Source organism: Paenibacillus contaminans (assembly GCF_003285015.1).
Taxonomy (GTDB): Bacteria; Bacillota; Bacilli; order Paenibacillales; family NBRC-103111; genus Paenibacillus_V; species Paenibacillus_V contaminans.
The window spans coordinates 230,686-288,356 of sequence record NZ_QMFB01000010.1 but is presented as its reverse complement, the minus strand read 5'-3'; the positions used below and the strand labels follow the sequence as shown (position 1 = coordinate 288,356).

Here is a 57,671-nt window from a genome sequence, read left to right as displayed (position 1 = left end):
CTTGCGAGAACACATGGTGGCCCCGGGCGATTTTCGTCCGCGAGAACACATGCTCCTCTTTTATCTCAAACATGGAAATCCCGCTTTTATCAAGCTGAAGATCGATAACGTCCCCGATTACTTCGTGCAAAGGCAAAGAGCGCACCTGATCGTAGGTTCGTTCGGCCATCAGCTTAAGCCGCTCCCGCAGCTCCGGAATGCCCAGCTCCAAACGGTCCAAACGAATCGTCTGAATGCTGACTTGAAAATGCTTGGTCAGCTCCTCATCCGTCATGAACGGATTTTGTTCGATTATTTTGGACAGCTGCTGCTGGCGCAGCCGTTTCGGTTGGCGTTCGATGGCGCACACCGCCTTTACCAGTTGATTAGTGCCGTATATTGAGGGGAGCTTATATTACCTGGTGCTAACGAGTAGTATATAGAATTATCGTTCAAAAAGAAAGAGCTTGAAAGAAAACCGTCCTTGGCCGTCAAATCGGCTTCTTGCCGTTTTTCGCCTCGCAGACAGACAAAAAAAATAGCACCTCACCAAAGATGAAGTACTACTTTCTTCGATTATTGCTTGATAATCTCTCTTGTTTTGTAAGTTCCGCAAACTTTGCAAACGCGGTGCGCCAATTTCAGCTCTCCGCAGTTATCGCATTTTACCATGCCCGGAACTACTAATTTAAAGTGAGTACGGCGCTTATCGCGACGTGTTTTGGATGTCCTTCTTTGTGGTACTGCCATATTCCCACCTCCTTACGTTAATTCACGCTCGACTGTCTGCTTAAGATTGCATGTATGAAAGATTCCGGCTCCGTTTAGCATAGAAAGGAATACATCATCATGAAGCTTATTCTTTAAAAAAGTCGGCTAGTCCAGCCAAGCGAGGGTCGATCTTATTGTGCTTGCAGCCGCAATCCCGTTCGTTGCGGTTTACTCCGCAGTCGGGACACAGCCCTTTGCAATCTTCGCTGCACAGGGTAACCAGCGGTACCGAAACCGCCACGGTTTCTTCTACAAGCGGCTTTAAATCTACCGTATCTTCCGTAATCAGATGAACGTCTTCCTCAAGCTCTTCCGGGATACTGGTCGATTTCGCGGCGAACCATTCCTGGAAAGGCGTATCGATCCGTTCTTCAACCGGCTGCAAGCAACGCGAGCATGCGATATGCAAATCAACATGCACATTCCCGGTTACTTTAGCAAGGCCTTCCGACCATTCGGCTTGCAAATCCGCATCGGCGGGCCCGAACGAAACGATATCCTGCCGATCCTTCAGCAGTTCGGTTAAATCTACTTCACCCTTGACGGGAACGCTACCTTTCGTAGCCAGTTCTTTTATACGAAGCAGCATGAAATTCACCCCAAACAAACAAAGATAATTATAGCTATAACCGCTTCGTTTTGTCAAATAGTTTATTGCCAAATTACGGCGTGATATAGTATTAGGAACACCGCGGGCAAACGATACATGACATAGCGATTATGATGAACTTTACGTCAAGACCGGCAGCTGCGTCAATGGATTTTTTCTTTTTACAGTTTTGCCGTAGGTACGGCGTTTCATACGAACGCGCCTGAGAAGGCCGAACGGGCTATTACGATTTGGAGGATCGATACTTGAAAACTGTCGGAATTGTCGTCGAATACAATCCGCTTCATTACGGTCACGTTTACCATTATGAACAGGCAAAAAGAATAGCGGGCGCCGATGCGGCGATCGCCGTCATGAGCGGACACTTTTTGCAGCGCGGGGAGCCCGCGCTCGCGAACAAGTGGGCGCGCGCCGAAATGGCGCTTCGCATGGGAGCGGATGTCGTGCTAGAGCTGCCCGTCGCCTTCAGCTCGCAGCCGGCCGAATGGTTCGCCTACGGCGCCGTTTCGGCCTTAAACGCGACAGGCGTCGCGGATAGCCTGTGCTTCGGCAGCGAAAGCGGCGACATCCGCTTGCTGGAGCGCATAGCCGAACACTTGCACCGCGAGCCGGAAACGTTCAAGCAATTGCTGCAGCTTTATTTGAGCAAAGGCTTGAGCTACCCGGCCGCATACAGCTCGGCTGCCGATTCGTTTCTGCGCGATCATGACCGGCTTGCCGCTGAGCCGGAGGAAGGCTCCTTGCACGACTTGTTGAAGCAGCCGAACAACACGCTCGGCCTGCATTATTTGCTTGCGCTCAAGAGGCTGAACAGCCCGATCGTTCCGCTCACGGTAAGCCGGACGAAAGCCGGGTACCATCAGCAGGTGCCGACCGACGGACAAATCGCGAGCGCTACGGCCATTCGCCGCATCCTGTTCGAGGAGCGCCGGCTTGATGGGATCGCTTCATTCGTCCCCCAGGCGACGCTTGACATCATGAGGCGCGAAATGGAAGCCGGCCGGGCACCTATCGAGTGGGAACGATACGCGCAGCCGCTTATTCATTTGCTGGCCAGCCGAACCGAAGAGGAGCTTGCCCGCATCAGCGAAGTAAATGAAGGACTGGAGCATCGCCTCAAGCAATCGTTGAGGCTGCTGCCGCATGGGGCCGAACGTCCCGTAGAGGCGCTGCTTGACGCCATGAAGACCAAAAGGTATACGCGGACCAGGCTGCAAAGAACGCTGCTGCGCATCTTTCTTGGCCACGGCAAAGCCGAGCTTTCGCGCGAGAAGCTGCTCGGCGGCGTTCCCTATTTGCGCGTTCTTGGCTTTACGGCCAAGGGACGCAAGCTGCTCGCGCAAATGCGCAAAAAAGCGACGGTACCGGTCGTAGTGAAAGTAACCGGTATCCAATCGCCTTTTCTCGATCTCGATATACGCGCAACCGCCGCATATGCGCTCGGGTACGATGCGTTAGCGCCCGAAGAGCTTCACCGCGATTATTACCAGGCGCCGCTGCAAGCGGAGTAAGGCGCCCGCCTCCGAACCTTGCGGACTCTTAAGACGGCGCCGATTCCTTCACAGGGAGCTTGGCTAAGTAATCCAGCGCGTCGTCAATCGTTTCGACGGGGACGACCTTCATTTTCGAACCGATTTTTTTCGCTTGATCGGCCGCATCCGATGAGTTGGGAATAAGCGGCCCTCCGTTCGGATACTGATAATCCTTCGGCGCGAAGAAAATATCCGCTCCTGCGCGGTCCGCCGCCACGACTTTATGGCGGATTCCGCCGATGACGCCCACCTTGCCTTTTTCCGGCTCGATCGTTCCCGTCCCGGCGATTTTGTACCCCTTCGTTAAATCGTCGGCCGACAGCCGGTCCATAATTTCCAGCGAAAACATAAGTCCCGCCGACGGTCCCCCGATATCCGACGTATGAACCGTCACCTGCTTCTCGTCCTGCTCCGCCTTAATCGATCGGAGCTCCCCCGTTTCGACGCCGATTCCGACTCTTTTCTTGCCGCCGTCGTTCGATAGAACGGCCAGCGGCAGCTCGACCGGATACGTGGAGTCTCCTCTCTTGTACGTCAGTTTAACCGAGTCGCCTTCTTTGCGGGTTTGCAAATATTCGCTCATATCGGTTAATTTCTTCACCGGCTTGCCGTCAACATCCACAATCAAATCTCCGGCCGCCAGCAAACTGGCCGCAGGCATTCCCGGAATCGTCCTCATGACGGCTACCCCGTCGCTTTGGATGCGGTACGGCACTTTGGCTTTCTTATAGGCCGCTTGAATCGCGTCGCTCTGCGACGTCAGCATGACGATTTCTTGCCTTTGCGAGTAATCGTGCATCGATTCGCCCTTCTGCAAAACTTCGTTCTTCTTGCGTATTTCCATGTTCGGCCGGAACGGGGACAGCAGCATACTGATCACATTCGCTTCGTACGCACTTACCGTCGTCAGCAAAAATTGCCCCCGCTCCGGCGGATCCTCCTGCTTGACGGATACCATCGGACCGACATTCTCCGCCGATCCCGGCTGATAGACGTAATAAGGCACCGGGATCATGAACAAGGCATAAAAAACGACAATCCCGATCAAAAAAGCGACCGCGAACCGCGACACGGTGTTCGGACTGAGCCTCATCCGGCTCGCATCGCCGGACTGCCGTTCATACGGCTCCCTAATCTGATGATCGTGCTGTTTCCCCATTGGGATTTTCCCCTTCCGTGACGGCGAATGACAGGCTTGGTCTATTCGCCTGGCTCCTAGCGTAAACTTGTACCGAACGGCTCGACGACCGACCGTGTTCAGGCGTTCCCATAATAACTATATGCATAAAAGAGGTGACGGCATGTCTGCCCCCGCCATATCGTCGAACGGTCGTTTTACGACCGTCCTGCTCGGCCTGTTAGCGGCAATCATGGTCATTTTGTTTATTGTGTATCCGGATCAGGCATTTCAGTCTTCACTCCAAGGGCTGACGCTCTGGTGGACCTACGTATTTCCGGCGCTGCTGCCGTTCCTGATCGTTACCGAGCTGCTGCTCGGCCTTGGCATCATCCATGGGCTTGGAACGCTGCTCGATCCGCTTATGCGGCTTGCTTTTCGCCTCCCCGGCATCGGCGGCTGGCCGCTCGCAGCCGGCTTGTTCGCCGGTTATCCCGCCGGCGCCGACATGGCCGCAAGACTGCGGCGGGAAGGCGCCGTCAGCCGCGACGAAGCGGAGCGTCTGCTCGCGCTTACGCATCTATGCAGCCCCGTAATGATGATTACAATCATCGGGGCGGGTTTTCTGCAGCAGCCCGAAGCCGGCGTCAGGCTTGCGCTCGTGCACTATGCCGCGGCGCTGCTGGCCGGTCTCGCCGTACGCCTGCTTATGAAATCCCGCAAGCCGTCGGAAGACGCGGCAAGCTTGGGAAGCAAGCCCGTCGGCAGCGCCCGTTCGGGTGCGGGCCGGCGTGACCGCAGCCTTGCGGCACGGGCGTTCGCCGCGATGCAGGTAGCGCGCAGCAGCGACGGTCGCGCCTTCGGCAAGCTGCTCGGGGACGCCGTTTATACGGCGACGCAAACGCTCCTCATGATCGGCGGCTTCATCATGGTATTCTCCGTAATGAACCGCATGCTGACGCTGCTGCTGCCCGCTCTTGCAGCCCTGCCTGCCGCCAAGCTCCTGGTGCCCGGATTGCTGGAGCCGCATATCGGCGCATATGCCGCCAGCCAGCTGTCTTCCTCCGCCGTGTTTGCAGCCGCTTGTATCGGCGCGGCGTTGGGCTGGAGCGGGCTGTCGCTTCACGCTCAGGTAAAAAGCATGCTCGCAGGCACGGACATTCGCTATCATGTATTTTTAACGACGCGTTTCCTGCATGCCGCATTCGCATTCCTGCTGACGTACTTACTATGGACGCCGCTTGTGTGGCTAACGGCCAAAACGGCTCCCGTACTGGCCGATTTCGGCACTTCGAATAATACGGGAGACGTTTTTCCGGCCGCTGAGTCGTATATTTGGCAATCCGTCCTGCTTACCGGATTGTTATGTTTTATCCTGCTTGCGGTTATCGTATCGCTCTCCGCCGCTATCGGCTGGATTCGGCGCTTGGCCATTTTCAAATAAAACGGCTACATGCCTGTCTGCAGCTTCGTATACTTGGCGCGCATCGCCTTCTCGACGACATCGGGCACCAGATCGCTGATCGGTCCGTCAAATCTCGCGATTTGCTTGACGATGCTGGAGCTCAAATACGAATACTGCGTACTGGACATCATGAAGAACGTTTCGATGCTGTCGCTCATTTTCCGGTTTAACGCCGCCATCTGCAGTTCATATTCGAAATCGGAAACAGCCCGCAGTCCTTTGACGATGACGTGGGCTTTTTTCTTGTTCATATAATTAATAAGCAGATCGTCAAAGCTGTCCACTTCCACGTTGGGCATGTCCTTCGTCACTTCGAGCAGCAGCTCGCGCCGCTCTTCGACGCTGAACAGCGGATTTTTGCTGACGTTGTTTAGAACCGCCACAATCACTTTGTCGAACACGTTCGAGGCTCGCTGAATAATATCGAGATGCCCGTAGGTTACGGGATCGAAGCTCCCCGGACAAACAGCTATCGTATATCTGTGCGCATTGTCGTTCATTGGTTAACCAGCTCCTGTCATACTGATGTTGATTCCTCGTTATCCGTCCGCCGCTCGTATCGGTAAATCGTAATGGCGGACTCTCCGTACTCCGTCCGTTTCGTGCATACGCAATCGCCGACCCGATCCTCGTATTGATGCTCCGCATCATGCTCGACGACGATTGTCGCCAGGTCGTTCAACAGCGACAGCTCCTGCAGCGACATCATGATTTCGGACGCTGTCCGCAGCCGGTAGGGCGGATCGAGAAAGACGAGCTCGAAGCACGCTTTCCGTTTGGCCAGCGCCTTAACGGCTCTGCCTGCATCGTTGCGGTATACTTCGGCCCGCTCCGTCAGGTTCGTCCCGCGTAAATTGTCGTTGACGACTTCGATGCTCTTGCGATCCATATCGACAAAAATCGCGCGTTCCATCCCTCTGCTCAGCGCTTCGATCCCTAATCCTCCCGTGCCGGCAAAAAGATCCAATACCCAGCCGCCGCTGAAATACGGCCCGATCATGCTGAAAATCGCCTCCTTGACCTTATCGGTCGTCGGACGCGTCCCTGTGCCGGGAACCGCTTTCAGCGGCCTTCCCTTGGCTGTTCCTGATATGACTCTCACTGCTCTGCTCCACCTTTATCCAAATCGGTTGTATGCTCTATGGTAACACAATCGCAATCTTTTTCACAAAAAAAAACATTCCCGGTGTATAAATCCACCATAAACGGCAATCCTTATATTATCGGCATCGAAGGATGTCGTAGACAACCGCGGAGAAGACTTACGTTTCCCCATAAGCTCTTCGTCCGGTTTCTCCTCTCCCATGAAAGGCCCTCGTCGCGAGACGGGGGCCGATTTTTTGTTTTCCCTTGAAACATAAGGTTTTGGGATTCTTCGACAATCCGCTTCATAGGAACCTTTTTCCTCCCGTTAAAAATGCCCTTAACTCTAGGATAGGGCCCTTACCTTGATGATTTGCAAAACAACGGGCCGAAACCTATCGGCACATTGCCGGGATAGTCGCAGATATCCGCTACGAGTGAGCAATATACCTTTTAGCGAAAAAAACCAACATTAGTTACCTACATATTCCAATATAAGGTTATATAGGTTTAGACATAATATACTTTCTTTGTATGATATCGCTTGGCGGGTAAAAACATAGAAAAGGTGGTACTCTTTTATAAATATGTATCATAATGAAGTATTCGAGTACGATCCAACTACTGATACGTGGACTCCCGCCACAACCAGCCGGCGACCCAAGTAGAAAAATAACGGCCAGAGCAGAACAAATACTAGCCAAGCTCCGCGAAATGGGAATGATCACTTAATCTCCCCCCACTAACCGTAGCCAGTGGGGAGTCATTATTTTGATAAATCTTTTACGATGGACTCAAGCGTACGACTCGAAGCGATGCGCTGTTTATTGGCTGGTTAGCTCCAGGATATTGAACGATAGATGTCAAAGGAATGTCGTTCTGTGTACTCGCAGCAGGTATGAGTGAGCGGAGCGTCAAAACGTCACCCGCTTGCAATGATAATATAGCATCCCCATCTAAAGAGCCAACTTGTTGTTGCATAAAAATAGCTTCACCTGATCTGGTTGAGTCTTGAAGGACTCCGTTCACAAAAACTCCAAATGCTGCGTGCTGATGATTTGCATCTGTTGCCAAAAAAGTAACTTCCCACAGAACCGCATAATCACCTGCAACCGGTACAGCTATCGAGTTAGCTGTTACTAAAATCCCCCCGACTGCGACTGATCCAGGCTGATTAAACTGATTAAACCGAGCTATACTACCCGGTGGTGTCTTAGTTAGAGTTTGATCTGCGTTGTCAAATATAAAAGCGTATACAGGCGTGAAAGTGCCTGATGGCCCTGGTGGTCCCGGAGGACCCGGCACAACTATAATATTTCTTTTACGTTTCTTTTTTCGAGGATGACAGATAAGTATTATCTTTCTTTTACATTTCTTTTTTTTATGATCACATTTCCCCACTTTCGACACCTCCTATAGATTTATTCTATAGTATGTTGGTTGTCACGTTTAGAATGGACCAATGCTCCCTAGCAATTTCCCCACAGAGTAATGTCCATATATTTGCATAAAACCACTCATCCACAAAAGCACGTTCTTCTTGATGTTTTTCTGAAGACGATAACAGTTCAAACCCTAGACATATATAAAAGAGGCAAATGCTATCCTCCAATTACCCAGACAGTCACTTCGATATCCTAATAGTATAGGATATGCGAGGAAGGAGGTGACTCTCACATGTCTTGTCGAAAAAGAAAAAGGTCGAGTTGTGTGAAGCGCAAGAAATCGGTAAGGATCGTTTGTCAGCCTGGGCCTCCAGGACCTCCAGGAACGCCAGGAACACCAGGAACACCAGGAACTCCGGGTACTCCGGGTACTCCGGGAACGCCAGGTGCACCAGGGCCAATGCCTCCAATGCCGCCTATGGCTCCTGGTCCTCCTGGTCCTCCGGGGACGCCGGGCACACCAGGAGTATAATAAATGCTTACTCGAATTACCGTTGAAAGCGCCCACCTTCTATATACCAGAAGTGGGCGCTTTCAAGTTCAGGCATGTCCCATAAAACAAATTTGACATCGGAGTCGATTCTAGATGAAACTTTTAGTCAAAGATCCTCAAATCTCGGTTCAACGTAAATTTATATCCGGAGCGGATTGTCGGAAATTTATCGGCATGGCTCAAGGACAACTGGAACCAGCAAAAATCGTGGGAACCGATGCGGAGACGATCTCCGACTTCCGGAAATCCGAGAATGCATGGTTCGATCATCGCGCGAACGATACCGTTGGCACACTTTGTGATCGCGTCGCGGCAATCGTCGGGATGCCGATCAACCATGCAGAAAAGCTCCAAATCGTACGTTATCCGGTAGGCGGTAAATTTGACGCGCACTACGATACGTTCGACGATCATACACCGGCAAGCAAAAAAATATTGGACGAAGGCGGACAACGGCTTTACACCGCGCTGATGTATCTGAATTCCATGCGATCCGGAGGAGAAACGTTTTTTCCTGAGTTAAAAATAAATATTGCTCCTGAAGAAGGTACTCTCCTAGTGTTCGCTAATTGTAGAAAGGGTTCGATTATCCCTCATCCTCATGCCTTACACGGATCTCGTATGATAAAAAAGGGCGAGAAATGGATCATGACACTCTGGTTTCGCGATCGTCCTCAGTATACATTGCAGTAAGCATTTTCATATCCCCCACAGCATAAGCCAGTGGGGGATTCAACTCTCATAGTCTTGGGTCCATCTGACAAAAGCCCTCTGCGGAACAGCAGTAACTTAACTGCACTATTCCAACACTCACGCCTCTCCTTGTATGGCCGCCGCGCGCTATATTAACTCAACCATAAAAAAAGACCCCGATATCAGAGTCTTAGTATGTATGCATGATTTTTATTGAAGCCTAGTCATTGCCTGAAGATCGCCAATAAACAGCTGTTCTACAACATCGTCCTCGAACTTGATCGAAACGACATAATGTTCCTTAAGCGAATCGTCTTTTATATTTTCATATTCTTCAGCATTAACAAACTTCTTTTCCTTCGAATCATAGACATAGTCTACCACGATAAATTCGGGCTGTTGATTTGTGATCGCATTTTTTTCTCCGTACTGCTTCAAAACGTCCTTTTTCGTATCGCCAACTTTAATTCCGCTAGCTGCACTAAATACATTGATCGATTCATCGGAAAGCCTAATGTACGCTACTTTATCATTTCTGTAAAAAATACCGGCGCCGTTAACGTAATCAATTGTACCTACCCCGGGTTTACCTTTGCCCAAAACTTTCTCTACATCCGCTTTTGCCATGCCGTAGCACACTTTGGCTTTGGTGTCTGTTTTCGTAATGCACATGTCATCCTTAGAATCCCCATTGCCGTTACTACATCCAACAGCAGCCATCAAAAAAACAAGTATTATCATGATTCTTTTCACAAGCTTTGACCCCTTTATTTTTCCTAAAGTTTACCATATGAATGAAATAAATAATAGAATATTTTTACTTTAACCCTATCTAACCCATGTTGCCTTCCAACTAAAAAAGCCCCTCAATCAAAGGGACCTGTCGGTTTGCCATGTTACCGGCGTCTAATGGCATCCAGCATTTCTTTGTGGCGTTTGTCGGCATAATATTTGTTTACGACCAGGATCGCGTGAATGACCCCCGGTATATACGCAAGAAAGCATAAGATGATATTCAGGATCATTTGCCCGGGCTTCCCGCACGACAAAATTGCAAGCGGCGGCAATAAACAAAGCAGGTATCTCAAAGCCGTCCCTCCGTCCTATGCTAATTTACTACATAGTACCACATGATAGCGGCAAACGGTTGTATCGATGAAGAACCATCGGATTGGCCGCAGCAGGATACGACTACACATCCGCCATGGCTTCACCCTTCATGCACGCCCTCCATTTTCACCCTGATCTCCTTGATATACTCGCCCAGTCTTAACGCGATTTCCGCTTTTGCCACGTCTCTTAGCAGCGTCATCTCGCCCACATACCCCCTATAGCGGTACTCGCATCTGAGCTTATTCTCCTCATCCATATACACCTTATATTTTCGGGCGAACAAAAGCTTCTTGGCCGCAACCAGATCGGCTTGGATCGAATCGAACAAAAACTGTATGGCAGCCATGTGCAGCTGTTTAAAAGATCCCTTGCTCTGCTCGAGCTCCCGGTAGCTCTTGTCGCAAATCGTCATCATTAGCGGCAATAGGATCGTATTCTTAACCGCGTTGATCTCGTCCTCAGTCGGTAAATTAGGGCTAATTTGCGCCATATTCGCGAACTCCTTTAACGAACGTTTGTTCCTATTATGTTCAGTATATGCGAACGATATGCGAACGCGCAACTAGAAAAAAATCCCCTTTCTTCCCCGAGGTCGTCTTCATGCCGTATTTTCTCTCCTCCGACTCACCCTAACGGATTGGTTTGTAACCTGCACCTACCGGAACGATCTAAGAGATCGGCGATCATGCCGCCCCGCTCCTCTTCATAAATCGGGCAATGACCCAACACCAATAGCCCCATTACCCAATAAAATGATTTGAGTTATTCCACTTTAGAAAGGCGGGCTTACTCGTTGAGAAAAAAAACATCCTGTAAACCGAAAAAACAGCGGCATGTGCATGAATTCGAAGGCAGCACCAAGTTGGCGGAGGAAGGCGAAGACCGGCATAATCACCGATTTGCCGGTGTAACCGGGCAAGCGATTCGTGTAGGTAAAAGTCATGTCCATGAAATAGACCTTACGAACACCGATTTTCTGGATCATTTCCATAATCTCAAAAAAATAAGAACAGGTCCTGCAATTCCGGTAGGAAACGGCAAGCATGTACACTTTGTAAGCGGGCAAACCACAATAAACGACGAGCATAGACATCCGTTCAATTTTGCTACCTTAATCCAAAAGCCGCTTGTTTAGCCGGACCCCAAACAATACGGCCTCAGCATGAAATAGCCTAAAGCTATGTCCTGCTGAGGCCTTTTTTTGACAGTTTCGCAAAATGCCGCTCCGGTACGCTTAAAACGACAAAAATCTATCTGCTCTCTGCATTTCGGATGACAAAAAAGTACTTTGGACACTGCTAAACTTTTCCACCCACTCATATACTCCTAGTACAACACCTATGTCGGTGGGGCACCTAAAGAAAGGAGGCGCCTCCACCATGGATTCTTTCCAAACGATTACGGTTATGTTGGCGTTCGGGATGTTTATTCTCACGTTGCTAACTTACATCGACAAGAGAAAGTAATCCGCATCGTCTGTCGGCATTCTTCTCAGTTTGCCAATCTTCGCCCCACCGAAAAGGCCGTTGCTTCGGAGTCAGGTCTGCCCACCTGACTCTATTTTTATTGTGGCCGCTCCCGAAATATGACTCCGCCGTTCCAACGTTCTATGGAAAAAAGAGGTTGACATCATCCGCCTCATAAGCGATTGTGAAAGTATTGAACACATACCATCATACGCTCTTACACAGCAGCAGGAGGATGAACCATGAAAAAGTTTTTCGTTTTGACCGATATCGAAGGCGCCGCAGGCGTAGACAGCTTTACGCAAACGCGGCCGGACGACGGATTTCCGGAGCGGCTGGAGGAGGCCAAGAAGCTTCTGGCTAAAGAGGTCAACGCCTGCGTGGAGGGGATCCGTTCCATCTACCCGGATGCGCATATCGACGTTTGGGACGGACACGGCCCGGGCGGTTTGCATCGCGAAGACATTACCGGCGCCAACTATTTGCGCGAGGGACAACCTTACAAAAGCATCGAAGGTTACGATGCCATGCTGTTCGTCGGGCAGCACGCGATGGCCGGCACGTTTCACGCGCCGCTGAACCATACTTACTCCTCGAAATCGATCGCCTATTACAAGCTGAACGGCGTTTTTATCGGTGAATTCGGCGCGCGCGCGCTAATTGCCGGCGTACAAGGCGTGCCTACCATCTTCCTGTCGGGGGACGATAAAGCCGCGCTCGAGGCGAAAATATTCATTCCGGACATCGAGATCGCTGTCGTGAAACAAGGAAAAGGCATCGAAGCCGCCGTTCATCTGGACGGCGCCGAAGCATGTGCGCTCATTCGCGACGGAGCGGCCAAAGCCGTAAGCCGTTTATCCGAATTCGCACCGTTTACCGCGTTTCAAGCGCCTTACGAGCTCGAGATCGGCTTCCTTGACACGCAGAACCCGGACACGATCCAAGGGCCTGACACCGAGTGGATAAACGGGCAGACCGTCCGCATACGGAAGCCAAACATTTTGGACTATCCGTTTATCTGATACGTTAAGAAGAAGTCAATCGTTTCCTCGTTCTGTTACGCATTAGTTAGCGAATCTCTTTTCGGCAAACTTCAAAAAGGCCGTTTCCAGTCGCCCAACCGGAAACAGCCTTTTTTTTCCTTTTATCCTGCCAAATCATTAACGATTATACCAGTACCCCGTTACGCCTTTCTCGATACGCATGAGCGCTTCCAGGTAGTAATAGTCGCCCCAGATGACAAAATCGTCAGGCGAGCTGTTGCCGCGAACATGATACGAGCCGCGTTTGATCAGCCCTTCTGCTTCCTCTTCCCCGATCGTCGAATAATTTTGGACAAGAGATTGAAGCGAACGCTTCAGCCAGCCTTCGAAATAAGGCCTCTCCGCATCGTTGGCATCGAGATGATCGAGAAGCTCCAGCAAGCCGGCGCAAACGATCGCGGACGCCGAGCTGTCTCTGTACGTATCGGCGTCTGCAGGGACGTCGAAATCCCAATAAGCGACGTCGTCTTCAGGCAAGTTCTCGAGGAAATAACGCGCAAGCCGGCGCGACGTTTCCAGGAAAGCGGGATTTTTCGTATACTTGTACGACAGCGCGAAGCCGTAAATGCCCCATGCTTGTCCGCGCGTCCATGTAGAGCCGTTCTGATACCCCTGATGCGTAGAACCGCCGATCGGAATACCCGTATCCTGCTCGAAATAAAACGTGTGGTAGGAGGAGTCGTCTCCGCGCACAAGATAACGGCGGCTTTTCTCCGCATGTTTGACCGCCACTTCCCGGTACCGGTTTTCCCCGGTCATTTCCGAGGCCCAGTACAGAAGCGGAAGATTCATCAAGCAGTCGATGATGATACGCCCGCCCTGCTTTTCGTCGCCAAGCGGTCCCCAAGCCTGAATGAGCTGCGCCTCTTCTCTCCAGCGCCCAAGCAGCTTATCCGCCGCTTTCAGCGTAAGCTCCTTTGCCGCCTCGTCCTTTTCGATAATCCATCCCGCCTTGGCCGATAGCGAATAGAGGAACCCGATATCGTGATGCTCCAGGGCGATATTGTCGGCAAGCCGCTTACGGAAGCTTTCGATGTTGCGCTGCGCCGCTTCGCGGAACGTTTCGTCTTTGGAATATTCGTAGCAAAGCCAAAGCATGCCGGTCCAAAATCCGTCCGTCCAGTCGGTATTCGGATTCAGGTTCGTCGTATAGCCGCCGCCGTTAAGAGCGACATGCGGAAATTGTTCTCCGTACCGCTCGATATTTTTGCGCGTCTTGACGACCGCGTCCTCGATCGCTTTCTTCCACATCTCTCATTGCACTCCTTATCGTAGGCGATTTAAGCCGGCTGTATAGCTTACTTTTCGTCTTACCTTATCGAACAGCGGCCCTGTAGGCTTCCATATATTGCGCCGCTTTTTTCGCTACCAGCGAGAAATCCTTCGCTTTTACGGCCTCCGCGGTCAAGTCGGAGCCGATGCCTACCGCGACAGCGCCCGCTTTGACCCACTCGCCGAGGTTTTGCAGGGAAACGCCGCCTGTCGGCATAATATTCGCCTGCGGCAGCGGACCCTTGATCGCTTTGATCATGGCCGGCGAGAAAAGATTGCCCGGGAACAGCTTGACGATGTCGACGCCAAGCTCCAGCGCGGTTTGAATTTCTTGAATCGTCATGACGCCGGGCATTACCGGAACGCGGTAACGGTTGCACAACGCCACTGTCGCCGGGTTGAGCGACGGGCCTACGACAAACTCGGAGCCGGATAAAATCGCCGCTCTCGCCGTCTCCGGATCGAGCACCGTGCCGACGCCGATGATCGCGAACTTGTCGGGGTCTGTCGCCGTACTGGAGTAGCGGGTCGCCAGCTTCTCGATCGCTTTGAGCGCGAACGGAACCGTCATCGTCACTTCAATCGTTTTGAGTCCGCCGGCAATCGCCTGTTCGGCCATTTCCACCACTTCATCGGGCGTCTCCCCGCGCAGGACGGCTACAACGCCTTCATTTACGATTTTTTCGATCAGCTTTATTTTTTTCATATCGGAAATCAGGTCCTTTCGTTCCATCGGTCTTCGCCAACGGACGCTCTTGGCTGCCGTTTTATCGTTCCACGTGTTTCTTGTTGCCGAGTACGGCTTCAACCTGCTCCCAAGTCGGAAGCCCTTGCCAATCGCCTTCCACCTGTACGACCATGGCGCCGATCAAGCTGCCGATCCTCACGGCTTCGACATTGCTCATGCCGCGAAGAACGCCGGCCAAAAATCCGGCGCAAAACCCGTCGCCCGCCCCGACCGTGTCCACGACGCGCTCGACAGGGAAAAACGGAACGGATTCGACCGCTCCTCCGTGGGCGACAAATGTTTCCGCTTCGCCGCCTTTTACGATACATACGCAACCAAGCTTGTGAAGGTTTTCAAAAATCCGATCGGTATCATCCGTATCGTAAAGCAGCTTCAGCTCGTCGAGCCCAGGCAAGAAGTAGTCGGCCTCTTGCGCGATCGGCAGCAGCGTCTCGCGCGCTTCTTCGATCGTCCACAGCTTGAGCCGCAGATTCGGATCGAAGCATACCTTAACGCCGTTCCGCTTGGCGATTCGCACGGCTTCCAGCACCGTTTCCCGGCACGAAGCGCTGAGCGCCGTCGTAATGCCTGTCACATGCAGCATTTTGGCTCCGGCCAAATACGCCTCGTCAAGATGTGCGGGCGTCATCGTACTTGCCGCGGAAAACTTCCGGTAGTAATATACGGACGACTTCCCCGCCACCGCTTCTCTCAGCATGAGACCGGTCGGCGACCCTGATGCTCTTTTGCAGCGGCTGACATCGACGCCTTCCCCGCGCAGCCGTTTCTCGATAATATTGCCGATCGGATCGCTGCCCAGCAGGCCAAACCAGCCGACACGGTGTCCGAGCCTCGCAAGCCCGATCGCCAGATTGCTTTCCGCGCCCCCGAAAGACTGCTCCAGAAGCGGGCTGTATTCAATTCCTTTGGACCCGGCCGGAAAAAGGAGACCCATCGTTTCGCCGAAGGTAACCACTTCCGGATGGTTATGCATCTGATCCGCCATCGGGATTTCCACCTCGTTATCTTGTCATCCAGCCGCCGTCAACGCACAGAACCTCGCCGCTCATATAATCCGAAGCCTTGGACGCCAAAAATACGGCCGGTCCTTGCAAATCCTCCGGCGTTCCCCAGCGGCCTGCCGGAATACGGACCATAATTTGCGAATTGCGATCGGCATCTGCGCGCAGCGCCGCCGTATTGTCGGTCTCCATGTAGCCTGGGGCAATCGCGTTTACATTGATGCCTTTGCCCGCCCATTCGTTGGCCAACGCTTTCGTAATGCCGGCAACACCGTGCTTGGACGCGGTATAGCCGGGTACGTTGATGCCGCCCTGGAACGTTAGCATGGAGGCGATATTTATAATTTTGCCCGAACCTTGCTTCAGCATTTCCCGGCCGACGAGCTGGCAGAGAAAAAAGACGCTGTTCATGTTCAAATCGATGACGTCATGCCAATCTTGAGCCGCGTGATCGGCTGCAGGCGTACGGCGGATAATGCCCGAGTTGTTGACGAGAATGTCGATTTTGCCGAAAACGGACAGCGTTTCGCTCACGACCTTCGGAAGATTTTCTTCCTTGCTCAGGTCCGCCACGATGATATGCGCTTTGCGTCCCATCGCCGTAATTTGGTCGTAGACGGCGCGATTTTTGCCGCTGCTCGTTACAATCGCAATATCGGCTCCGGCTTTCGCCAGTCCGATCGCGATAGCCCCGCCCAAGCCTTTGGCGCCGCCCGTAACAATTGCCGTTTTCCCTTGCAGATCAAACAAATTCATAAGGGTCACTCCGTTCATTTTTCAATAGACAGCCCATAGGACCTGTATTTCTCCGCTACATCGTCGGACAAACCGCTATCCGTAATGATCGAATGCACCTCGGACAGCTCCGCGAACGTCATGAGCGCGTATTTGTCGAATTTGGTATGGTCGGCGACGCAGATCGTCTCCTTCGCGCACGCCATAAGCGCCCGCTTCTGTTCCTGCAGCTCGCTCGTATAGATGGTGAAACCGAAGTCGGAATGAATGCCGGATGTCGTCAGGAACGCTTTCTGAATATTCAGCTTGCGGATAAAACCTATCGCATCGGAGCTGATCAGCATGTTACGCTGCCGGTAGCCTCCCGGGACGACAAGATGAATCCGGTCCTTGCGGGCAAGCTCGCTTATAATGAAAAGATCGTTCGTAATGACCGTCAGCGGCGCGTTATCCAGCAGCTTGGCGATTTCCAGCGTCGTGCTTCCCACGTCCAGCGCAATGATATCGTTCGGCTCGATCAGACGCACCGCCTTGGCGGCCGCATCCGCCTTCTCCGCTAGCTGCTTAGCGTTCGGCTCATGCGAAGGGAGCAGCCCCCGGTCGGCGTCGTTCTTCAGTACGGCGCCGCCGTGGACCCTCACCAGAAGCCCTTGATGCTCAAGCTTCTCCAGGTCTTCGCGAACCGTTTTGCCGGTAACCTGCAGCAGCTCGCTTAGCTCCGAAACCTTTACTTCCCCGTTCTGAAGCAGCAAGGCCATAATGCTTTCATGGCGCTTCAAGCTTGACATGTTACCTCAGTTCCTTCATCGTTACCGGATCCATATCGGCAAACTCCTGGTTTTCTCCCGCCATGCCCCAGATGAACGTATAGTTGCTCGTACCGACTCCGCTGTGGATCGACCAGCTTGGAGAAATGATCGCTTGCTCGTTGCGTACGACAACATGACGCGTCTCCGTCGGCTCGCCCATCAGATGGAAAACGACGCCGTCTTCCGGCATATCGAAATAGAAGTATACTTCCGAACGGCGGTTATGCGTGTGGCACGGCATCGTATTCCACATGTTGCCCGGCTTCAAAAGCGTCATGCCCATCACGAGCTGGCAGCTCTTGATGCCTTGCTCATGAATATATTTGTAGATCGTTCTTTCGTTAGAATTCGTGATGCTTCCGAGATGATTCGGCTCCGCTTCGCTGATCGCCGCTTTCGCAGTCGGGTATTCCTTGTGAGCCGGAGTCGAGTTCAAATAGAAACGGGCCGGATTCGCGCTGTCTTCGCTCTTGAACAACACTTCGCGTTTACCTAAGCCGATATACAGGCAGTCCTTCGTCTCCATGACGAATTCTTCGCCGTCCACGACTACCGATCCGCGGGGACCTACGTTAATGATTCCGATCTCGCGGCGGGCCAGGAAAAATTCCGCGCCCATTTCTTTGCGGTCCGCTTCGAGGGCGATCGCTTGGGACGTCGGGATAACGCCGCCTGTAATAATTCTATCGACATGGCTGTATACGAGCTTCAGTTCACCCGGAATGAACAAGCCTTCAATCAAATATTCGTTTCTCAGTTGCTCGGTATCAAATGCCTTTGTTGCAGCAGGGTTCGTTGCGTAACGGATTTCCATCGTTTCGTACCTCCAAAAAGTTTAGTTTTAGTTCGTTAACCTAGTCACATTATAATACATGGGTTTGTTTATGTACATTACTTTCTTCTTTTTACGTTCATTTAGGTTCATTTTATTGTTCGAAAGGTTTATTTTAACGAATTTAATCATAAAGGAGGGAGACAAGGGGATTCATAAGGAAAAGGTAACGCCGTTCCAGCAGCAAAAAAAAGAACACCGCCAGGCTTTTGCCCGACGGCGTTAAGTATGGAAGCTCACCGATTCCCCTTAGATTCGGCGTTTCGGCTAAGTGAGCAAGAAATGATAGTTCGGATCGGCGTTCCCGAAATGTTATCTCCAGGTTCGACCGGTGGCGAATGCTCGTTAAAATTGCCTGCAAAACGGAAGCCTATCGCTTTCTCCAATGGAAGCTGCGGGTCAACGCGTCGTAATCAACGCGGTTCTCGTTTTGCCGTCCCACTCCACTTTCCCGCCGAACGCCTCCCCAATCCATCTGACCGGCGCCATCGTAAAGTTGTTCACCAGCTGGGCGGGCTCTTCGAGCGTCTCCGTTTTGCCGTTTTTCTTGACATCCGCCTGTCCGATCGTCAGGGAAACGGTTGTGCCGCCCTTCTTCCCGGTTGCCGTTCTTGTATCGTTGTCATAATCGACGTTTGCGCCCATTGCCTCGAAAATAGCGCGCAGCGGTGCAAGCGTGTTGCCGTTCACGATGACCGGATTCTGTTCCACGCTCAGCGGCTTGCCGTCTATGACGACGGAAACGATCGACGACAAGGCGATCGATTTGGAAGCCGCCAAATTGCCGTCCGTCCCATAGGTTCGCACTTCGAACACAGAGCCCTCGGGCACGTCGCCGGCATTCAGATCCAAATAAAACGGCGCTTTCTTTTGCGAGCCGACGACGCTGCCGTTCAGCACATATTCCACTTTCCCGATAAAGCCATCGGGTATTTTCACGAACGGCACGATACGCGTTTGCGTTCCGAAGGCGGCGCCTCCGTCCGCTTTCGTATAAACGAGCGGAGAAGCCGGCTTCGCGCCCTGCTCGATCTTGGACAAAAACCCCGGACCGGCGATAAGCGAACGGTATGCGCTAAGCATGGCATCATTATCGCTCAGCAAATAATTGTTTCGCGAGTCTTTTTCCTTCATATCTACATTAAAATACGTAATCGCTTTAAGTCTCGGATATTTGATCGGCATCACCTCGTAAAGCCTGCTGAGATTCAACAGCGCCCAATCGGTATAATCTTCGCCGTCGGCGTTCGTATAATGAGCGACTGCCGTTTCGCTGATCATGATCGGCTTGCGGTCGGCATATAACCCGTACAGCTCGTCGAGACGTTCGATCGGCGTCTGCCCGTAGGCCGGCTTCGACGGATCGCCATGCTCGTAAGGCTCGGTATATAAGCTGATGCCGACCCAATCGACATATTCGTCTCCCGGGTAATAAGCGTCCATCGAGTAGCGGGGTACGTCGCCGGGACTCCATACCATCGCTACGTTCGGCGCTTCCTCGGCCATAATATCGTGAATCAAACGGAATTTTTCGATATACGCCTGCGGATCGCCGTTCCATTTCGTCCAAGCGCCGTTCATTTCGCTGGCATAACGAAGAAAGATCGGAATACCGGACGCTTTGGCTTGTCGCGCCCACTCGCGTATGTATGGCCCGTCGACGACGGCATCAAGCCCTTCCGAAGGCTCCCAGCCGATTTGCAGGCCCGCCCCGGCTTCCTTGGCATTTTGCGCGTGGCCGCCGGGAAATTTGGTTCCCCATGGCGCGTAAGCCAAATAAATGGCGTGTTTTTTTCCGTAAAGCTGCTCCGAGCGGGTAAAATAGTTGCCCATCTTCGGATCGCGTTCGGAGTACAACCCGAGATACACGCCCGACTCCGGCTCGTATTTCGCAAGCCCTCCCTGCTTCGGCTCCGAAAGCTGCTTCGCCAGCCCGGCATTCGCCGACGAGACATAAATTTCCGTCACCGTCCGCAAGTGCTCCGCCCGCTGCAAGTCGCCCGCTCCCCAATCCTTGCCCGCCTTCAGCCAGTATTCGTTCTCGAGCTCGTAATACTTGATCGCATTCTCGTAATCCTTCGCGACTTTATCGTAATATTCGTCTATATTGCCGGCATAAACGGCGGCGTTCTCCCAATTGCCCTTATTCGCCTCGTACCGCATAAGCTCATCCCAATACGGAATGGCCCCGGCCGTGTTTCCCGCATCATCCAATGATTTCGCTTTCAAGTGCAAATCCCAATAATAATCGGCGTGAGCCTTTTGCGGCAGGACCGTTCCGGATACGAGCAGCCCCGTTATCGCTGCGATAGCGGCCGTACGCGCTCCCCAGCGGTTCAGCTTGCTCTTTCCGTCCGAACGCGGCTTCATTTTTTTCATCCGAACCTCTCCCCTTGGCGACAGTTACCTTCATATTTTTACAAAATCCGACACAATCATTATAACGGATACGGCCGAAAATCGTCAGCGTTTTTATTTGCCGCCTTTCGGTTGAAGGACTGTGCTCGCTTCTACACCCATGATGTTGTAAAATAACGATGATACAATCCAAATGACGAATCGAAGGACGGGACCAAACATATGTTTTCGGCTAAAGACTGGCAGGACTACGAATTAATCGATACGGGCGGCGGCGAGAAGCTGGAGCGCTGGGGCGGTTACACGCTGCGGCGGCCTGACCCGCAAATTATATGGCCTTTGGAGAAAGAAACCGGGCTCTGGCTGCATGCCAACGCGCATTATCACCGCAGCTCCAGCGGCGGCGGACAATGGGAATACCGCGAGAAGCTGCCGGAGCGGTGGACCGTTTCCTACGGCAATCTGAAATTTTATATTAAGCCGACCGGCTTCAAGCATACCGGGCTTTTTCCCGAGCAAGCGGTCAACTGGAGCTGGATGATCGATAAAATCAAGTCGGCGCGCCGCCCGATCAAGGTTCTCAATTTGTTTGCTTACACGGGCGGAGCAAGCGTGGCTTGCGCTTCGGCGGGAGCGGAAGTATGTCATGTCGACGCAGCCAAGGGCATGGTGCAATGGGCGAAGGAGAACTTGCAGCTTTCCGGTCTCGGCGAACGTCCGGTCCGTTTCATTACGGATGACGTCTTCAAGTTCGTGCAGCGCGAGCAGCGGCGCGGCAGCCGGTACGACGCCATCATTATGGACCCGCCGTCCTACGGCCGCGGACCTAACGGCGAAATGTGGAAGCTGGAAGAGGATTTATTCCCTTTCGTCCAAAGCTGTATGTCCATTATGTCGGACAAGCCTTTATTCATGCTGATCAATTCTTATACGACGGGCATTTCGGCTACGGTGCTGACGAATATTTTGACAATGACGCTCAAGAAGAAATACGGCGGCGCCATCACTTCGGGAGAAATCGGCTTGCCGATTACCGAATCCGGCATGCACCTGCCTTGCGGCATTCTCGGCCGTTGGGAGGAAAAACGCTAATGGCTTCGGGAGCCAAGCCCACGGTTCCGGTTTTGTACGAGGACAACCATCTGCTCGTCGTCCAAAAGCCCGTCAATATGCCGACGCAGGAGGACGAATCCAAGGATCCCGATTTGTTGAGCGTATTGAAGGCGGACATCAAACAGCGCTTCGCCAAGCCCGGCAATGTTTATCTCGGATTGGTTCATAGGCTTGACCGTCCGGTTGGAGGCGTCATGGTATTCGCCAAAACCTCGAAGGCGGCTTCCCGCTTGTCCGATATGGTCCGCACACGCGATTTCGGCAAAACGTATGTCGCCGTCGTCCGCGGAAAGCCGAAAAAACCGAACGGCAGGCTTGTTCACTATTTGCGCAAGGATGCCAGAACGAATATGGTGACCGCGGTGGCGCAAGGAAGCGCGGATGCGAAAGAAGCGATTCTCGACTATGAGGTCATCGCGAGCGGAGAAGGAATGAGCCTTGTTAAAGTAAAGCTGCAAACCGGAAGACCGCATCAAATTCGCGTCCAGTTCGCCTCAATCGGCTGCCCGCTGTATGGCGACCAGCGTTACGGCGCACATGTCAACGAACCGGGTCAGCAGATCGGCCTCTGGTCGCTCCGATTGGCGTTCGAGCACCCCACCCTTAAGGAACCGCTCGCCTTCGTCTCGACGCCGCCCCGCGAATATCCGTGGATTTTATGGGATCGTTCGGTGTTCGAAGCGATACGGGACTGACGTTTATTAGCGATCTTGCAGCTTAATGGAGCTAGCTTAACTCCGGGCTTCCGACAGCGCGAAAGTGCCGGTATGCGTCATGAACATTTCATTGATAAATAGGGGGAATGCGTTTTGTGCGGCAGATTTACGATCGTCGTCAGCTGGGATGAGCTGATGCTGAGATTTATGCTCGAACAAGCGGCTCCGCCCTTGCATCGTCCGCAATATAATGTTGCGCCCAGCCAAATGATTATGGCTATCATCCACGACGGCGCCAAAAATCGGCTCGGGGAACTGAAATGGGGACTTATTCCGAGCTGGGCGAAGGACGAGAAAATCGGCAACAAGATGCTGAACGCCAGAGCGGAAACGCTTATGGAAAAGCCGGCTTTCCGGACACCGCTCGAAAAGAAAAGATGTCTCATCCCCGCAGACGGCTTCTACGAATGGAAACGTTCCGGCACCGGCAAGCAGCCGATGCGCATCACGCTTACCTCCGGCGAACTATTTGCGATGGCAGGCTTGTACGAGACTTGGCTCGCTCCGGACGGACGAAAAATAAGCAGCTGTACCATCATTACAACTACGCCGAACAAGCTTGTCGAAGACATTCACGACAGGATGCCGGTTATTTTGCGCCCCGAGGATGAAGCCGTATGGCTCGATCGGGAGCAACGCGATCCTTCGCGGCTTCTGCCGCTGCTTCAGCCGTACCCCGCGGAGAAAATGACCGCTTACCCCGTCTCCCCGATCGTCGGGAACGTTAAGAACGACAGCCCGGCTTGTTTGGAGCCGCTGGCCGTACCGTAAATATCGGCGCAACAAAAAGGAACGCAGCTGCCTATGCCGCCCGTTCCTTTTTGTTGCGCCTCCGATCCGCCGCTACCGGAACATCCCCCACAGCTTTAGAAGGTGAAATGTATTGTTGGGATCGATTTTCTGATCGATGACGAAGGCTATAATATTCTCTTCCTGCCTAGGCGTAATATTCTCGCCGAGCACTCTGGCCGCCTGTCTAAGCAATTTGCGTATTTTCTCCCGATCCTGCAGATCCGACTTGGTCACGCCGTATAAAATATACTTGACCCGTTCCTTCGTCGCCGGATTTTTCATTTTCAGCTTGATCCGTTCGACAAGCTCCCGTTCTACGCCGTAGTTCACGTAGCTCACGCATCGACACCTCCGTTTGTACCGTATGCTCCGAAGCCGAACGCTTCGTGCGGACACAAGCCCTCTCTCAAGCATATGATAACTGCGGAGAAAATGTTCCGTTAAATCGTCGAAGCTTGTCTGAATCTGATACCGAAATGGAAAACCGCATCGACCCGTTATAGCCGCGGAGAACGCTTCATGCTAATCCAACAACTCGCCTGTCAGCACTTGCTCTCTTTGCAAGTATTGGCGCAGCGGCAAGTACTCGATGGAAGTCCAAAACTCGCTTCTTGCCACCAATTCCGCAGCATCGTCCCGCGCCAGCTCCAAGGTTTCGAAATCCGCCATCATATCGGCAACCCGGAACTCGGGTACTCCGCTTTGCTTCGTCCCGAAAAAATCGCCAGGTCCGCGCAGCTCCAAATCCCTTCGGGCGATTTCGAAGCCGTCGTTCGTCTCCACCATCGCCCGCATGCGTTCCTTCCCGACCTCCGTTTTCGGATCGGCGAGAAGCACGCAGAACGATTGATGCTCGCCCCGGCCGACACGCCCGCGGAGCTGATGAAGCTGCGACAAGCCGAACCGGTCCGCATCGTACACGACCATCAGCGTGGCATTCGGCACGTCGACGCCAACCTCGATGACTGTCGTCGAGACGAGCACCTGAAGCTCGTTCGCACCGAAAGCCGTCATGATCTCTTCCTTCTCCGCCGCAGACATTCGCCCGTGCAGAAGACCTACGCGAAGCGACGGAAAATGATGCGTCAGCTGCGCATGCACGTCGATCGCATTTTGCACATCCAGCTTCTCCGATTCCTCGATAAGCGGGCATATGACATATGCCTGACGTCCCGCTTTCGCTTCCCGGTCGATAAAGCCGAGTACGCGCTCCAGCATATCGTGCTTTACGGCGTAGGTTTTGATCGGTTTACGGCCTTTGGGCAGCTCGCGAAGCGTCGAGACGTCCATATCGCCGAAAGCGGTTATCGCAAGCGTCCTTGGGATCGGCGTCGCCGTCATCGTCAGAACGTCCGGCGTCATCCCTTTGCGCCGCAAAATGCTTCGCTGATTGACCCCGAACCGATGCTGCTCGTCGGTTACGACGAGTCCGAGCTTTCGGAAAAACACATCTTCCTGAATTAAAGCATGCGTGCCGACCAATATATCGATAAGTCCCATTTGCAGCGATGCAAGCAGCTCTCGCCGTTTGCGCTCCGTCAAGCTTCCGGTCAGCAGCCCGACCTGAATCCCGTAAGGCTCGAATAACCGCTCAAGCGAACGTTTATGCTGCTCGGCCAAAATTTCCGTCGGAACCATCAGCGCGCCTTGCGATCCCGCCTTTACGACGGCATATAGCGAAATGGCCGCAACGACCGTTTTGCCCGCTCCGACATCACCCTGCAGCAGCCTGTTCATACAGAAAGGCTTCCGCAAATCTTCCAAAATTTCGGCGACTACCTTTTTCTGCGAGTCCGTCAACTGAAAAGGCAGGGCGCGAACGAAGCCTCTTACCGCTTCCGAATCGACGGTATGCGCGATGCCGTCCGCACGGCTTTTGTTCATTGCCCGATAAGCCTGCAGCTTGATTTGAAACAGAAAAAGCTCTTCGTACACCATCCGCCGTCGCGCCTTGTTGCCCTCCGATACATCGGCAGGATTATGAATCAACGCTACGGCGCGCTTGCGAGGCATAAGATCGTATTTCGCCATCAATTCGTGCGGGAGCACCTCTTGGATCATTTCCCCGTATTGCGCAAGCGCCTGTGCGATCATTCGGCGCAAGCCGTATTGGGTAACCTCGCCCGCCACGGAGTAAATCGGCTGCAGCGTACCGACTCTGGAGTTTTCCTTGCCGACAAATTCCGAAGTGGATACGGTCATTTGCTGCCGTTTCCCTTCCCACTTGCCGGTCAGGACGATTTCAAGTCCCGGCTTTAATTGTTCTTTCATATAAGGACGGTTAAACCATACCGCAGTGATAAAAAACTTGTCCGATACGACCTTGCACGACAGCCTCGCCTTGCCGCGGCCGAACCGCTGCATGACCGGCTCGCTGTAAATCGTGCCTTGTATCGTAATTTTTTCGCCTTCCTTCGCTTCCGTCAAATCCCGCACATGGTAATCCTCATAACGGAAGGGGAAATATTCAAGCAGATCGGATGCCGATCGGATGCCCAGCGAACCCAACTCCTCGGCTTTTTGCGCTCCGATGCCGCGAACTTGGCGAACGGAGACCTCATGCAAATCGATCATATTATGCCGGAAGCATGAATACGGCTACCGTACCGGGACCGACATGCGTGCCGATCACAGGTCCGAGGGTCGTGTACGTTAACTCTTTGACGTCAAAATGTTCGCTGATTACGGAGCTGAACTGCTGGGCATTTTCCATCGAGCTGGAGTGGGCGATGATGATCCGGACCGGCTTGCCGGAGAAGCGGGAGTGCTCGTTCAGCAGCTCCACGATACGAAGCGTCGCTTTTTTATGCCCGCGCACTTTGTCGACGGACATGACCGTGCCTTCGGCATCCAGAGACAAAATAGGCTTGATATTGAGCAGCGACCCGACAAAAGCCGCGGCCCGCCCGATACGCCCGCCTTTTTGCAGGTACTCGAGGGTATCGACCAAAAAATACAGTCCGCATTGCTCGTGGATTTCCTCGATCGCTTCCAGGCATTGCTCTCTGCTCTTCCCTTGTGCGGCCGCTTTCGCCGCCGCAATTGCCATTAAACCGATCCCGTAAGAAGCAGACTTGGAATCGACGACAGTAACGTTTACCTCATCTTCGAGCATCGATTTGGCAAGTACCGCCGATTGGTATGTGCCGCTTAATACGGAAGCCAAATGAATCGATATGATTTGCGTATCCGGCTGCTCGGCAGCTATGCGTTTATACGTCTCCAAAAATTCAACCGGAGAAGGCTGGGAAGTCGTCGGCAGCACGGGAGTGCGGGTCAGCTTCTCATAAAACTGATCGGCTTCGATCGTTACGGAGTCCAGATACGTTTCCGTACCGAAATGCACTTTGAGCGGAACCATCTCGATCCCTAACGATTCGCGGATTTCACGGGGTATATCGGCTGTGCTGTCTATCACGATTCGAACATTGGCCAATGCGATCACTCCAACTTACATATTTATCTCGATCCTGCGCGACGCGTATAGCGCAGGATTATTCAACGCCGAACAAGTAGGCGTATACCGGTTGTCCGCCTGCATGGATTTCCGTTTCGGCATCCGGATAGGCGTCGGCCAAATAGGCCGTCAGCGATTCCGTATCGTCTTCGGACGCATCGGAGCCGGCGAGTATCGTAACAAGATCTCCGCCTTCCGCCAGCATGCTGTCGAGCAGCTTGCGGCAAGCGTCGACGATGTCCGGACAAGACGCGACGATTTGGCCGTCCTGTATGCCGATAAAATCGCCTTCCTTAATATCGATGCCGTCGATCGACGTATCGCGTACGGCATTCGTCACTTGCCCTGACTTTACTTGCCGGACGGCACGGTTCATCGCTTCCGCGTTACCGGCATCCGATTCGGCTCCGCTTTGGTAAGAGAGAGCAGCCGCAATGCCTTGCGGAATCGTTTTGGTCGGAATGACGATCACTTCTTTGTCTTCCACCAGCTCTACGGCCTGCTGCGCGGCAAGCACGATATTGGAATTGTTCGGAAGAACGTAAACCGTCTTCGCCTGCACGTTGCGGATTGCCGTCACGATATCCTCGGTGCTGGGATTCATCGTCTGACCGCCGGAAATGATTTGGTCGACGCCGAGACTGGACAAAATTTTGGATATTCCGTCGCCGATCGCAACCGCGACCATCCCGCTCGGCTTCGAATGCTTTACAGCGGCTGCCGGCTGCTCCTGTGCCGTATTCGAAACGCCCCACGCTTGCGCATAAGCTTCGTCGTCATGCATCACGATATGGCCGTGCTGCTCGCGCATATTCTCGATTTTGATTTTGATCAATTCACCGTATTTCATCGCATAGTTCATCACTTCGCCCGGAAACTCCGCATGGATATGCACCTTGACAAGCTCGTCGTCCGCAACGACCAGCAGCGAGTCACCGAATTTGGTCAGAGCGTCGCGGAAAGCCGTTTCTTCAAATCCCTTGCTCTTCGTCTGATCGAGCTTGACCATAAATTCGGTGCAATAGCCGAATTCGATCTCCTCCGCAGAAATATGCGATTGCGCGCTTCGTCCTGCGGGGACGTGGTTCTCTTCTCGGGCAACGGATTGGCCGGTAAATGCGTGCGCCGGTACGACGGCATCATCCGTCAAAGCGGCAAGGAACCCTTCATAGAGGAACATAAGCCCTTGTCCGCCCGCATCGACTACGCCCACTTGTTTCAAAACAGGGAGCAGCTCCGGCGTACGCGCAAGCGATTGTTTTCCCGCCGCATACGTTTCTTCCATAAGCGCCGTTACATCGGCGGCTCTGCGTGCATTCTGCATCGCATGCTTGGCCGCGTCCTTCGCCACCGTCAAAATCGTCCCCTCGACGGGTTTCACCACCGCCTTATAAGCGGTATCGACGCCCTGCTGCAAGGCGGCGGCAAATTGCTGCGCGTTAATTTCCTCGTATGACTGAACGGATTTTGCGAAACCGCGAAAAAGCTGCGACAAAATAACTCCGGAATTGCCGCGAGCCCCCATCAGCAAACCTTTGGACAGCGTCTCCGCTGCTTGTCCGATATGGTTCGTCTGTTTTTTACTCAGCTCCTCGACACCCGAAGTCATCGTTAAATTCATATTCGTGCCCGTATCCCCGTCCGGAACCGGAAATACGTTCAGGGCGTTAACATGGTTCACATGATCATGCAAATATCGTGCAGCCGTGAATACCATTCGGATAAAATCCGTGCCGGTCAAACGGCTAAAGCGCTTACCCAAATCCATTCTCCTTCCCTACTGTTGCCTATCGTTGTCTGCTTACCGGATGGATGGCTGAGCTTATCGTTTATCGAATTGCGTTTGCTATTATGCTCCTAAGCGGCAACCGCCATCGGAATATTTACGCATGGTTCGCATGTCCGTTTCAAAACTATTTCGCGACGCGGACACCCTGCACAAAAATATTGACGAAATCCACCTCGAGACCAACCACTTCATTGAGCATGTACTTGACCCTGTTCTGAACATTATGCGCAACTTCGGAAATTTTCGTACCGTAGCTGACAATAATATATAAATCGATGTGAAGCAAGTCCTGCTCCCTGCGCACTACGACGCCGCGGCTTAAATTTTCCCGGCCGAGCATCTCGGCGAAGCCGTCCTTCAGTTGGTTGCGGGAAGCCATGCCGACAAGCCCGTAGCATTCCACGGCGGCCGAACCGGCAAGCGTAGACATGATCTGGTCGGATACGTGGATCGACCCGAGTTCGTTTTTAACTTGTATTGGCATTATGCTCATACCCTCCGTCACGCAAGCTTATATTCGTTATCAATTGTACAATTCATGCTTTTCTTGTCATGTTCTCCCCGAATTTGTCACTTGACTTGCGGGATTACCTTTCATTGTACTATAAAGTTTGTCAAAAACCTAGACGGACGCCGGAAAAATTCAACTGCTTCATTGACTTGCCTCTTTTTACTATGCTATTATATTGAAGTATGTTTAACGACTGCTTATGGCATTAAGCTCCGAACGCTTACAGAGGAGGTGTAATTCATGTCTCGCAAATGCTTCATTACAGGGAAGTCCCCTAAACAAGGTAACAACGTTTCCCACGCGAACAATAAAAGCAAGCGCACATGGGGTGTCAACGTGCAAAAAGTACGGATTCTCGTTGACGGCAAACCAAAGCGCGTTTATGTGAGCACCCGCGCATTGAAATCCGGCAAGGTTACACGCGTGTAATCATAATCGGAAAGCCAAAGAAGCACCTGACCGCCAGGTGCTTTTTTTGTTTGTCGTTATTTCTAATCCCTTGCTTCATTATTTCGAGGCAGGACGGCATGGGAAATTGGCGGATACGCCATTAGCTGCCGCCGCCCGAATATGCGCAGAACCGTTCGATCGCATGAGGGAACCGCCCGCTTCAGCCGCGGGAACGGTTTGATTATGAATCCTATCGCCGAATGAAAGCCGACGTAAGCGGCACAAGAGCGGCATCGCTCGAACCTGGCGTCTTTCGTGCTGTTAATCCGATTAAGTACGTGATGCCGCCCAACCTCTTAGTTTTTGCTGAACGTATTCAAGATCGCTTTAACGAATCCACCCAAAAATTTCGGCAGCTTCACCGTATAAAATTTCATAAGTACCCCTCCCGAGAGTTTGCGTTACTGTCAGTATATTCTCCGTTCACCGGAAAAGTGCCTACCGTTTTGGAACAATATTCCCTAAAGAGTGACCTTAACACTTTCAGAATCGTTCAAGGATAAGCGCTCATGACCCTTCGGGTCACAGGTTATGATGAAAACTCCGCGCACAATCGCGCATTTTCGCAAAACGGCGGCTCTGTCTTTTCCGAAGGAAGCGCGGTTACCGGATATCTTTGGATAATCGGCGGCGATACGCTTCTCGATGATACAAGGATAAACGCCTACGCCGTCTTTTAAGAGGAGGCGCGTTTACCGGGAAATCGAACAATCAGCAGAGATATACTTTCTAAGATTTCAAAAAAGGCTACAAAAGCTCGCGCTCTTGTAACCTATAGTATGTTTGCGTTTTTTTATTTATGCGATTCGACTTGGATTTTCTGTATCCGATCGTTTTACTTCTTATCGATGCCTTCCAAATATACCGGATTGATCGGCCAGTCGTAAGCATAAGCAAGCATGACATAGATGGCCGGCATGATAAGCGCGAAAACGACAACCGATGCAACGAAGCCGATTCTCGCTCCGATCGAAGAAAACATGCGGAAAAATTTGATGCCGGCCACAATCGCTCCCAGCGAGAACGCGTACCGGAAAACGCCCTCCACCAAGATGAAGGCGGACATCAATGCGCCGCACAGCAAGCTAAAAGTCATAAAAATAAGTACATTCCGTAATCCCGCCACAGTGTATCCCCCTATTAGGCATGACCGCGAATCAGGCGGATCGCTTCCGCCCGGTCCGCCTTGGCAAAGACGGCATTGCCGGCTACAAGGACATTTGCGCCCGCTTCCGCTGCAAGACGAGCCGTCTCTTCATTCACGCCGCCGTCCACTTCAATATGTACCCGCTCCAGCCCGCGTTCGACAAGCATCCGCTTTAAGCCTTTGATTTTATCAAGCATGGATGTAATGAATGATTGCCCGCCGAAGCCCGGGTTAACCGTCATCAGCAGTACGAGATCGACGTCCCCTAGCACATGCTCCAGAGCGCTTAACGGAGTCGCCGGATTTAGCACGACTCCCGCCTTCACGCCTTGCTCGCGAATCAGATGGATGGTGCGGTGCAAATGCGGGCAAGCCTCGGCATGCACCGATATGAGGTCGGCACCCGCTTTGGCGAATGCCGGTATGTACAGGTCCGGGCGCTCGATCATCAAGTGAACGTCGAGCGTAAGCTTGGTGTGCGGGCGAATCGCTTCTACAACAAGCGGTCCGAGCGTAATGTTCGGCACGAAATGGCCGTCCATCACATCGACGTGAATCCAATCCGCTCCCCCGCGCTCGACATCTCGGATCTCATCCGCAAGCTTTGCAAAATCTGCGGACAAAATCGACGGCGCAATCAATAAATTCCCCATCGTCAATACCTCCGTTTTCTATCGCGCATCTCGGCTAGAAACGCCATGTATGAACGGTATCTCGAGGACGCGATATTTCCGGCCTCGACCGCTTCCCGAACGAGGCAGCCCGGCTCCTGGTCGTGAACGCAGCCGCGAAACCTGCAGCCGGCCGCATAACCCTTAAACTCCCGGAAGCAGGAGCCCAGCTCTTCAGGCTCAAGCTGAACGAAATCCAGCTGGCTAAACCCCGGCGTATCGGCAATCCAGCCGCCACCGTCGAGAGGCACCAGCTCGACGTGACGGGTCGTATGCTTCCCTCGGCCCAGCTTGTTGCTGATTTCGTTCGTCGCAAGATTGAGACCCGGCACAAGCGCGTTCAGTAATGTCGATTTCCCTACGCCCGATTGTCCCGAGACGACGCTGATCGTGCCTTCAAGCAGCTTCATAAGCGGCGTCACGCCTTCTCCTTGCAGCGCGCTCGTTACGAAGACCGCATAACCGATCGCTTCGTAAAGCCGAGCGGCCTCTACCATCTCCCGCTGTCCGTCTTCATCAAGCAGGTCGCGCTTGGTCAGGCATAATACGGCGTCCATTCCGGCATGCTCGACGAATACGAGAAACTTATCGAGCAGCGGCAGGTTCAAATCCGGCTCCGCCAGCGAAAAGACGAGAACCGCTTGATTCACGTTGGCGACAGGAGGCCTGATGAGCTCGGTAGTCCGCGGGAACAGCTCGTCCACCGTACCTTCTCCGTTTTCGGTCAGCTCGAACAAAACGCGGTCGCCGACAAGCGGCGATATTTTGTTTTTCTTAAAAATGCCGCGCGCCCGGCATTGAACCAGGCGCTCTTCGAGACTCCCGCTTGCGGGCTCGCTGTCCGGCAGCACGTAATAATAACCGCTTAACGCTTTTACGATTAATCCTTGAGGCATGCGTTACCTTCCTCCCGGCGAAGAGCTTGGACTCGATTTCGGGCTCTGCGCCGGGGCGTCGACCGGCTTGACGGATTCCGAAGGCTTCGGAGTCGGGCTCGGCGACGGCGGATTTTTTGTCTTCAAATAATCCTGATACGTAAATGTCTGCGTATCGTACAGCGTGTTGTCGCGGTAAACCTGAACGACGGCATTTTTATCCGGCGTCAGCGTCACTTGTACGGAAACGGCTTCGTTTTTGCTTACGTCCATCGTTTTGTATTCCGAATTTTCTTTCCTGGCGTCGCTGACGACGATGCGGAATTTCGACGTTTTACCGGCCGTTGCAGGCTCGAACGTCTTATTGAGCATAAACGTCTCCGTCACCGCGTTCGCCGGCGGTCCACTGCTGACGAACAGCACGATATCGCCGGCACCGTCGTCCACGTCTTCGTCCGGCTTGTAAGGATGCTGGGCGATTACGCGGCCCTTGGGCTGGTCGTAGCTGGGCTGCTCGACAACGCCTTCCGCTCCCGGCGTAAGGCTCAAGTTCATGCTTGTCAAAATGCCTTTCGCTTCGTTCAGCGTCTTACCGGTCAAATTGGGCATTTTTTTCTTCTCAAGCCCTTTGCTGATCGTAAACTTGAACTGCGGTTTCATCGGATCAAACTCATCGTTCGCATTCGGCGTTTGCGCGACAATCGTATCTTTCTCTTCCTTGTGGAATATTTCTTCCGTTTGCAGCTGGATGTCGGTATAGCCAGCAGATTTGAGCTCCTGTTTGACGGCCGACCATTTCTTGCCTATATAGCTCTGCATGACCTGTTTTTCGACACCTTTGCTGACCGTAAGGTTAATAATCGAGCCTTCTTTGATTTTCATCGCGGACGGGCTTTGCCGAATAACCCTACCTTTCTCAGTCTCCTTGTTGAATTCTTCCGTTATCCGATAATTCAAATTGACCGCTTTAAGCTCCGCTTGCGCTTCCTCCAGCGGCTTCCCTTCGACGTTCGGAATCGGCACGTCCTTCGGCATCGAATCCTGCACGTATTTGACACCGAACCACATTCCGACGATCGTGACAAGCAAAATGACGGTCCATACGACCGGCGCGACCCATGATTTTTTCTTTTTGCCGCGCTTCGGTACATCGTCGTCGTCATCGCCGTCCTGCGGAAACGAATCCGAGCGGATGGCAGGCACGACACGCGTACGCTCCTCGTCCCATTCATCGGCGTCGGCAAACGAAAGCTTCGGTTCGTTGCGCCGTTCGGGCAGCATGCAGGTTTCCAGATCGCTCATCATTTCTTTAGCGGACTGGTACCGCTCGTCGGGATTTTTGCGCATCGCTTTAAGAATGATATTTTCGATGCTCTGCGGAATAAGCGGATTCACCTTGCGCGGCTCCTCGACATTTTCCTGCAGATGCTTAAGAGCAACGCTGATTGGACTTTCGCCGAGAAACGGCAGCTTGCCCGTAAGCATTTGATATAAAACGATGCCAAGCGAATACAGGTCGCTCTTCGCGCCCGCCGCAATGCCTTTGGCATGCTCGGGCGAAAAATAATGGACGGAGCCGATAACGGAACCGGTTTGCGTAATTGTGGATGACGTAGCCGCCCGGGCGATCCCGAAGTCGGTTACTTTTACCCTTCCGTTTTTGCCTATTAAAATATTATGAGGCTTAATGTCGCGGTGAATAATTTGATTCGAATGGGCGTGATCGAGCGCATCGCATATTTGCGTAGCGATATGTATCGCGTCTTCCACCTGCAAAGGGGCCTTTTCTTTAATCAAATCGTTCAGCGTCATGCCTTCGATATATTCCATTACGATGTAGTGGATATCCTCTTCCTGGCCTACATCGTAAATACTGACAACGTTAGGATGGGACAACGATGCCGCGGATTGGGCTTCTCTGCGAAAGCGGCGAATGAATTCCTCGTCGTGCACATACTGCTGGCGAAGAACCTTAACAGCCACATTCCGGTTCAAAAGCAGGTCGTGCCCTTTATAGACGATGGCCATACCGCCTCCGCCAACTCGGTCGAGCAGTTCGTAACGTCCTCCGAGTTCCTGTCCGATCACACGGCATCACCTCCCTGCACGTCAGACTGCTCCTTTACATTGACCATCAGGACGACCGTAATATTATCGTCGCCGCCGGCTTCCAACGCTTTCTCGACAAGCTCGTCGACCTTCGTCTCCAAATCGCTGTCCGACCGCAATATGGCGGCGAGCGTTTCGCTATCCACAAGACTGCTCAGGCCGTCGCTGCACATGAGGACCATGTCCCCTTCCGTCCAGTTGAAATGATGCACGTCCACAACAACGTTCGGCTCCGTGCCTAACGCCCTGGTCAATACATTGCGGCGAGGATGATGCTCCGCTTCTTCCTTCGTAATTTGTCCGCTGCGCACGAGCTCATAGACAAGAGAGTGATCCTCCGTCAGTTGAACCAGCTGTTCTTTATCGATTTTGTAGGCGCGGCTGTCACCGATATGTCCGATAACAAGGGCGTTCTCGGATGCCGCTGTCACGACGACCGTCGTGCCCATTCCATGATACTGCTCTTTCGAGGAAGCGACATCGTAGATTCGCTCGTTGGCCTGCTCGATGGCAGACCGAACAGACGCTTCCAACTGCTCGACGCCCATTTCGCTGGAAAGCAGGTTCAGTTGTTCGGCAATCGCCTCGATCGCCATTTGGCTGGCAATGTCGCCCGCTTGATGACCGCCCATTCCGTCGGCGACGATCGATACCGTAATCCCGTTTTGCTCCGGCAGCACGACAGTGCGGTCTTCATTGACTTGCCGGATACGTCCGACATCGGTACGGCCCGCTGTTTTCATCACTCATCACCTCGCACTCGACTCCAAATGCTTCGCACGAAGCTGTCCGCATGCCGCGGCAATATCGCTTCCTTGCTCTCTTCGAATCGTGGCATTCACTTTGTTCTTCTCCAATATACGCTGGAACCGGAAGATATGCTCTCGCGGCGTTCGCACATAATTGCGTTCCTGCACGAAATTAACCGGAATGAGATTGACATGGGCAAGCGGCATTTCCTTCAATACTTCCGCCAGCTCTTCCGCATGCTCCGGCTGGTCGTTCACGCCGCCCATCAAAGCGTATTCGAACGTAATGCGCCGGCCCGTCTTCTCGGTATAATACTTGCATGCCTGGATCATATCCGCGAAAGGAAAACGGCGGTTGACCGGCATCAGCTTGGAGCGCAAAGCGTCGTTCGGCGCATGGATCGAAATCGCCAGATTGATCTGCGTGTCCTCGTCGGCGAAACGGTAAATGTTGGGCACGATGCCGCTCGTCGACACTGTGATATGCCGCTGGCCGATGTTCAGCCCTTTCTCGTGAATCATCACTTTCAGAAAGGTCATCATCGAATCGTAGTTTTCGAAAGGCTCGCCGATGCCCATAATGACGATGCTGCTGACTCTTTCGTTCACCGCATCGAGCAATTGCTGGGCTTTGACGACTTGAGCGATAATCTCGCCGGGAGCAAGATCGCGTTTCAAACCGCCAAGGGTCGAAGCGCAAAACGTGCAGCCGATCCGGCAGCCTACTTGTGTCGTTACGCAAACGCTGTTTCCGTAGCTATGCTTCATGATGACGGTTTCGATCGCATTTTTGTCCTGAAGCTCGAACAGAAACTTGACTGTGCCGTCCTTCGATTCGTAGCGCGCAATTTCGTCAAGCGTAACGAAACGGAACTGTTCTTCGAGCAGCTCCCGCAGCGCCTTCGGCAAATTGGTCATTTGCTCGAAAGAGGTTACCCGCTTCACATAAAGCCAGTCGAATATTTGGCCGGCACGAAATGCCGGCATTCCGTTCGTCTTGACCCATTCCTGCCACTGCTCGAACGAATAATCGTAAATAAACGGTTTCATTCTATCACAACCTGTACTTAGACTCTTATTTCTGGTAAAGACTCGATTAAAGCTTATTTTATCATAAGCGTTCATGATCGGAAAGCGAAGCGGCCTCTGCTGCAAAAGCGTCATGCAGCCAATACCCGGCTCGTTGCCGCTTTGCCATAATTGAAGCGGGTTAAGCGAGCCAATCAGCCCTTGCGCAGCCGTGCGATGAAGAAGCCGTCCGAATGGAAATGATGCGGAAGCAGCTGAAGCATCCCGCGCCTGCCTTCTGCTTCGAGCTCAGGCGGCAAAGCGCCCTCCGGGAACGGCTCGAGACGAAATTCCGGATGCTCGCGGGTAAACCGCTCGATCATCCCCTCGTTTTCGCTCCGTTCCACGGTGCATGTGCTGTAGACGAGAATGCCGCCCGGCTTAAGCAGCTTGTGAACGGATTCGAGTATCGCATGCTGAACGCCGCAAATATCCTCAATATCCGTCTCCGCTTTGGCCCATTTCAGGTCCGGCTTTCTCCGGATGACTCCCAGGCCCGAGCATGGCGCATCAAGCAAAATGCAATCGAACGACTCGGCCTCGAATGCGGCGTCCAGCTTCTCCGCGTCGCCTACTATCGTCCGTATGGCGGAAAGACCCAGCCGGTCGGCTTGATCGCGAATGAGCTGCTCCTTGTGAGGATGCAGGTCGCAGGCAACGATCGTCCCATTATCGCCCATCTTCTCTGCCATATGCGCCGTCTTTCCGCCCGGGGCCGAGCAGCAATCCAGCACGCGCATGCCCGGCCGGGGGGATACGGCCTCCGCGACGAGCATTGAGCTTTCGTCCTGAACGCTGATTTCGCCTTCGGCATACCAGGGAGTCAAGGCAAGATTCCCTCCGCCTTTGACTACGATGCCTGCCGGAGCGAGCTTCGAAGGCGCCGCATCCAAGCCGGAGGCGGCTAACGCTCCGAGCATGTCCTCCCTTGTCCGCTTCATCCGGTTTACCCTTGCGCTTGCATGCGGCGCTTCGTTGTTCGCTTCGCACATTCGCGCGGTTGTCTCCTCGCCGTATTGGCGAACCCAGCGGGCAACCAGCCATTCGGGATGAGAATGAAGCAGCGATATTTGGCGGACCGCATGCCCGTCCTCGCCGATCACAAGCGCATCCTTCTGCCTCAACACATTGCGAAGCACACCGTTGACCATCCCGGAAATCCCTTGATGGCCTTTTTTCTTGGCGATGTTTACCGCCTCGTTAACCGCTGCGTGAGCAGGAATACGCTGCAGGTAATAAATCTGGTAGAAGCTCAGCCGCAGCAAGCTGCGTACCCAAGGCTCCAGCTTATGAATGCCCTTAGCGACGAATCGGGCGAGAAAATGATCGATCGTATTAAGCCGCTGGATCGTACCGTACACCAGTTCGGTCGCAAGGCCGGCATCAGGCCGCTCCAGCTTGTGCTTCTGCAGCATCTGATTCAGAAGCAGATTACTGTATGCTTTATCGGTATCTACGCGCGTCAAAACGTCCATGGCGATTTCCCGCGCAGATTTGATTTTGGATCCGCCCGATTTGCTCGAACGTTCGTTCAAATCGAACTCCTCCTTCCGTTCCAGCGAACCGATTCCCGTATATGCGAGCTCTTGAATGAAGGATTCGCGTTACGATTCCCGGTCCGCTTCTAAGCTTGCAAACTCCTGACCCCGTACTTATTGTCCGAGTACGGTACCGCTCGGCAATGCCGCACCCCGCCGAAATTGAGCGACATCCATCGCTTTTTTGCCGGCCGGCTGCACGACGGTTAGCCAGAGCGTGCCGCCGCCGGTCTGCACTTCCATCCCCGCATCGGAAAGCTGCAGCACCGTTCCGGGCACAGCATCCGCCTTGCCGGCTTGGCCTTGGCTTGCCTCAGACGGCTTTAGGCTTGACCAAACTTTAAACACCTCGCCGTTCAGCGTCGTAAACGCAACCGGCCACGGGTTCAGCCCGCGAATTTGATTAAACAGCTCGATCGCTGTTTTATCCCAACGCAAAAGCTCGTCTTCGCGTTTGATATTCGGCGCGATCGTCGCCTCCGCATGATTTTGCGGCACCGCTTGCAGCTTACCGGACAATAGCTCCGGCAGCGTCCGTTTCAGCAATTCAGCGCCTGCCGCGCTTAGCTTCTCGAACATCGAACCGCCCGTATCCTCGTCCGTAATCGGCACTTCCGTAACCGCCAGCATATCTCCGGTGTCCAGCCCTTCGGCCATATACATGATGGTAACGCCCGTAACGGCTTCGCCCTTCAGAATCGAATGCTGAATCGGCGCCCCGCCGCGGTATTTCGGCAGCAGCGAAGCATGTACATTAATGCATCCGTGCTTCGGCAGCGCCAGCACCGATTTCGGCAATATTTGCCCGTAAGCCGCCGTAACGATCAAATCGGGCTCGAATGCCGCAAGCGCAGCGACCGATTCGGGGCTGCGCATTTTTTCAGGCTGAAGTACGGGGATGCCGTGCTTCTCCGCTTCCACTTTGACAGGCGGCGGCGTCAAAATCCGCTTGCGGCCCTTCGGGCGGTCCGGCTGCGATACGACGGCGACGACATCGTAGCCTTCCGCCAGCAGAACGTTAAGCGCCGGAACGGCAAAATCCGGCGTTCCCATGAAGACAACCTTCACACCGCTCACTCCTCGTCCTCCTGTTCTTCGCTGCGGTACACTTTCTCCGCTAAATCCGTAAACAGAACGCCGTTCAAATGATCGACTTCATGCAAAATACAGCGGGCCAGCAGCTCCGTGCCTTCGATCGTAATCGTCTCGCCGTTCCGGTTCAGTCCCTTTACGACGACCTTCTCCGCACGGCGCACATCGCCTTGCAAGCCCGGAATGCTTAAGCAGCCTTCAGGTCCGAATTGCTCGCCTTCCGTCGATACGATCTCAGGGTTCACCAATTCGATCAGACCGCCGTGCTCCTCACCGCAGTCCATTACGATCGCCCTTTTCAAAATGCCGATTTGCGGGGCAGCCAAGCCGACGCCGCGGGCATCGTACATCGTATCCGCCATATCTCTGAGCAGCTTTTGAATATTCGGCGTTATGCTCGGTACGTGCTTCGCTTTCTCCCGAAGCACCGGATCGGGCTCTTTTACTATCATTCGTATCGCCATGTCGTTAACCACCTTTTCCCTCTCGCAACATTTACACTATGCGGACCGATTGTCCGTTACATCAATAATTGCGGATCGACGTCGATGCCGATCTGGACGTTATGCTGCCTGCATACGTCGTCAAACGCTTCCGCAGCTTTCGCAATAAGCGAGGGAAGCTGCGAATCCCCCCGATATTTTATCATGCATTGGAATCGATATCTATCTTTGATTCTCGGGATCGGCGAGGCTACTGGCCCCAGTACCATCGCATCGTCGCTTCCGTCCGTTTCCCGCAGCAGCAGCTCTTTAATATGCCCGACAAGCGATTCCGCCGTTCGGACTAGCATAGGAATCTGCTCATGCGAGATCGTAATCAGAATGAGCCGGTAATAAGGCGGGTATCCGCCGGCTTCGCGCATGCGGAGCTCCTCCTCGAGGAACGCCTCATAATCGTGCCCGCTCGCCGTAACGATGCTGTAATGCTCCGGCGTGTACGTTTGGACGAATACTTCGCCCGGCAGCTCGTGCCTGCCCGCCCTGCCCGCGACCTGCGTCAGCAGCTGAAACGTCCGTTCTCCCGCGCGAAAATCGGGCAGATTCAGCACCGTATCCGCCGCGATGACGCCGACGAGCGTAACGTCCGGGAAATCGAGTCCTTTGGCGACCATCTGCGTCCCGAGCAGAACGTCGGCTTCCCGATTGCGGAACATGGTGAGCAGCTTTTCGTGGGAGCCTTTCTCCGTCGTCGTATCCACGTCCATCCGAATAACCCGAATGCCGGGGAAGAGCTTGCCGAGCTCTTCCTCGACCTTCTGCGTGCCGGTTCCGAAAAAACGGATATGCTCGCTGCTGCAGCTCGGACAAGTACGAGCTTGAGGCTCCGCATAGCCGCAATAATGGCAGCGGACGGTTTGCGAGCTTTGATGATACGTAAGCGATATGTCGCAATGCGGGCAACCGAGCGTATGGCCGCATTCCCTGCACATGACGAAGGTCGAGTAGCCTCGACGGTTCAGAAACAAAACGACCTGTTGTTTCTTTTCTAACCGTTCTTCGATCGCTTTATACAAAGGGCGGCTGAACATCGACCGGTTCCCCTGCTTCAGCTCCTCGCGCATATCGACCAGATGGACGGGCGGAAGCGGCCTGCCTTGTACCCGTTCCTTCATTGTTAGCAGCCGGTAAGCCGAGGGATGCGCCACGGCTGCCGCTCTGCCGGCGTTTACTCCGGCAAACGGACTTCCTCCCGGTCCGGCCTGCCGGCCGGCGGCTCCGCTCCGGTCATCCCGTTCGCTGGCCCGATAGTAACTTTCCAGCGACGGCGTTGCGGAACCGAGTACGACTGCCGCTCGATGGCGAATCGCCCGCTCGATCGCGACCTCGCGCGCGTGGTATTTCGGACTGTCCTCTTGCTTGTAGGACGTTTCATGCTCTTCATCTATTATGATAAGGCCGAGACTCGTAAAAGGTGCAAAAATCGCCGAGCGGGCGCCGATAACGACACGCACCTGCTTAAGCGCGATTTTCCGCCATTCGTCATAACGCTCGCCATTCGAGAGACGGCTGTGCAGTACGGCCACTTCGCTGCCGAAACGGCCCTTGAAGCGCTCGACCATTTGCGGTGTCAACGATATTTCCGGAACAAGCACGATCGCTTCGCGCCCCTGGTCCAGGCATTGCCGTATCGCCTGCAGATACACCTCCGTCTTCCCGCTGCCGGTCACGCCATGCAGCAGGAACACCTCATGTCTGACGGCAGTCAGTGCAGCTTGAATAGGCTCGAACACAGCGGCTTGCTCCTCCGTGAAGGGCAGCGGCTGCGTTCGCTTAAACTCGCGGCCGGCGTACGGATCGCGGAATACCTCCGTCTCGCGGAGTCCGATCCAGCCCTTGTCGGCCAAGCCTTTGACGGTGCCGGCCCCGACGTTCAACTCCAGCGCAAGCTCCGTCAGCCGGACTGGGGCAGGGTTCCGGATCAGATGCTCAAGCACTTCTTTTTGCCTTTTCGCGCCGGCCGGAAGCTTGCTCACGCATGCTTCCAGAACGGAAGGATCCTCAGGCGGATAAACGACAAGCACTTTTTTGGCGGACAGACGATTTTTGATCGTCTGCACCTCAAGCAGCTCCCCGCTTTTAATCATGCTTTGAATAAGCGCACCGTCACCGGCGAACCTTTCCAGCAGCTGTTCGAGGGGCACATGCTCCTTGCTGCGGACGAATGCCGCTATGTCGGCGCGATTATCAAATGAAAGCTGTCCGAACCCTTGTGCGGCAGCCTCCTCGTCGGCAGCCCCGCCTAACGTTACATAGCGCTCGTACTTAGCCTTGAGCGCCCCGGGAATCATGGCTTGGAGCGCGGTAATCTCATGACATAAATAGGTGCGGCTCATCCACCGTGCCAGCTCGACAAGCTCGGGGGTAAGCGGAGGCACGAGGTCCATCACTTGGGCGATCGGCTTCAGCTTGCTTGCGGCGACGTCGGCGCGCTCCGACATGCTGACGACAAAGCCTTGAACGACGCGCGGTCCGAACGGCACGCCGACCCGGCTTCCGATCGCCAGCCATCCCCGCATCGCATCCGGAATGATATAATCGAAGGTGCGGTTCGTCTGCTTCGCCGGCACGTCGACGATCACATTGGCAATCATCAGCTTTCGCTCCCCGCAGCCGAAACCCGAGCCGCGACAAGCTTGAGCAGCTTCTCCGCCACTTCCAGCTTGCTCAGTATAGGCATTGCTTCGAGGAGTCCGTTACGGTCATACACGTTCACGATATTCGTATCGAGACCGAAGCCCGCTCCATCCAGCGAGACGTCGTTTACGACAAGAAGATCGCAGTTTTTCCGCATCAGCTTGTCCATGATCATCTGCTCGGTCGGCGCCGTCTCGGCTGCAAAGCCTACGACGAATTGATGGGTCCGATTCTCTCCAACCGTCTGCAGTATATCTTCGTTCTTCACAAGCGTTATCGTCATCGTGTCTTCTTTCTTTTTAATTTTGCGGGCTTCTTGCACGGCCGGACGATAGTCCGCAACCGCCGCGGATTTGATCACGATATCCGACTCGTCGAGCCTCGACATGACCGCTTCCAGCATATCCCGCGCCGAAATGACCGGAATGACCCGAACGCCTTCCGGCGCCGCCAATCCCGTTTTGGCGGTGACAAGCGTGACGTCGGCCCCCATCCTTCCGGCCGCTTCGGCGATCGCATACCCCATTTTGCCTGAAGAATCATTCGTCAAATAACGGACCGGATCGATCCGCTCGATCGTTCCGCCTGCCGTGACAAGCATCCGTTTGCCGGCCAAAAGCTTCCGCTCGGCAAACATCCTTTCGAGATACGCAACGATTTCCTCCGGCTCGGCAAGCCGTCCCTTGCCCACGTAACCGCATGCCAGCTGGCCGACGCCGGGTTCGACGAAACGCACCCCGCGCTGCTGAAGCACCGACATATTGCTCTTTACGGCCGGATGGTCGTACATATGCACGTTCATCGCCGGCGCGACGACGACCGGCGCCATCGTCGCGAGAAGCGTCGTGCTCAGCATATCGTCGGCAAGCCCATGCGCCATTTTGGCGAGCATATTTGCCGTTGCCGGCGCTACGATGACGACATCCGCATGATCCGCCAAGTCGATATGCGAAACTACCGCTGCGTTCTTCTCATCGAACGTGTCCGTATACACATCGTGTCGCGACAGCGTTTGGAATGTTAACGGCGTGACGAATTGCAGCGCCGACTCCGTCATGATGACGCGGACTCGGGCGCCGGCTTGGGTCAGCTTGCTGCACAACGCCGCCGCCTTGTACGCGGCAATTCCTCCGCATACGCCGAGCAAAATCGTTTTGCCTTTCAGCATCTTACGGCCTCCTTGTTCCCCTGAAAAGTAACTGGCGGGAATTTTATTAACGACGATATACTTGCTGTTAGACTAAAAAAATAACAACCTCTGCGGGTTGTTATTTGGTACTACTTGGTTGCTTCCTTGTGCAGCTTCTCGTAGTGAATGTAATCCATATAGAGCTCCTCGAGCGCTACGCCTACCTGCTTATGCGATTTCGGATTGCGAAGCTCGGATTTCGTCCCTTCGCGCAGCTTGCGCGCGCGTTTGGAAACTGCGACGACCAAAGAATATTTGCTGTCGACCTTGTCAAGCAGCTTATCGATCGAAGGATACAACATTGTCTGCCACCTCTTCCAGCCATTTTTGAATTTTCGGCGAAACTCGCTCTCTCTTGCAATGCTCCGCTGTAAGGATCGCCTGGACGCGCTCGCATGCCTTCTGCACTTCGTCATTGACGATCGCATAGTCATAATGCTCCAGCAGCGCCAGTTCTTCAACCGCCACGTTCATCCGGCTGCGAATCGTTTCCTCGCTTTCGGTACCGCGCGTCGTAATCCGGTTTTGCAGCTCGTTCAGCGAAGGAGGAAGCAAGAAAATAAAAATGCCCTCAGGAAACTTTTGTCTGACTTTAAGCGCACCCTGAACTTCAATCTCCAATATGATATCCTTGCCTGATGAAAGCGTCCGTTCGACGAAATCCCGCGGAGTTCCATAATAATTGCCGACGTATTCCGCCCACTCCAGCAGCTCGTCTCCCGCGATCATCGATTGGAATTGTTCCTTCGTTTTGAAAAAATAGTTGACGCCGTCTACTTCCCCTTGTCTCGGGGACCGCGTCGTGGCGGATACCGAATAAACGAGATCTTCGGCGCACTTCCGAAGCTGGGCGCAGACCGTTCCCTTACCGACGCCGGACGGGCCGGAAAGCACGATCAGTATGCCTCTTCCCTCGTTATTCAGCTGACCAACATTATTCGTCATGATCATCGTCCTTGTTGGAAAGTCGATGCGCCACCGTTTCCGGCTGTACCGCTGAGAGGATGACATGATCGCTGTCCGTGATGATGACGGCGCGTGTACGGCGTCCGTATGTGGCGTCGATAAGCATATGGCGGTCGCGCGCCTCTTGAATGATCCGCTTGATCGGTGCGGATTCCGGACTCACAATCGAAATAATCCGATTTGCGGATACGATGTTTCCGAAGCCGATGTTAATAAGTTTGATGGCCATTGTTTTCCTCCTAAAAGTTTTCCGTTAGGAAAGTCGACGTCTAGGCATGAGCTTGTTTTTCTTGTGCAAGAAAATGGCGTCGTCAGCGTCAACTCGAAGCTTTCCGAAAGGAAAGTTGGCGTCATATGCATCGATTACTGGATAAATGAAGACAATGATTCAGTCTTGCCGTTCGCAAGATGACCTATACAAGATGACGTTAACGAAAAATTGCGAACGTACGAGTATATACGCTGTATTCGGAGAAACGTTCCATGATTTCGTTTATTATTCGACATTTTGCACTTGTTCGCGCATTTTCTCAAGCTCGGCTTTCATGGCTACGACATATCCGGCAATCTCAGCGTCGTTCGCCTTCGAACCGATCGTATTCACTTCGCGGTTCATTTCCTGAATCAAGAAATCGAGCCGTCGTCCAGGCGGTTCCCCGCCGTCGATCAACTGCGAGAATTGAATAAAATGGCTCGCAAGCCGGGTTAATTCCTCGTCAATGTTCGATCTTTCGGCAAAAACGGCCGCTTCGGCAACGACCCTGCTTTCATCTAGCGGCAAAGCGCCTAGGAGCTCCTCCAGCCTGCCGCGCAGCCTGGTCTTGTAGTCCGATGCGACTTGCGGCGCTTTGTCCCGTACCGAACGGTGGAGTCTCTCCATCTCGGCAAGACGGTTCAGCAAATCGGTCCGCAAATGGCTTCCTTCCGCTTCGCGCATACGAACGAGCTGCTCCAAAGCTTCGCGCAAGCATGCCTTCAACTCTTCCTCGAGTATGTCCGCATCATTCGTCTCCGCCTCGCTGAGCCGCACGAGCTGCGGGATTTGCAGCAAATCTGCGATTCGAATCGGCTCCGTCAAGCGGAACTTTTCCTGCAGCTGTTCGGCGGCCTGTACGTAAGCTTCGGCAAGCGGCCAATCGATAACGGCCTTCTGGCCGAAGGACGCTTCCTTCTCCACCGTCACATAAACGTCTACGCGGCCGCGTTTGATCGACTGCTGGACGGTTTTTTTCAGACTGTCCTCGAACGGCTGCGCTTCGCGGGGAAGCCTTACGACGATTTCGGCATAACGATGATTGACCGATCGCGCATCGATATGGAGCCGATAACCGCCCGCGCTGCGCGTCGCTTGCCCGAACCCGGTCATACTGACGATCACTGGCATCACATCCCAACCATTTTAATTCATTTTATGTCTAGGGACAAGAGGTAATCGTTTTGGCTCCGGTCTTCTCCCAAACGTATTTCGTCAGCTCCGCGGTCATCTCGGAGAACATCATCGGCGTCATCAAATAAATGCCGTTAAAATATCGGATTACTTCATCGATCAGTTCCTTAGCAATTTCAACCCCGGCGCGGCGGCCTTCTTCCCCTTCAAGTCCCGCCATCCGGCTTCGCGCAGCTTCCGTAATGCGGATGCCCGGCACTTCGTTATGCAAATATTCGGCGTTGCGGCCGCTAATGAGCGGCATGATGCCGATAAAAATCGGCGCCGAAATATGTCTGGTCATAGTATACAGCTTTTCCACGATCGCCGGGTCATAGACCGGCTGCGTCATAAAATAGTCGGCGCCGGCTTCGATTTTTTTCTCCATCCGCTGGACGGCCTTCTCCAAATATTTAACGTTCGGATCGAAAGCCGAGCCGACGACGAATTTCGCCTTCTCCTTCAGCTGCTTTCCCGAGAAGGCCAGGCCGCCGTTAAGCTGCTTTGTCATCCGGATCAGATCGAAGGACGTCATATCGTATACCGAGCTTGCGCCGGGCAAATCGCCGACGCGGGCCGGATCGCCGGTAATCGCCAGCACATGATCGATGTCAAGCGCATGAAGTCCCATCAGATGCGATTGCATGCCGATCGAATTGCGGTCCCGGCAGGCGATATGCACAAGCGGCCGGACGCCCAGCTTCTCCTTGACCAAATAGCCGGTCGATACGTTGCTCATTCGCGTTTGCGCCAGTGAATTATCGGCCATCGAAATCGCGTCGACTCCGGCATCGCGAAGCGTCTCGGAGCCCTTCATGAACTTCTCGACCGACAAGCCGCGAGGCGAATCGAATTCGACGATGACCGTATGGCGCCGCTTCACCAGCTCGACAAGCGACAGCTCGTCGTCATGCTCTCCGCCGCATACGCACGGCTGCTGCACGATCTCCGCCGTTTGCTCCGCATCCGCCGCAGGCGCCCGATCGGGCTCGGCATGCTGCGCGGCGGTACCTGCCGCCGGGCTTTGTACGGGAGCCGCGGCCGCACCGCCTGCCAGCGCCTGGGCGATCGCCGCGATATGCTCGGGCGTCGTTCCGCAGCAGCCGCCGATAATGCGCGCGCCTAACGCCGCGAAGCGTCCGGACATCGAGGCGAAATATTCGGGCGGCGCCGAGTACGTATATTGGCCGTCCACAAGCTTCGGCAAACCCGCATTCGGATAAACCGAGAACGGCACATTCGGAATCGGCGTCAGCTTCTCCAGCGCGCGGAGGATGCCGTTCGGACCGCTGTGGCAATTGAAGCCGACCACGTCCGCGCCTTCGCTCGCCAGTTGTGCGAAGGCGGTATCGAGGGCGATGCCGTCCCGGGTTACGCCGCTGTCCTCCGTTACGAATTGGCAGATAACCGGCAAATTCGTCAAGCTTCTGGCGACCCGCAGAGCCGCGAGCAATTCGTCATGCTCGTAGAACGTCTCAAGCAGCAATCCGTCCGCTCCCGCTTCGAGCAGCGCCTCCATCTGCTCGCGGAAGTCGTCTTCCAGCTGCGCGTTGATGACGACGCGGCGTCTGCCGGATCGAATCGAGCCGACCGCGCCGACGACATAGGCGTCTGCGCCGACCGCTTTGCGGGCCAGCTCCACGCCTGCGCGATTGATGGCAGCCACGTCCAGCTCGAGACCGAATTTGGACAGCTTTTCGCGGTTTGCCGTATACGTGTTCGTTTCGATAAGTCTCGCTCCCGCATCATAATACCGGCGGTGCACGTCGGCAATGACGTCGGGCTGCGTTATGTTCAGTTCCTCATATGAAATGCCGACCGGTAGCCCCAGATGGTACAAATACGTACCCATCGCGCCGTCTCCGGTCAACGTACGTTCCTTAAGCGCTTGTCGCAAGTCCTGTTTCATGTTACAACCCTACCGTTCCATGGAATACTTCCTGCGCCGGACCGGTCATATAAACGTGATTGTCTTCCTCGTTCCATTCGATATATAGATCTCCGCCTTTCAGCGATACGGTTGCCTTGCGGTCGGTCAAACCGTTCAGAACGGAGGAAACCAGCGTGGCGCAAGCTCCGGTGCCGCATGCCAGCGTCGGTCCGGCGCCTCGCTCCCAAACACGCATATCGGCGTAATCGCGCGACTTCACGGTTACGAACTCGACGTTGATCTTGCGCGGAAACAGCGGATGGGTTTCCAGCTTCGGCCCCCATGCCTGCAAATCGAAGCTGACGGCGTCATCCACATAAATGACGCAATGCGGATTGCCCATCGACACCGCCGTAAACCTGAACTCGCGTCCGTCCACCTCGATCGGATGGCCAAGCACGACGTCCTGGTCGATCGTCGTCGGCACTTGCGTGCCTTTAAGAATCGGCTGCCCCATGTCGACGCGAACCGTCGCCACTTTGCCGTCCTGCACGCTAAGCTGCACTTTTTGCACGCCTGCGCCGATCGTTTCGATCGTAATTTCTTCCTTATCCGTCATGCCGTGATCGTAGACGTATTTCGAGACGCAGCGAATCGCATTGCCGCATTGCTCCGCCTCCGACCCGTCCGAGTTCATAATGCGCATCATAAAGTCCGCCTTCTCGGAAGGCAAAATATAAACGAGCCCGTCCGCGCCGATTCCGAAAAACCGGTTGCATAGCTCTATTGCAAGAGCGGCGGCGTTATCCGGAAGCTTCGGCTCTCCCACTACTACGATAAAGTCGTTGCCTAATCCATGCATTTTCGTAAAATCCATCGTTCTCCACTCCCGACTATGATCTATCTATCGATTATGCAATCGCCCGCCGAACCATGCCGGCATAGCAATCGTACGCAAATACGGGCTAACCGTCCCTCACGTTTGATTAGCCATTATCATACCTCAAATTTTAATGCTAGAGTAGTCTTTCGCTATTATATTTTCAATCGTTTTCAAGGATAAACGGCTTCGCCGTCCTAAACGCTTTCGAAGAAAGCGACTTCGTAAGCATAGCTAGGAGTGGCGTGTTTACCGAGGTTTAGAGCTGCTTTCATGATATACGTTCTGATCAACCAAGAAAACTCACGCCCATCCGTCCGCTATCAAGCGTCGTTTCTGTTCCGCCCGCTCCTTATGGCCGTTCCATGCCGCGTCCGTCTTCTTCCATTATACCACATCGGCAGGTTCGCATGAACGCAAAACCGCCGCCAGCAGCGTGGCTGCAAGCGGCGATTGCTTACCATGACAGAAGGATAAGCTGCGATTGAGATTTACTTCGCAAGGGTGCGCGTTCCTCCGTAAGTGATCCGTTTCTTCTTGGAAGGCTTCTGGAGCACGCTGCCGATTCCCATCAAGAAGGTAGGGATGCCGCCTGCTACAAGCACGAGCAGCCAATCCTTCCCGTACAGGTCGACCGTTTTGAATATAGGCTGAAGCTGGTCGATGTAAAGAACGGCAAGCAGGAGCACCACCGATGAAACGACAGCCAGCACCAAATATTTGTTTTGCAGCGGGTTGCGGTGGAAAATCGAGCGCGAGCTGCGGCAGTCGAATACGTGGATCAGCTGCGCCATGACAAGCGTTGCGAACGCCACGGTCTGCGCCCTGGCCAAAGCGTCGCCGCCGGTTCCCGGATCCTGCTGCAGCGTAATCCAGAAAGCGCCGAGCGTACATAAGCCGATCAATATGCCTCTGCTTATAATCTTCCACCCGAGACGGCGTGCAAAAATGTTTTCTTTCGCCGAACGAGGCTTATGCTGCATCAAGTCTTTCTCCGCCTGGTCGACCCCGAGCGCCATGGCGGGCAGCCCGTCGGTAACGAGATTGACCCATAAAATTTGGATCGGCAGAAGCGGAAGCGGCAGTCCGGCCATCATCGCGAAAAACATCGTCAATATTTCACCTACGTTGGAAGCGAGCAAATAACGGATAAATTTTCGAATATTTTCGTAAATGCCGCGCCCTTCTTCGATGGCGGCCACGATCGTCGCAAAATTGTCGTCGCTCAGTATCAATGCCGAAGCTTCCTTCGAAACGTCCGTGCCGGTAATTCCCATCGAGATGCCGATATCGGCGGCTTTGATCGCCGGCGCATCGTTCACGCCGTCTCCGGTCATCGCCACGACGTGGCCTTTGCGCTGCAGCGATTTTACGATTCGCAGCTTGTGCTCCGGCGCAACCCGGGCATAAACGCTGACTTCCTCGATTCTGGCGTCCAGCTGTTCGTCGCTTATCGCCGCAAGCTGCTGCCCGTTCATCACGAGTCCGTTCGCAGGCAGCATGCCGAGCTGCCTGGCAATCGCTTCGGCGGTTGCCTGATGGTCGCCTGTAATCATAACGGTGCGAATGCCGGCTTTTTTGCATCTTACGATGGCGTCGCGAACCTCCGGCCGCGGCGGATCGATCATGCCTGTCAGCCCGACGAATACGAGATTCGATTCGAGTGCTTCCTCGTCATCCGAATTGCGCTCGGACGGCTTCAGCTCCCGGTATGCCAGCGCGAGGACGCGCAGCGCCGAGCCGGCCATTGCATCATTGGCAGCAAGAACTTTTTGCCGCAGCGTGTTCGTGAATGGAATAACCTTTTCTTCCCACAGAATGTAACCGCATCTGGAAAGCAGCATATCCGGCGCGCCCTTCGTGCAAACAAGCGCGCCGCCCTGATGCTCGACGACGACCGACATGCGCTTCCGCTCCGAATCGAACGGAAGCTCGGTTACGCGCCGGTAAGAGCCCGATAAATTTTGCTGCGTAATGCCGGCCTTCGCCCCCAGTACGACGAGCGCCCCTTCCGTCGGATCGCCTTTGATCGTCCAAAGCGGCTTCGCTTCCTCCTTGCCCTTCTTCCGTTTGACGTCCGGCTGCTCCTGATCGAGCACCGCATTGTTGCACAGCACGGAAACCTGAAGCAGCCTGCGCAGCATTTGATCCTTGCGCATATCAACGACCCTGCCCTGGCACATGATATCGCCATGGGGCTCATAGCCGTCTCCGGTAACCTCCAAGGCGTTCCCGCCCAGCCATAAGTGCGTAATGGTCATTTTATTTTGCGTAAGCGTCCCGGTTTTGTCCGAGCAAATCACCGATGCGCAGCCGAGCGTTTCGACGGAAGGAAGCTTCCGTACGATCGCCTTTCGTTTGATCATCCGCTGCACGCCGAGGGAAAGCGCGATCGTAACGATAGCCGGCAGTCCTTCCGGTATGGCGGCTACCGCCAAACTGACGCCGGCGAGGAACATGCCGTACATCGGCTGTCCATGCATAATGCCCGCTACGACGACCATGACCGTCAACCCAATCGCAACCATAATCAATATTTTGCCGAGCTGCTCCAGCCTGTGCTGCAGCGGCGTTTCCATTTCCTCCGTGCCTTGGATCAGATCGGCGATTTTCCCCATTTCGGTCGCCATGCCTGTCCGGACAACGATTCCTCTTGCCGTGCCGCGCGTTACCATCGTCCCCATAAAGCCGAGATTGCGCTGGTCGCCAAGCGGCACCTCTTCTCCCGCCAGCGGTGCCGTGTGCTTGCCGACAGGCAGCGATTCCCCGGTCAGGGCGGATTCCTCCGCATAAAGACCGTTGGTCTCCAGCCAGCGTATATCGGCGGGGATCCGGTCGCCGCTTTCCAAGAGGACGATATCGCCCGCCACCAGCTCGCGCGCCGGCACCTGGGCAAGCACGCCTTCGCGAATAACCTTGGCCGATGGAGCGGACAGCTCCTTCAGCGCCCGAAGCGACCGTTCCGCGCGAAACTCCTGGAAAAAGCCGAGTACGCCGTTCATCACGATTATCGCTACGATCGTAATCGCATCCAGATATTCGCCGAGCAAGCCGGAAATAAGCGTCGCGCCCATGAGCACGAGCACCATAAAATCTTTGAATTGGTTTAGAAACAATGTAATAGGGGAGACGGCCTTACCCTCCGCCAGCTCGTTCCCGCCATGTTCCATCCTTCGTCTTGACGCTTCATTCCAAGACAAGCCTTCCGCAGGGTCGGTCTGCGTCGCCTGCAGCGTCTCCTCGTCGGTCATCTGGTACCACTTCTTCTGACTCATCCCCGTTTTCCCTCCTCCATGATTGCCCCGAAAAGCGACTTCCGCCCCGTATGCATACGGAACTTTTCGCGGTGCCCTGATGCTAGCGGCCAATTGCTCGTACAACCTGTACTAGGGTAAATGTATTCAGACAAGCAGCAAAATATCCCACTTCGTCAAATGAAAAACGGGGTGAAAATCGCAAGCGCGGCAGCGCAAGCTTTCCGGAAACGCAAAAAAGCCCCCAAACCGCTGCGGGGCAGCGCATTCGGGAGCTAACCTTACGGCTTCACTCGAAATCGTCGACGTGAAGAACTCTGGCGGCAGGCAGACCGTCAAGCGGCTTTCCTAATTTCGCGCCGACTTTGTCGCGGAAGCCTGCATCGTTTTCCAGCTTTTTCACCGCTTCCTGCGACATCAGAAGCTTGATTTCTTTGTTGCCTGTCTCCAAATAAAATTGGGCGGTATATTGGCGGTATCCGGCCTCCATTTTCAGCATTTCCGCGAAAGGAACCGCAACCGGCTTCACCTCGGCTCCTTCCTCCAAATGCCCGTTGTAGGCCCGGTAAACGATCTCGTCCTTCGTCAGCCGATCCACCTCGAGCTTGCCCTCCAGTCCCACATTGACTATATAACGCATGCCCAAAACACCTGACCCCGTCCTATCGTCAAAAGGATAATGAAGAATAACGGATGAAGTATTTCCGACCCATTCCACCTCAAGCCCAAGCTTCTCGGCGACGGCTCGCAGCGGCACATAAAGCTTCTCTCCGATGAAAAACGGCTCGGGGGCGCCGTCCAAGAAGGAAGCTTTGCCCGTTTGATCCTTCACCTTCACACGAATATTGTCGTACCGGATGTCTATCGCTTGCGGTTCGTCTTTAGCCGCCGGACCGCTTCCATCCTCTTCCGGCTCCTCGAGCTCCATCCGATTCGTCCATCCGACGGATACTTCTTTCGCAATCGGGTCCCACACAGCCGAATACGGCAGATTTTCGCTAAGGAAAGATAAAGGCACGTAAACGGAATCGTTTGCGATGAACGCTTCGGCCGGCCGCCCTCTGTCGTGCCGCCCGAGAAACATCCGTATTTCTCCTTTGGAATATGCCGATAAACGCGCTTCGCCCGGAGGCTTCGGTTCGATCGGTTCGATTCTTTGCTTCAGCAGGCGAATCAGCTCCTCCGCGCGCTCCGATCCGAGCAAATGCGTGTCGAAAACGCTGACATAGGGAAGCTCCACACCGTGTGAATAAAACAAGTATGTTTTCCCTTCTTCGACGCTTGCCTCGCAGCGATCCGGATCGTCGTTCGTCACGACTAGCGACGGCGCCTGGCCTTTATACGTCTCCGCAGCTTCAACTGCAGCCGCTTTCTGGAACGGGTATACCGCTTCTACCTTCGAAACCTTTGCCGTGAAAATCGCTTGAGCCTCCAAAAAATCTTCCTCGATTGAAGTCGGTCCGCGGGAACAGGCATAAGCGGACGGCGTCAGGCAGCCTAAAGACAGCATAGCTATGCAAGCAAACAAAAAAACGGCTATTCCCCATCTTCTCAAGCAATCGCCTCCTTCAAATTTATTCCAATCCATATGACGCTGAAATACCTCATAAAGTTGCGGCTGTCCCCTGACCGGCGGCACAAGAGACGAAATGATGCAGGACTTCGCAAAAAAACCTCCATTTCCGGCAGGTTATGCAGAAATAGAGGTTTTTCAATGCTATGAAAACTTGTTCATTCGTTATCCGACTTCCGGATTGCCCTCCCCGATCCGATTCTACGAAGCTCATCCTGAAAAACACCTTGCAAGTCAGGCTGGGTCAGCTTAGCGATAAACGCCGATTATTGCAGCACCACCGTATCGCCTTCGTTCAAACCGCCTGTCACTTCCGTTTTGTCCGCCGTCTCCATACCGATCGTAATCGTTTTTCGCTCCGGCCCTTGGGCGCCGAGCACGTATACGAACGCCTCCTCCTTGTCCCGCTGAACGGCGATCGTGGGAATAACGAGCGCGCCCTGCTTTTGCTCTGCGGTAATTTTGCCAGTCAAGCTGAGTCCGGCAATCAGCTTATCGTTCGGCTCGAGCGAGACGACGACTTCGAATTGCGCGGCGGCGGCGCCTTGATCGGTGCCGGCTTTGGCGAATTTCGAGATGCGTTCCACCTTCCCGGCAAGCTTCAGCTCCGGCATCGCATCGGCCCTGACCTCTACGTCCATCCCCGACTTGATCTGATACACCTCGTACTCGCTTACCGTGGTCGTCAATTGCAGCTTCGTCAAATCGACGATTTTGCCGATCGCCGTCTTCTCTTCAAGCTTCGGAGGCTCCTTCTTGTCGGCAAAAAGGAAAATCCCGTCGACCGGAGCAGGCAGCGCCGCTTTAGCGACCTTTTCTTTTTTCTCCTCAAGCTGCTTTAATGCCGTCTTTCGCGTAATGGCGTCAAGCTCGTCCTGCAGCTTTCGCAGCTCCTCCTGCCCGTAACGCTTCAGCGACTCCGCGCCGGGGGAATCCGCAGCGTTCGTCTGCGGATCGTTCGCCTGGATCGCATCCTGCGCCTCCTTCAGCTTCATCTCAAGCTCCTGCTTGCGCATGCTCGCCTGCTGCAGCTCGATGTCCGACTTCAGCGAGGAATCGTCGAGCTCGAACAACAGATCCCCTTTCTTCACTTGACCGCCTTCTGCGACATGCCATTTTTTGACCGATCCGTCGAACGGCGGATAGATGACCGTTTCGTTCAAATACGAGGATTTTCCTTTTACTTCGATCGATTTGCTTATATCTTCCTTCGCCGCTTTGAATTGCAGCGCGGACACGATGCTGCTTCCTGCAGGCGTTTTTGGGCCGCCGGAAGATTGGCTTAATGTGTATAATCCGACGGAAATACCGATCGCCACTACGCCGAGCGAAATCGGAATCCACCATTTCTTCTTAGACATGCACGTTCACTCCCGATTTTCGTAAAAGTTATAAGAAGCTGTTCAAAAGGACACCTGGCCGATTTTTGCATACGAGCTATAAGGTTATTCGCGTTTGATCGCGCTTAACGCATCCGTACGCGAAGCTTTGATCGCCGGAAAAATACCGGACAGCACGCCTGTAAGCAAGGCGAAAAACATCCCTACCGGAAGCACCCAGAAGCTGATGAAGAGCAGCTCCGGATCCGAGCCGCTAAAACGCAGCACGATGTAATTGATCCCCCATATGACCCAATAAGAGGTCATGATGCCGAACAAGCCGCCTAGCAGCCCGAGCAGCGCCGATTCGACGATAAACATATTGCGGATTTGCGCCAGGTTTGCGCCGAGCACCTTCATGATGCCGATTTGCCTACGCCGCTGATACGTGGACATCGTCATCGCAACGACGATCGAGATGGAGGCGACGAACAGGATGAACATGCCCGCGCCGGCAAAAACAAGTCTGATGATGGCAAATTCCGAATTCATCCGTTCTTTTTGATGAAGATTGGTCATCGTCTGCAGCTTCAGCTTCTGAATCAGCGCATCTACGCTCGCTACGTTCGACGTCGTATCCACCTTGACTTTAAGCTGCTCGCGATTGCCGGAAGCCCCCGACGATTGGACCGCTTCTGCAGGATTCATCGCAGCGCGTATTTTCTGAGCGAGCGCCGGTGAAACATATGCCTTCTTCTGCCCTTCGATCATGTAGTCCGGCTGTCCTTCCGGACGCTTGAGCACCGCGATGACGCGCACGGGAATCTCTACGATTTTCTGCACCCCTTCCGAATCGCCTCTGAACGAGTTCGGCGTAAGCACAATGGTTTTCTGGTAAACCGGGTACGGTATCGCCTGCCTGTCGCGGTAGTTTACACTTTCCGTTCTGGCGCGGTCCTGCTCCCGCTTCTTCTCGTCGAACAAATTAACGGTGGCACCGTACTCCAGCACGATGACGTTATCCTGATCGCCGGGTCTGCCCTGCTGAAACTCCGAACCGAAGGCTTCCAGCGTATCGAGCTCGGTTGCGATCAATTCGTTTATGTATCCCTTCTTGCTCCCGTCCACCGTATAGGCAAACGAGCCGACATGGCTGACCGACGCCACGCTTTTGACGTTCGGAAAGCTGCGGATTAAGCCCATCTTGGCTTCCGTAATCGGCTCTTGAACAATCTTATCCGGATTGTCGGCCGAGCTCCTCTGCATGGGCGTCACCGTTATTTCATCGGTTTTCAGATAATAGCCCATCTGCTGCTCGCTGTAATGCGAAATCGACTCCCCGAAGGCAAGGGCGACCATGATGGAAGAGGAGCCGATGGCAATGCCGATCGCGCACATCGCGGTGACGACTTTGCGCCGCCTGAGCTGATCCCAGCCGAGCCGGAAATAATCCTTGAGCCTCACTCGTTCTCCCCTCCCCAGTCTTCGTCCTCGACGAGTACTCCGTCCCGCAGCTGTATGATCCGTTTCGTCCGCTTGGCTACCTCGTGCTCGTGCGTGACGATGACGAAGGTCATCCCCAGCGTTTTGTTTAAATCGAGCAGAAGATCGATGATTTCCTTCTCCGTCTTCGTATCGAGATTGCCGGTCGGCTCGTCCGCAAACACGACGGACGGATTGGTAATGAGCGATCTGGCAATACTGACCCTTTGCTGCTGTCCGCCGGAAAGCTGGGAAACGAACATTTCCGTCTTCTGGCCGAGTCCGACCTGCTCCAGCAGCGCAAGCGCCTGCTCCCTTCTTGCTTTGTCGCGAACGCCTTGAAACACGAGCGGCAGCTCGACATTCTCGCGAACCGTCAAATGCGGAATAAGCTCGTAGGATTGAAAAATAAAGCCGATATGCGACCTGCGGAATTCGGCGAGCTCGTTTTCGCTCATTTTTTCGATTGCCCGGTTATCGATCAGAATCGAACCCGACGTCGGCTTCATCAATCCGGCCATGAGGTTGAGCAGCGTCGATTTTCCGGAGCCCGAGCTGCCGAGCAGCGCCACGATTTCATTTTTCTCGACGCGAAAATTGATGTTTTGGAGAACGACCGTATCTTCCCCTCCGTTGCGAAACATGTGCGACAAGTTTTCGATGACAAGCACGTGAATCCTCCTTCATATTCCAGAAGAGGCAAACTCCCCTATGATACATAGACGAACGGGAAAGCGAAAAGCTTACCCATTCTTTCGATACAATTTGTAACATAAAAGCAATCATTTCCAATTGTAATCGAAGCCCCTTAAGAAAGACTACAGAAAATATGAAGAATTTCTTAACACAAACCGGCGCGGTTTTGTCCGAAAATGAGTAGCAACCAAACTTTCCGCTTAAGTTTTGATCCAAACTATGGCATGATATATAATTGATCCCTAAATAATCGTACTTTTGTAATTTGGAATGGAGTGTCATCATGGCTCTAGACGGTTTGGTCATACGTGCAGTACGAGACGAGCTGCAAGCTTGCATCGGCGGGCGGATCAACAAAATCCACCAGCCTTCGAACAACGATATCCTCCTGCAGCTCCGTGCGCAGGGACAAAATTTACGGCTGCTTCTGTCGGCCAGCCCTACCTATCCCCGCGTCCATATGACGGCGCAGCCGTTCGTCAATCCGCTGGAGGCGCCGATGTTCTGCATGCTGCTGCGCAAGCATTGCGAGGGCGGCGTCATCGAATCGGTCGAGCAGGTCGGCATGGAGCGCATTTTGCATATTAGCGTCAGACATCGCGACGAGCTCGGCGATTTGAGCTTGAAAACGATCGTCGTCGAGCTGATGGGACGGCACAGCAACATCGTGCTGCTGGACCCGAAAAGCGGAGCGGTTATCGACGGCATCCATCACGTCACGCCTTCGATCAGCAGCTACCGCGTCATCATGCCCGGCAGCGTGTACGTCGCTCCTCCCGATCAAGGCAAGCAAGACCCGCTTCTCGTCAGCTCCGACGCCTTTGTCGAGCTGTTGGCGGAGGACGGCGAAACGGACGGCGGCGGCAGCGGCAAAGCGCTCGCGGACCGGCTGGTCGCCGCATTCAGCGGCATCAGCCCGACGATCGCCGCCGAAATCGTTCACCGTACGGTGAAAGAAAGTGCCGCACTATCGCCTAGCGCCGTATGGCCTCCGTTTAAGGAACTTATGGAGCTTGTCCGGCAGCGCCGCTATGCGCCGGCAATCGTTACGACGAGTGGCGGCAAAGAGCTGTTTTCGATCACGGAGCTTACGTATGCCGGAGGCGAAGCGAAACATTTCGGCACGATTTTCGAATGCCTGGAAGCCTATTACGGCGACAGGGCGGAACGCGATACAGTCAAGCAGCGCATGGCCGATCTGCTGAAATTTTTGCAGAATGAGAAAAACAAAAACATC

The 57,671-nt window shown here is 53.9% G+C and carries 57 protein-coding genes (2 of these 57 only partly in view); 12 read left to right on the top strand and 45 right to left on the bottom strand.

All coding sequences use genetic code 11. From position 1 onward, the window contains the following. From fapR to DQG23_RS18890, 3 genes are all read right to left on the bottom strand, one after another. A protein-coding gene (gene fapR / locus DQG23_RS18900) for a transcription factor FapR (RefSeq protein ID WP_113032414.1) crosses the window boundary here: on the bottom strand, window positions 1-349 show its 5' portion. It extends 260 nt beyond the left edge of the window; 349 of the gene's 609 nt are visible here — the first part of the coding sequence; the start codon lies at window positions 347-349; its stop codon lies beyond the left edge, outside the window. Window positions 350-555: 206 nt separating this feature from the next. Continuing rightward, window positions 556-729, bottom strand: a complete 174-nt coding sequence (gene rpmF / locus DQG23_RS18895) for a 50S ribosomal protein L32 (protein ID WP_113032413.1) — start codon at window positions 727-729, stop codon at window positions 556-558. Window positions 730-835: 106 nt separating this feature from the next. Then, window positions 836-1,339, bottom strand: coding sequence for a YceD family protein (locus DQG23_RS18890; RefSeq protein ID WP_113032412.1), 504 nt, complete (start codon window positions 1,337-1,339; stop codon window positions 836-838). A gap of 266 nt (window positions 1,340-1,605) precedes the next feature. Between DQG23_RS18890 and DQG23_RS18885 the strand changes: the two genes are divergently transcribed. Then, window positions 1,606-2,871: a nucleotidyltransferase gene (locus DQG23_RS18885; RefSeq protein WP_113032411.1), complete on the top strand. Its 1,266-nt coding sequence runs from the start codon at window positions 1,606-1,608 to the stop codon at window positions 2,869-2,871. A 28-nt stretch (window positions 2,872-2,899) separates the two neighbouring features. On the opposite strand, the gene DQG23_RS18880 is transcribed toward DQG23_RS18885, so the two are convergent. Beyond that, on the bottom strand, window positions 2,900-4,051 hold the full coding sequence (locus DQG23_RS18880) for a SepM family pheromone-processing serine protease (RefSeq protein ID WP_238177936.1): 1,152 nt from the start codon (window positions 4,049-4,051) through the stop codon (window positions 2,900-2,902). A gap of 142 nt (window positions 4,052-4,193) precedes the next feature. On the opposite strand from DQG23_RS18880, the gene DQG23_RS18875 reads away from it, so the two are divergent. Continuing rightward, complete coding sequence (locus DQG23_RS18875) at window positions 4,194-5,453, top strand: nucleoside recognition domain-containing protein (protein WP_113032410.1); 1,260 nt, start codon at window positions 4,194-4,196, stop codon at window positions 5,451-5,453. A gap of 5 nt (window positions 5,454-5,458) precedes the next feature. On the opposite strand, the gene coaD is transcribed toward DQG23_RS18875, so the two are convergent. Both coaD and rsmD read right to left on the bottom strand, forming a co-directional pair. Further along, on the bottom strand, window positions 5,459-5,974 hold the full coding sequence (gene coaD, locus DQG23_RS18870; RefSeq protein WP_113032409.1) for a pantetheine-phosphate adenylyltransferase: 516 nt from the start codon (window positions 5,972-5,974) through the stop codon (window positions 5,459-5,461). Window positions 5,975-5,991: 17 nt separating this feature from the next. Next, entirely contained in the window at window positions 5,992-6,576 is a 585-nt protein-coding gene (gene rsmD / locus DQG23_RS18865) for a 16S rRNA (guanine(966)-N(2))-methyltransferase RsmD (RefSeq protein ID WP_113032408.1), read from the bottom strand. A 562-nt stretch (window positions 6,577-7,138) separates the two neighbouring features. Here rsmD and DQG23_RS43775 point away from each other — a divergent pair. Further along, window positions 7,139-7,225 carry a hypothetical protein gene (locus tag DQG23_RS43775; protein WP_420330242.1) on the top strand — a complete coding sequence of 29 codons (87 nt, stop codon included), beginning with the start codon at window positions 7,139-7,141 and terminating at the stop codon, window positions 7,223-7,225. Window positions 7,226-7,340: 115 nt separating this feature from the next. On the opposite strand, the gene DQG23_RS18855 is transcribed toward DQG23_RS43775, so the two are convergent. Beyond that, window positions 7,341-7,958, bottom strand: a complete 618-nt coding sequence (locus tag DQG23_RS18855; RefSeq protein ID WP_113032406.1) for a hypothetical protein — start codon at window positions 7,956-7,958, stop codon at window positions 7,341-7,343. Between the two features lie 630 nt (window positions 7,959-8,588). Between DQG23_RS18855 and DQG23_RS18845 the strand changes: the two genes are divergently transcribed. Further along, on the top strand, window positions 8,589-9,188 hold the full coding sequence (locus tag DQG23_RS18845) for a prolyl hydroxylase family protein (protein WP_113032405.1): 600 nt from the start codon (window positions 8,589-8,591) through the stop codon (window positions 9,186-9,188). Between the two features lie 210 nt (window positions 9,189-9,398). Here the strand turns inward: DQG23_RS18845 and DQG23_RS18840 are convergent, their stop codons facing one another. From DQG23_RS18840 to DQG23_RS18830, 3 genes are all read right to left on the bottom strand, one after another. Continuing rightward, entirely contained in the window at window positions 9,399-9,941 is a 543-nt protein-coding gene (locus DQG23_RS18840) for a hypothetical protein (protein WP_113032404.1), read from the bottom strand. Between the two features lie 143 nt (window positions 9,942-10,084). Further along, window positions 10,085-10,276: a YqaE/Pmp3 family membrane protein gene (locus DQG23_RS18835; RefSeq protein WP_113032403.1), complete on the bottom strand. Its 192-nt coding sequence runs from the start codon at window positions 10,274-10,276 to the stop codon at window positions 10,085-10,087. A 122-nt stretch (window positions 10,277-10,398) separates the two neighbouring features. Then, window positions 10,399-10,791 (bottom strand): YhjD family protein, encoded by a 393-nt coding sequence (locus DQG23_RS18830; RefSeq protein ID WP_113032402.1) that lies wholly within the window; start codon window positions 10,789-10,791, stop codon window positions 10,399-10,401. Window positions 10,792-11,094: 303 nt separating this feature from the next. Here DQG23_RS18830 and DQG23_RS18825 point away from each other — a divergent pair, with 303 nt between their 5' ends. The 3 genes from DQG23_RS18825 (at window position 11,095) to DQG23_RS18815 (ending at window position 12,789) form a co-directional block, all read left to right on the top strand. Continuing rightward, the gene (locus DQG23_RS18825) at window positions 11,095-11,436 is read left to right on the top strand and encodes a YmaF family protein (protein ID WP_113032401.1); all 342 of its coding nucleotides are present in this window, start codon (window positions 11,095-11,097) and stop codon (window positions 11,434-11,436) included. 205 nt (window positions 11,437-11,641) lie between these two features. Further along, entirely contained in the window at window positions 11,642-11,767 is a 126-nt protein-coding gene (locus DQG23_RS42985; protein ID WP_113032400.1) for a putative holin-like toxin, read from the top strand. 242 nt (window positions 11,768-12,009) lie between these two features. Continuing rightward, window positions 12,010-12,789 (top strand): M55 family metallopeptidase, encoded by a 780-nt coding sequence (locus DQG23_RS18815; RefSeq protein WP_113032399.1) that lies wholly within the window; start codon window positions 12,010-12,012, stop codon window positions 12,787-12,789. Between the two features lie 138 nt (window positions 12,790-12,927). Here DQG23_RS18815 and DQG23_RS18810 read toward each other — a convergent pair whose 3' ends face one another. The 7 genes from DQG23_RS18810 to DQG23_RS18780 all read right to left on the bottom strand — a co-directional run bounded on the left by DQG23_RS18810 (window position 12,928) and on the right by DQG23_RS18780 (window position 20,586). Continuing rightward, window positions 12,928-14,061 carry a glycoside hydrolase family 88 protein gene (locus DQG23_RS18810; protein WP_113032398.1) on the bottom strand — a complete coding sequence of 378 codons (1,134 nt, stop codon included), beginning with the start codon at window positions 14,059-14,061 and terminating at the stop codon, window positions 12,928-12,930. A gap of 64 nt (window positions 14,062-14,125) precedes the next feature. Then, window positions 14,126-14,788 carry a bifunctional 2-keto-4-hydroxyglutarate aldolase/2-keto-3-deoxy-6-phosphogluconate aldolase gene (locus tag DQG23_RS18805; protein ID WP_113032458.1) on the bottom strand — a complete coding sequence of 221 codons (663 nt, stop codon included), beginning with the start codon at window positions 14,786-14,788 and terminating at the stop codon, window positions 14,126-14,128. A gap of 61 nt (window positions 14,789-14,849) precedes the next feature. Beyond that, window positions 14,850-15,815: a sugar kinase gene (locus DQG23_RS18800; protein WP_238177935.1), complete on the bottom strand. Its 966-nt coding sequence runs from the start codon at window positions 15,813-15,815 to the stop codon at window positions 14,850-14,852. A 16-nt stretch (window positions 15,816-15,831) separates the two neighbouring features. Further along, window positions 15,832-16,587, bottom strand: a complete 756-nt coding sequence (gene kduD, locus DQG23_RS18795) for a 2-dehydro-3-deoxy-D-gluconate 5-dehydrogenase KduD (RefSeq protein ID WP_113032397.1) — start codon at window positions 16,585-16,587, stop codon at window positions 15,832-15,834. Between the two features lie 14 nt (window positions 16,588-16,601). Continuing rightward, window positions 16,602-17,354 carry a DeoR/GlpR family DNA-binding transcription regulator gene (locus DQG23_RS18790; RefSeq protein ID WP_113032396.1) on the bottom strand — a complete coding sequence of 251 codons (753 nt, stop codon included), beginning with the start codon at window positions 17,352-17,354 and terminating at the stop codon, window positions 16,602-16,604. A gap of 1 nt (window position 17,355) precedes the next feature. After that, a complete protein-coding gene (gene kduI, locus DQG23_RS18785; RefSeq protein ID WP_113032395.1) occupies window positions 17,356-18,189 on the bottom strand; it encodes a 5-dehydro-4-deoxy-D-glucuronate isomerase in 834 nt (277 codons plus the stop codon). A 417-nt stretch (window positions 18,190-18,606) separates the two neighbouring features. Then, window positions 18,607-20,586 carry a stalk domain-containing protein gene (locus DQG23_RS18780; protein ID WP_113032394.1) on the bottom strand — a complete coding sequence of 660 codons (1,980 nt, stop codon included), beginning with the start codon at window positions 20,584-20,586 and terminating at the stop codon, window positions 18,607-18,609. Window positions 20,587-20,787: 201 nt separating this feature from the next. On the opposite strand from DQG23_RS18780, the gene DQG23_RS18775 reads away from it, so the two are divergent. The 3 genes from DQG23_RS18775 to DQG23_RS18765 all read left to right on the top strand — a co-directional run bounded on the left by DQG23_RS18775 (window position 20,788) and on the right by DQG23_RS18765 (window position 23,165). Continuing rightward, window positions 20,788-21,657: a class I SAM-dependent methyltransferase gene (locus tag DQG23_RS18775; protein WP_113032393.1), complete on the top strand. Its 870-nt coding sequence runs from the start codon at window positions 20,788-20,790 to the stop codon at window positions 21,655-21,657. Then, complete coding sequence (locus DQG23_RS18770) at window positions 21,657-22,373, top strand: RluA family pseudouridine synthase (RefSeq protein WP_113032392.1); 717 nt, start codon at window positions 21,657-21,659, stop codon at window positions 22,371-22,373. Before DQG23_RS18775 ends, DQG23_RS18770 begins: the two co-directional genes overlap by 1 nt. Window positions 22,374-22,487: 114 nt before the next feature. Further along, complete coding sequence (locus DQG23_RS18765; RefSeq protein WP_113032391.1) at window positions 22,488-23,165, top strand: SOS response-associated peptidase; 678 nt, start codon at window positions 22,488-22,490, stop codon at window positions 23,163-23,165. A 72-nt stretch (window positions 23,166-23,237) separates the two neighbouring features. Here DQG23_RS18765 and DQG23_RS18760 read toward each other — a convergent pair whose 3' ends face one another. From DQG23_RS18760 to DQG23_RS18740, 5 genes are all read right to left on the bottom strand, one after another. Then, window positions 23,238-23,525 (bottom strand): stage VI sporulation protein F, encoded by a 288-nt coding sequence (locus tag DQG23_RS18760; protein WP_113032390.1) that lies wholly within the window; start codon window positions 23,523-23,525, stop codon window positions 23,238-23,240. 183 nt (window positions 23,526-23,708) lie between these two features. After that, window positions 23,709-25,760, bottom strand: a complete 2,052-nt coding sequence (gene recG, locus DQG23_RS18755; protein WP_113032389.1) for an ATP-dependent DNA helicase RecG — start codon at window positions 25,758-25,760, stop codon at window positions 23,709-23,711. A gap of 1 nt (window position 25,761) precedes the next feature. Beyond that, window positions 25,762-26,622 carry a DegV family protein gene (locus DQG23_RS18750; protein ID WP_113032388.1) on the bottom strand — a complete coding sequence of 287 codons (861 nt, stop codon included), beginning with the start codon at window positions 26,620-26,622 and terminating at the stop codon, window positions 25,762-25,764. A 58-nt stretch (window positions 26,623-26,680) separates the two neighbouring features. Further along, window positions 26,681-28,411: a DAK2 domain-containing protein gene (locus DQG23_RS18745; protein WP_192894606.1), complete on the bottom strand. Its 1,731-nt coding sequence runs from the start codon at window positions 28,409-28,411 to the stop codon at window positions 26,681-26,683. A gap of 145 nt (window positions 28,412-28,556) precedes the next feature. Then, the gene (locus tag DQG23_RS18740) at window positions 28,557-28,916 is read right to left on the bottom strand and encodes an Asp23/Gls24 family envelope stress response protein (RefSeq protein ID WP_113032386.1); all 360 of its coding nucleotides are present in this window, start codon (window positions 28,914-28,916) and stop codon (window positions 28,557-28,559) included. A gap of 267 nt (window positions 28,917-29,183) precedes the next feature. Here DQG23_RS18740 and rpmB point away from each other — a divergent pair, with 267 nt between their 5' ends. After that, window positions 29,184-29,372 (top strand): 50S ribosomal protein L28, encoded by a 189-nt coding sequence (rpmB, locus tag DQG23_RS18735; RefSeq protein WP_113032385.1) that lies wholly within the window; start codon window positions 29,184-29,186, stop codon window positions 29,370-29,372. A 317-nt stretch (window positions 29,373-29,689) separates the two neighbouring features. Here rpmB and spoVM read toward each other — a convergent pair whose 3' ends face one another. The 23 genes from spoVM to DQG23_RS18620 form a co-directional block, all read right to left on the bottom strand. Beyond that, window positions 29,690-29,770: a stage V sporulation protein SpoVM gene (spoVM, locus tag DQG23_RS18730; protein WP_036658759.1), complete on the bottom strand. Its 81-nt coding sequence runs from the start codon at window positions 29,768-29,770 to the stop codon at window positions 29,690-29,692. 458 nt (window positions 29,771-30,228) lie between these two features. Further along, window positions 30,229-30,519 carry a hypothetical protein gene (locus DQG23_RS18725; protein ID WP_113032384.1) on the bottom strand — a complete coding sequence of 97 codons (291 nt, stop codon included), beginning with the start codon at window positions 30,517-30,519 and terminating at the stop codon, window positions 30,229-30,231. A 14-nt stretch (window positions 30,520-30,533) separates the two neighbouring features. Next, window positions 30,534-31,193, bottom strand: coding sequence for a ribulose-phosphate 3-epimerase (gene rpe / locus DQG23_RS18720; protein ID WP_113032383.1), 660 nt, complete (start codon window positions 31,191-31,193; stop codon window positions 30,534-30,536). Window positions 31,194-31,195: 2 nt separating this feature from the next. Next, window positions 31,196-32,107, bottom strand: a complete 912-nt coding sequence (rsgA, locus tag DQG23_RS18715; RefSeq protein WP_113032382.1) for a ribosome small subunit-dependent GTPase A — start codon at window positions 32,105-32,107, stop codon at window positions 31,196-31,198. Between the two features lie 3 nt (window positions 32,108-32,110). Next, window positions 32,111-34,174: a Stk1 family PASTA domain-containing Ser/Thr kinase gene (gene pknB, locus DQG23_RS18710; protein ID WP_113032381.1), complete on the bottom strand. Its 2,064-nt coding sequence runs from the start codon at window positions 34,172-34,174 to the stop codon at window positions 32,111-32,113. Then, window positions 34,171-34,938: a Stp1/IreP family PP2C-type Ser/Thr phosphatase gene (locus DQG23_RS18705; protein ID WP_113032380.1), complete on the bottom strand. Its 768-nt coding sequence runs from the start codon at window positions 34,936-34,938 to the stop codon at window positions 34,171-34,173. Before DQG23_RS18705 ends, pknB begins: the two co-directional genes overlap by 4 nt. 6 nt (window positions 34,939-34,944) lie before the next feature. Continuing rightward, window positions 34,945-35,994: a dual-specificity RNA methyltransferase RlmN gene (gene rlmN, locus DQG23_RS18700; protein WP_113032379.1), complete on the bottom strand. Its 1,050-nt coding sequence runs from the start codon at window positions 35,992-35,994 to the stop codon at window positions 34,945-34,947. Between the two features lie 173 nt (window positions 35,995-36,167). Next, window positions 36,168-37,547: a 16S rRNA (cytosine(967)-C(5))-methyltransferase RsmB gene (rsmB, locus tag DQG23_RS18695; RefSeq protein ID WP_272949056.1), complete on the bottom strand. Its 1,380-nt coding sequence runs from the start codon at window positions 37,545-37,547 to the stop codon at window positions 36,168-36,170. A gap of 117 nt (window positions 37,548-37,664) precedes the next feature. Beyond that, the gene (fmt, locus tag DQG23_RS18690; protein WP_113032455.1) at window positions 37,665-38,618 is read right to left on the bottom strand and encodes a methionyl-tRNA formyltransferase; all 954 of its coding nucleotides are present in this window, start codon (window positions 38,616-38,618) and stop codon (window positions 37,665-37,667) included. Window positions 38,619-38,623: 5 nt separating this feature from the next. Further along, a complete protein-coding gene (gene def, locus DQG23_RS18685; protein ID WP_113032378.1) occupies window positions 38,624-39,106 on the bottom strand; it encodes a peptide deformylase in 483 nt (160 codons plus the stop codon). Between the two features lie 56 nt (window positions 39,107-39,162). Then, entirely contained in the window at window positions 39,163-41,736 is a 2,574-nt protein-coding gene (priA, locus tag DQG23_RS18680; RefSeq protein WP_113032377.1) for a primosomal protein N', read from the bottom strand. After that, entirely contained in the window at window positions 41,736-42,947 is a 1,212-nt protein-coding gene (gene coaBC, locus DQG23_RS18675) for a bifunctional phosphopantothenoylcysteine decarboxylase/phosphopantothenate--cysteine ligase CoaBC (protein ID WP_113032376.1), read from the bottom strand. Before coaBC ends, priA begins: the two co-directional genes overlap by 1 nt. A 110-nt stretch (window positions 42,948-43,057) precedes the next feature. After that, complete coding sequence (gene rpoZ / locus DQG23_RS18670; RefSeq protein WP_113032375.1) at window positions 43,058-43,270, bottom strand: DNA-directed RNA polymerase subunit omega; 213 nt, start codon at window positions 43,268-43,270, stop codon at window positions 43,058-43,060. Continuing rightward, entirely contained in the window at window positions 43,248-43,913 is a 666-nt protein-coding gene (gene gmk, locus DQG23_RS18665; protein ID WP_113032374.1) for a guanylate kinase, read from the bottom strand. Before gmk ends, rpoZ begins: the two co-directional genes overlap by 23 nt. After that, window positions 43,903-44,163: an extracellular matrix/biofilm regulator RemA gene (remA, locus tag DQG23_RS18660; RefSeq protein WP_009672664.1), complete on the bottom strand. Its 261-nt coding sequence runs from the start codon at window positions 44,161-44,163 to the stop codon at window positions 43,903-43,905. Before remA ends, gmk begins: the two co-directional genes overlap by 11 nt. 267 nt (window positions 44,164-44,430) lie before the next feature. Beyond that, window positions 44,431-45,318 (bottom strand): YicC/YloC family endoribonuclease, encoded by an 888-nt coding sequence (locus DQG23_RS18655; protein WP_238177934.1) that lies wholly within the window; start codon window positions 45,316-45,318, stop codon window positions 44,431-44,433. Between the two features lie 31 nt (window positions 45,319-45,349). Continuing rightward, window positions 45,350-47,269 carry a bifunctional homocysteine S-methyltransferase/methylenetetrahydrofolate reductase gene (locus tag DQG23_RS18650; protein WP_113032372.1) on the bottom strand — a complete coding sequence of 640 codons (1,920 nt, stop codon included), beginning with the start codon at window positions 47,267-47,269 and terminating at the stop codon, window positions 45,350-45,352. Between the two features lies 1 nt (window position 47,270). Next, a complete protein-coding gene (dapF, locus tag DQG23_RS18645) occupies window positions 47,271-48,107 on the bottom strand; it encodes a diaminopimelate epimerase (protein ID WP_113032371.1) in 837 nt (278 codons plus the stop codon). Window positions 48,108-48,601: 494 nt separating this feature from the next. Then, the gene (locus DQG23_RS18640; protein ID WP_113032370.1) at window positions 48,602-51,385 is read right to left on the bottom strand and encodes a calcium-translocating P-type ATPase, SERCA-type; all 2,784 of its coding nucleotides are present in this window, start codon (window positions 51,383-51,385) and stop codon (window positions 48,602-48,604) included. 268 nt (window positions 51,386-51,653) lie between these two features. Next, window positions 51,654-52,919 (bottom strand): copper amine oxidase N-terminal domain-containing protein, encoded by a 1,266-nt coding sequence (locus tag DQG23_RS18635; RefSeq protein ID WP_158560584.1) that lies wholly within the window; start codon window positions 52,917-52,919, stop codon window positions 51,654-51,656. Between the two features lie 284 nt (window positions 52,920-53,203). Beyond that, window positions 53,204-54,298, bottom strand: a complete 1,095-nt coding sequence (locus DQG23_RS18630) for an efflux RND transporter periplasmic adaptor subunit (RefSeq protein WP_113032368.1) — start codon at window positions 54,296-54,298, stop codon at window positions 53,204-53,206. Between the two features lie 84 nt (window positions 54,299-54,382). Then, window positions 54,383-55,720, bottom strand: a complete 1,338-nt coding sequence (locus DQG23_RS18625) for an ABC transporter permease (RefSeq protein WP_113032367.1) — start codon at window positions 55,718-55,720, stop codon at window positions 54,383-54,385. Further along, the gene (locus tag DQG23_RS18620; protein ID WP_113032366.1) at window positions 55,717-56,409 is read right to left on the bottom strand and encodes an ABC transporter ATP-binding protein; all 693 of its coding nucleotides are present in this window, start codon (window positions 56,407-56,409) and stop codon (window positions 55,717-55,719) included. The genes DQG23_RS18625 and DQG23_RS18620 overlap by 4 nt, the downstream gene beginning before the upstream one ends. Window positions 56,410-56,717: 308 nt before the next feature. On the opposite strand from DQG23_RS18620, the gene DQG23_RS18615 reads away from it, so the two are divergent. After that, window positions 56,718-57,671, top strand: partial view of an Rqc2 family fibronectin-binding protein gene (locus DQG23_RS18615; RefSeq protein ID WP_113032365.1) — the 5' portion only. It continues 804 nt past the right edge of the window; 954 of the gene's 1,758 nt are visible here — the first part of the coding sequence; it begins with the start codon at window positions 56,718-56,720; the stop codon falls past the right edge of the window.

Excerpts from the sequence above, each read along its gene's own strand:
- DQG23_RS18875 (WP_113032410.1), top strand. The coding sequence starts at position 4,194 with ATGTCTGCCCCCGCCATATCGTCGAACGGTCGTTTTACGACCGTCCTG.
- rpmB (WP_113032385.1), top strand. The coding sequence starts at position 29,184 with ATGTCTCGCAAATGCTTCATTACAGGGAAGTCCCCTAAACAAGGTAAC.
- DQG23_RS18830 (WP_113032402.1), bottom strand. The coding sequence starts at position 10,791 with ATGGCGCAAATTAGCCCTAATTTACCGACTGAGGACGAGATCAACGCG.
- DQG23_RS18800 (WP_238177935.1), bottom strand. The coding sequence starts at position 15,815 with ATGGCGGATCAGATGCATAACCATCCGGAAGTGGTTACCTTCGGCGAA.
- def (WP_113032378.1), bottom strand. The coding sequence starts at position 39,106 with ATGGCGATACGAATGATAGTAAAAGAGCCCGATCCGGTGCTTCGGGAG.
- DQG23_RS42985 (WP_113032400.1), top strand. The coding sequence starts at position 11,642 with ATGTCGGTGGGGCACCTAAAGAAAGGAGGCGCCTCCACCATGGATTCT.
- coaBC (WP_113032376.1), bottom strand. The coding sequence starts at position 42,947 with ATGCTGAAAGGCAAAACGATTTTGCTCGGCGTATGCGGAGGAATTGCC.
- DQG23_RS18745 (WP_192894606.1), bottom strand. The coding sequence starts at position 28,411 with ATGGATTTGGGTAAGCGCTTTAGCCGTTTGACCGGCACGGATTTTATC.
- dapF (WP_113032371.1), bottom strand. The coding sequence starts at position 48,107 with ATGGATTTTACGAAAATGCATGGATTAGGCAACGACTTTATCGTAGTA.
- recG (WP_113032389.1), bottom strand. The coding sequence starts at position 25,760 with ATGATCGATTTGCATGAGGTCTCCGTTCGCCAAGTTCGCGGCATCGGA.
- gmk (WP_113032374.1), bottom strand. The coding sequence starts at position 43,913 with ATGACGAATAATGTTGGTCAGCTGAATAACGAGGGAAGAGGCATACTG.
- DQG23_RS18775 (WP_113032393.1), top strand. The coding sequence starts at position 20,788 with ATGTTTTCGGCTAAAGACTGGCAGGACTACGAATTAATCGATACGGGC.
- rsgA (WP_113032382.1), bottom strand. The coding sequence starts at position 32,107 with ATGCCTCAAGGATTAATCGTAAAAGCGTTAAGCGGTTATTATTACGTG.
- DQG23_RS18740 (WP_113032386.1), bottom strand. The coding sequence starts at position 28,916 with ATGCCAATACAAGTTAAAAACGAACTCGGGTCGATCCACGTATCCGAC.
- rlmN (WP_113032379.1), bottom strand. The coding sequence starts at position 35,994 with ATGAAACCGTTTATTTACGATTATTCGTTCGAGCAGTGGCAGGAATGG.
- priA (WP_113032377.1), bottom strand. The coding sequence starts at position 41,736 with ATGATTGCCAATGTGATCGTCGACGTGCCGGCGAAGCAGACGAACCGC.
- DQG23_RS18630 (WP_113032368.1), bottom strand. The coding sequence starts at position 54,298 with ATGTCTAAGAAGAAATGGTGGATTCCGATTTCGCTCGGCGTAGTGGCG.
- spoVM (WP_036658759.1), bottom strand. The coding sequence starts at position 29,770 with ATGAAATTTTATACGGTGAAGCTGCCGAAATTTTTGGGTGGATTCGTT.
- DQG23_RS18815 (WP_113032399.1), top strand. The coding sequence starts at position 12,010 with ATGAAAAAGTTTTTCGTTTTGACCGATATCGAAGGCGCCGCAGGCGTA.
- remA (WP_009672664.1), bottom strand. The coding sequence starts at position 44,163 with ATGGCCATCAAACTTATTAACATCGGCTTCGGAAACATCGTATCCGCA.
- DQG23_RS18790 (WP_113032396.1), bottom strand. The coding sequence starts at position 17,354 with ATGTCAAGCTTGAAGCGCCATGAAAGCATTATGGCCTTGCTGCTTCAG.
- DQG23_RS18780 (WP_113032394.1), bottom strand. The coding sequence starts at position 20,586 with ATGAAAAAAATGAAGCCGCGTTCGGACGGAAAGAGCAAGCTGAACCGC.
- rpmF (WP_113032413.1), bottom strand. The coding sequence starts at position 729 with ATGGCAGTACCACAAAGAAGGACATCCAAAACACGTCGCGATAAGCGC.
- kduD (WP_113032397.1), bottom strand. The coding sequence starts at position 16,587 with ATGAATTTGTTTGATCTGCAAGGGAAAACGGCAATTGTTACGGGCGGC.
- kduI (WP_113032395.1), bottom strand. The coding sequence starts at position 18,189 with ATGGAAATCCGTTACGCAACGAACCCTGCTGCAACAAAGGCATTTGAT.
- DQG23_RS18655 (WP_238177934.1), bottom strand. The coding sequence starts at position 45,318 with ATGCCAGTGATCGTCAGTATGACCGGGTTCGGGCAAGCGACGCGCAGC.
- rpoZ (WP_113032375.1), bottom strand. The coding sequence starts at position 43,270 with ATGTTGTATCCTTCGATCGATAAGCTGCTTGACAAGGTCGACAGCAAA.
- DQG23_RS18805 (WP_113032458.1), bottom strand. The coding sequence starts at position 14,788 with ATGAAAAAAATAAAGCTGATCGAAAAAATCGTAAATGAAGGCGTTGTA.
- DQG23_RS18890 (WP_113032412.1), bottom strand. The coding sequence starts at position 1,339 with ATGCTGCTTCGTATAAAAGAACTGGCTACGAAAGGTAGCGTTCCCGTC.
- DQG23_RS18705 (WP_113032380.1), bottom strand. The coding sequence starts at position 34,938 with ATGAAAACAGCGGGCCGTACCGATGTCGGACGTATCCGGCAAGTCAAT.
- DQG23_RS18810 (WP_113032398.1), bottom strand. The coding sequence starts at position 14,061 with ATGTGGAAGAAAGCGATCGAGGACGCGGTCGTCAAGACGCGCAAAAAT.
- coaD (WP_113032409.1), bottom strand. The coding sequence starts at position 5,974 with ATGAACGACAATGCGCACAGATATACGATAGCTGTTTGTCCGGGGAGC.
- DQG23_RS18770 (WP_113032392.1), top strand. The coding sequence starts at position 21,657 with ATGGCTTCGGGAGCCAAGCCCACGGTTCCGGTTTTGTACGAGGACAAC.
- DQG23_RS18880 (WP_238177936.1), bottom strand. The coding sequence starts at position 4,051 with ATGGGGAAACAGCACGATCATCAGATTAGGGAGCCGTATGAACGGCAG.
- rpe (WP_113032383.1), bottom strand. The coding sequence starts at position 31,193 with ATGGGGAATTTATTGATTGCGCCGTCGATTTTGTCCGCAGATTTTGCA.
- DQG23_RS18640 (WP_113032370.1), bottom strand. The coding sequence starts at position 51,385 with ATGAGTCAGAAGAAGTGGTACCAGATGACCGACGAGGAGACGCTGCAG.
- DQG23_RS18845 (WP_113032405.1), top strand. The coding sequence starts at position 8,589 with ATGAAACTTTTAGTCAAAGATCCTCAAATCTCGGTTCAACGTAAATTT.
- DQG23_RS18650 (WP_113032372.1), bottom strand. The coding sequence starts at position 47,269 with ATGAAACAGGACTTGCGACAAGCGCTTAAGGAACGTACGTTGACCGGA.